This is a genomic window from Microlunatus flavus (genome assembly GCF_900110855.1).
Classification (GTDB): Bacteria; Actinomycetota; Actinomycetes; order Propionibacteriales; family Propionibacteriaceae; genus Microlunatus; species Microlunatus flavus.
Window position 1 is genome coordinate 1 of sequence record NZ_FOFA01000014.1, and the last position, 43160, is coordinate 43160.

Consider the following 43160-nt stretch of genomic DNA (forward strand, 5'->3'; position numbering starts at 1 on the left):
AACCGCGACGGCCCCGGCCCCGTCGGCCCAGCCGGAGGCTCAGCGGAGCAGCCCGGTGGTGGACTGGCTCAAGAGCCAGTACGCCCTCTACATCCTCGTCGCGCTGCTGCTGGTCGCGACGATCACCCGCGGCTCGATCTTCTGGGGCGGCACCAACCTGACCAACCTGCTCCTGCAGATGTCGATCATCGGCGTCGTGGTGCTCGGTGAGCTGATCGTCGTGCTGACCGGCGGCATCGACATCAGCGTGGGCTCGGCGCTCGGCCTGGCCGCGGTGATCGCCGCCGGTCTGTTCGGCGGGCCCTCGGTCTTCCTCGGGCTGGTCGTCGCGGTGATCATCGGCGGCATCGTCGGCGCGGTGAACGGCTGGCTCGTCGCCTTCCGCGGCCTCGAGCCGTTCATCGTCACCCTCGGCATGCTCGCCCTCGCCCGGGGCCTCGTGTACGCGTACGGCAACGGCATCCCGATCAACCCGGAGGCCGCCTCCTCGTACGCGACCTTCGGCCAGACGACGATCCTCGGCATCCCGGTGCTGGCGATCATCTGGATCCTGATGGTGCTGCTGATCGCCTTCCTGCTCTACCGCACCGTCTGGGGCCGCCGGGTCTACGCGATCGGCAGCAACATCGAGGCGGCCCGCAGCTCGGGCATCCCGGTCAAGACCACGCTGTGGTCGGTCTACATCCTCGCGGGCCTGCTGGTCGGGCTCGGCGGCTGGATGTTCCTCGGCCGCTTCGCCAGCGGCACCTCGACCGCCGGCAACCTGCTCGAGCTCGAGGCCATCGCGGCCGTCGTCATCGGCGGGGCCCGGCTGTCGGGCGGGTTCGGCAAGGTGTTCGGCGCCGTCGTCGGCACGATCATCTTCGCCGTGATCGCCAACCTGCTCTCGCTGCTGAACGTCTCCACGTTCCTCCAGGACGCCTTCCGCGGCGCCCTGATCCTCGTGGCCGTCACGCTGGCGACCGTCCAGTTCAGCCGGCGCCGCCGGACCAGCACGCAGCCGGCGGACAAGTGAGCCGGCGCGTCGGGAAGGGGAGCGGCCGATGAGGGCACGGACGGACAAGGCCCCGCGCACGCGGCTCGTGCGGGTCGCGGCCGCCACGGCGGGGACGGCGCTGCTGCTGGCGGTCAGCGCCTGCGGGCAGATCTACCCGTCGTCGCAGCCGGCGCAGGGACCGGCCGGGGGCGTGCAGACCGACGTCAAGCAGGTGACGGTCGGCTTCGCGCAGCAGCAGCTGCAGGCGCCGTACTTCGCGGCCATGCAGGTGCGGGCCGAGGAGATCGCCAAGGAGAAGGGCTTCAAGCTGCTCTTCCAGTCGGCGAACAAGGATCCGGCGATCCAGTACAACCAGATGCAGGCCATGATGGCGCAGGGCGCGAACGTGATGATCGTCAACGCCACCAGCGTCAAGGGCCAGTACCAGATGATGACCCAGATCGCCTCCAAGATCCCGGTGATCTACATCGACACCGGCGTCCCCGACACGGGCATGACCAGCGTGTCGTCCGACAACCTCACCATCGGGCGGGAGTCGGGCAAGATCACGGCCAAGCGCTTCCTGGACGCGGGCAAGTCGAGCATCAAGATGGTCATCCTGACCGGGCCGGCCACCGACGAGTTCGTCGGGCCGAACCGTCGCCAGGGCTTCCTCGACGGGCTCAAGGAGGGCGGCCTGCAGTTCACGATCGCCAGCGAGCAGTCGGGTGACTACCAGCAGGACAAGGGCCAGGTCGCGGCGGAGAACATGCTGGCGGCCAACCCGGACACCGACCTGGTGCTCGGCCTGAACGACTCGATGGCGCTCGGTGCGTACAACGTCATCCAGAAGCCGCAGTACAAGAACGTCTACGTCGCGGCGTCGGCCGACGGGCAGAAGGAGGCCCTCGCGCTGATCAAGCAGGGCGGCTGCGACGGGCGCTACATCTCCACCGGGCTCAACTCGCCGTCGCTGGCGGCGGAGCAGGCCCTGGGGTACGCCGTCGACGTCGCCACCGGGGTGAAGAAGCCGTCGGACTACCCGCCGGAGTCGTTCACCAAGGCCGTCGGGATCGGCTGCGACAACATCGACGAGTACTACGACCCGAACAGCGTCTTCTGACGCTGCCCGCCCCCCAAGAGACCGTGCCCTGAGCCCTCCCCTCGGGCTCAGGGCACGGCCACGGGTGCTGCCGCACGATCGACGTCGGCTCCGTCGTCCTGCCAGGTGCACGAGGCGAAGGGTCTTCCAGCGTCGGCTGAGACGACACCGTGAGGCCATTGACAGTTTCTCAGGACGGCTCTCACACTGGGGCGACTCGCGGACGGGGGGCGTCGCGCGACCGGATCCCAGGACGTTCACGTGCCCGCTCGTCGCCATCTTCGCTCGCTCGTCGCCGTCGCTGCTCTTGCCGCGATCGGGATTCTCTCCACGACCACGGTCGCCACGGCGCAGCCCGCCGGCTCCTCACCCGTCGGTCGGGCTCCAGTGCTGCCGACGGGTGCCGAGGTGGGCGGCTCTGCCGGACTCCCTCCTGCGCTGACGGTCGACGTCGTCCTCCGCTCGCACGACCCGGCCGGGATGCGGGACCTGGCGCGCGAGCTCGGCCGCCCCGGCTCGCCGAGCTTCCGGAACTTCCTCACCCCCGCGGAGGTGCACGCGCGCTTCGGGCCCCTGCCCGAGGACGTCGAGGCCGTGTCCGCCTGGCTGCGGAGCGAGCGGCTCACCCCTGGTCCGCCCACGGGAGGCGGCCTGGTCGTGTCCGCCACGGGCAGCCCCGAGCAGGTCGCCCGCGCGTTCAAGACGTCTTTCGGCACCTACCGTCTGGCGGACGGTCGCCCGGTGTTCGCCAACCGTTCGGCACCGCAGGTCCCGGCGCAGCTGCGCTCCGCGATCGACGGCGTGGTCGGGCTGAACAACCTCGTCGCCCCCGATCACCTCAACGGCCGCGCTCGCTCCACGGCTGCGCCCTCGCCCTGCTCCGCGGCCGTGAAGTCCGCGAAGAAAGCCAAGGCGTACACCTACGACAAGCTGGCGAAGGCGTACGGCCTGGACGCCCTGCTCGCCGCAGGACACCGCGGGGCCGGGCGCACGATCGGCCTCTTCGAGCTCGACAACTGGTCGACCAAGGACGTCGCCACCTTCCAGAAGTGCTACGGCACCCACGCGAAGGTCGAGCAGGTCGAGGTCGGCGCAGGTGCGCCGGACGAGAACGTCGGCGAGGCGACCCTGGACATCGAGACCGCCATAGCCCTGGCTCCCGAGGCCGACGTGCTCGTCTACAACACGCAGTACTCGGACCTCGACTCCTACCCTGCGGCCGCCGTCGACGAGTACGCCCGCATCGTCGACGACAACCGCGCCGACGTGCTCTCGATCAGCTACGGGGCCTGCGAGTCGTGGGTCGAGGAGACCGACCCCAGCTTCATCACCACCGAGAACGTGCTGTTCCAGGAGGCCGCGCTGCAGGGGATCAGCGTCCTCGCCTCCTCCGGCGACGAAGGGTCCGAGGGCTGCCACAGGTTGAGGGACGGTGACAAGTCCCTGAGCGTCGAAGACCCAGCGTCGCAGCCCTACGTCACCGGCGTCGGAGGCACCACCCTCTCCAAGGTCAAAGGACCCAAGGAGAAGGTGTGGAACGGTCGTCGGTCGGGAAGCACGGGCGGAGGGGTCTCCGAGCTCTGGCCGATGCCGGTCTGGCAGTCCGGGCGCGGGGTGATCGGCAAGGACAGCAGCGGCGCCCCGTGCGGTTCGGCCGGCTACTGCCGCCAGGTCCCGGACGTCGCGGCGAGCGCAGATCCGAACCACGGCTACGGCATCTACGTCGACGGCAGGTGGGAGGGCTTCGGCGGGACCAGCGCGGCGACCCCGTTGTGGGCGGCCCTGGTCGCCGACGTCCTGTCCAGCGTCGACGACCCGACCGCTCGCCTCGGCTTCCTCAACCCCGTCCTCTACAGCGCCGCGGCGACCTCGAAGAAGGCGCCCTTCCACGACGTCAGGTCGGGGAACAACGACTGGACCCGCTCCCACCACAAGAGCTACTCGGCCCGCAAGGGCTACGACATGGCGACAGGCCTGGGCACGCCGAACGCCGGCCGGTTGCTCAAGGCGCTCGCGCCGCTCACGGAGGGCATCCGGTTCACCGACGCCAACGGCACCGGCGCGCCCCCGTCGAGCCTGGGGTCGTTCTCCCTCCACCCCTATCCGGACGACAGCTGCGAGCCCGGGACGAGCCCGACCTCCGTGGAGGGACCGCGCACCATCACGCTGTCCAGCGCTCTGGACTGCTATCAGGTCGGTCCGGACTGGGCGACCTGGAGCCACGGCTACGACGGCGTGGTGTACGTCGTGCGCGACAACCCCGGGGCCTTCTCGACCGTCACCCTGCAGCTGCCCGCCGGCACGAAGGCCTTCTACTTCTACGCCGAGCCCGACGAGTTCGAGACCTTCAACCTGATGGCGACCGAGTCGTCGGGCGCGTCCTCGGGTCCGCTGCAGGTCTACGGCGACAGCGGTGCGCAGTTCTACGGCTTCTACGCCCAGGGGTCGTCGTCGATCTCGTCGATCACCGTCAGCTGTGACACCGACTTCGCGCTGGGCGAGTTCGGGACGAACTGAGCGCCGTCAAGGCGCCGGCACCGGGCGTGCTGCTCCGGGGCGGACCGATCAGCCCGGCAGGCAGGCCCGCGTGAACGTCGCGAGCACGGGGGCGAAGGCCGCCGGGTCCCACACGTGGTTCGCGCCGGCGACCTCGCGGACCTCGGTCTGCGGGAGCACGCTGCGCACGCGGTTCGCCGCCTGCACCATCACGTGCTGCGTGGACGACCCGTAGACGGCCAGCACCGGGACGTCCACCGCGTCACGCAGCGCGCCCGACTCCAGCTGCCCGGTCGTCCAGCGCAGCGACTGGCCGTCGGCGCGCAGGCTCACGACGCCCGCGTAGATGGCGGGCCAGGCCGGCGAGGCCTTGGCGCCGGCCAGCCACTCCGGCGGCATGTCGCGCATGTACCACTCCTGCGCGGCCTCGAGCTCGCCCGCGTCGATCCGCTGCTCGAGCCCGCCGACCCACGCGTCGACGTGCGCGGCGGGTGCGGCGAGCGGCGCCTCCCACAGCACCAGACCGGCGACGGGCAGGCCGGCCGCGAGGGCGTACAGGCTGATCGAGCAGCCCGACGAGTGCCCGCACAGCACGGCGCTGCCGCCTTCCGCCGCGATCACGGCGCGCAGGGCCTCCACCTCGCGGTCGAGGTCGAGGCTGCCCTCCGCAGGGCTCCCGCCGCGGCCGAGCCGGTCGGGGACGACGACGCTCACGCCCTGCTCCGCAGCCAGCTCGGCGGTCGCCACGACCGGGGCCTCGCCGCGCAGCGACCCGGCCCCCGCCACGAGGACGACCGACGGTCCCTCCCCGAGGCGGTCGTACGCCACCTCGTCGCCCCGGCTCGTGGTGACGTGCTGGGTCACGTGCTCGCTCATGCTCGCTCCTCCTGCGTCGCGGTCCACGTCTGTCCGACCCGCGCGCCGCCCCGGGCTCATCGGTCGTCGCGCACCATCCTCTGAGGTGCCGGGCCGCCTTCGCAGGAGGGGTGCCCGGAGGAGGAAGTAGGCACCGCAAGTTGTTTTGCCCCCGCCCCGGGGGCCGGGAGTACGTTGACCCGAACCGCCGGGTGCGACCCACTCCGGCGACGAGAGGAGCGCTGTGGACGACGGTCGGAACGGGGTGCCCGAGGGCGGCCTCGAGGACGCGGTGCAGCTGCTGACGCCGACCGGCGAGCGGGTCGACCACCCCGACTACGCCTTCGCCGGCGACGACGCCCTGGTCCGCGACTTCTACGCCGACATGGTCCGTGTGCGCCGCGTGGACGCCGAGGCCATCGCGCTGCAGCGCCAGGGCGAGCTCGGCCTGTGGCCGTCGCTGCTGGGCCAGGAGGCCGCGCAGATCGGCGCGGTGCACGCGATGCGCGGCCAGGACTACGCGTTCCCGACCTACCGCGAGCACGGCGTCACCATCGGGCGCGGGGTCGACCCGCTGCGGCTGCTGGCGATGTTCCGCGGGATCGACCCCGGCACCTGGGACATCGCCGGGCTGGGCGTTCACCTCTACTCGATCATCATCGGCACGCAGGGCCTGCAGGCGACCGGCTACGGGATGGGCCTGGAGCGCGACGGTCTCGTCGGCAGCGGCGACCCGGAGCGCGACGCCGCCGTGGTGTGCTTCTTCGGCGACGGGGCCACGAGCCAGGGCGACATCAACGAGGGCCTGGTCTTCGCGTCCTCGTTCAACGCCCCGGTCGTCTTCTTCTGCCAGAACAACCAGTGGGCCATCTCGGAGCCCATCGAGCGCCAGTCGCGGGCGCCGCTCTACCGCCGGGCCTCCGGCTTCGGCATGCCGGGCGTCCGCGTCGACGGCAACGACGCGCTGGCTGTGCACGCGGTCACGACCGCCGCGCTGGACCGGGCCCGCTCCGGCAACGGCCCGACGTTCATCGAGGCGTACACGTACCGCATGGGCGCGCACACCACCTCGGACGACCCGACGAAGTACCGCCTCGACCACGAGCTCGCGCAGTGGCGCGAGCGTGACCCGATCAGCCGGGTCCGGGCGTACCTCGAGGCCACCGGCGCCGCGGACGAGGCCTTCTTCGCCGCGGTGGACGAGGAGTCCGACGCGCTCGCCACGCGCCTGCGCCGCGACTGCCTGTCGCTGCCCGAGCCGACGCTGGCGGAGACGTTCGACTGGGTCTACGCCACGAAGTCGCCCGAGCTGGTGGAGCAGCTGGCCCGGCACGAGGAGTACGTCGCGAGCTTCGAGGAGGCCCGATGAGCACCACGAGCGTGCGACCCACGAGCAGGTCCGCGTCCCGCGGCCGCGACGAGGGCGCCCCCGGTCCCGTCCGCAGCATGACCATGGCCAAGGCGCTCAACGCCGGGCTGCGCAAGGCCATGGAGGACGACCCGACGGTCCTGCTGGCCGGTGAGGACATCGGCAAGCTCGGCGGCGTGTTCCGCGTGACCGAGGGCCTGCAGAAGGACTTCGGCGAGTCGCGCGTCATCGACACGCCGCTGGCGGAGTCGGGCATCGTCGGCACCGCGGTCGGCCTGGCCCTGCGCGGCTACCGCCCTGTGTGCGAGATCCAGTTCGACGGGTTCGTCTTCCCGGCCTTCGACCAGATCGTCACCCAGGTCGCGCGGATGCGCTGGCGCACCAAGGGCGCCGTCCCGATGCCGGTGGTCATCCGCATCCCGTTCGGGGGAGGCATCGGCGCGGTCGAGCACCACAGCGAGTCGCCCGAGGCGTACTTCGCGCACACCGTCGGCCTCAAGGTCGTCACGTGCTCCAACCCGGTCGACGCCTACTGGATGATCCAGCAGGCGATCGCGTCCGACGACCCGGTGATCTTCTTCGAGCCCAAGCGGCGCTACTACGAGAAGGCCGAGGTCGACACGACCACCGAGCCGCTCGGCCTGCACTCCTCCCGCGTCGCACGGCCGGGGCGCGACGCGACCCTGATCGCGTACGGGCCGATGGTCAAGACCTGCCTCGAGGCGGCCTCCGCGGCCGCCGACGAGGGCCGCGAGCTCGAGGTGGTCGACCTGCGCACCCTGTCGCCGCTCGACCTCGGCCCGGTCTACGAGTCGGTGCGCCGGACCGGGCACGCCGTCGTCGTGCACGAGGCGCCCGTCAGCGTCGGCCTCGGCGCCGAGGTGGCGGCCCGGATCACCGAGAACTGCTTCTACTCCCTCGAGGCCCCGGTGCTGCGGGTGGCGGGCGCGGACGTCCCCTACCCGCCCAGCAAGGCCGAGGAGGACTACCTGCCCGACCTCGACAGCGTCCTCGACGCCGTCGACCGGTCGCTGGCGTACTGAGGAGCCGGAGCACCTGATGGCGACGAACGAGTTCCGCCTGCCCGACCCCGGTGAGGGGCTGGTCGAGGCCGAGATCATCACCTGGCGGGTCGCGGTCGGCGACGAGATCAAGATCAACGACATCGTCGTGGAGATCGAGACGTCCAAGTCGCTGGTCGAGCTGCCGAGCCCGTACGCCGGCACCGTGACGGCCCTGCTGGCCGACGAGGGCCAGATGGTCGACGTCGGCGCCCCGATCATCGCCATCTCCGACGGCGTCGGCGACGACGTGCCCGCCGAGCCCGCGGACTCCGCGGAGCCGCCCGAGCACCAGCCCACGGGCAAGCACGACTTCGTGCCGCCGATGCCCGGGGAGAAGATGCCGAGCCTCGCCGACGGCGAGGGCCCGTCCCGCGTCGCGAACCTCGTCGGCTACGGCCCGCGGACCACCGAGGCGCGTCGCCGTCCCCGCCGCTCCGGGGCCCCCGCGACGCACGCTGCGGCCTCCTCGTCGAACGGCGACGACCCCGCGGCCCACGTGCCCGCCCAGGCGCCGGTGTCGTCCTACGCGCTGCCGGCCGAGCCCGAGGCGCCCGCCGCCCCGACGCCCGAGCCTGAGCCCGACCGCCATGTGACCGTCCTGGCCAAACCGCCGGTCCGCAAGCTCGCCCGCGACCGCGGCGTCGACCTCACCACCCTCACCGGCAGCGGTCCCGGCGGCGTCGTCACCCGCGAGGACGTCGACCGGGCCAGCCGGCCCGCTCCCGCGGCGACGCCCGATGCGACGGCGGCCCCGGCGGCGCGGACCGCGCCCGCCGGCGGCCCCACCCGCAAGGCGGACCCGGACCGCGAGACGCGCGTACCGATCAAGGGCGTGCGCAAGGCGACGGCCGAGGCGATGGTGCGCTCTGCCTTCACCGCCCCGCACGTCACCGAGTGGGTCACCTGCGACGTCACCGCGACGATGGAGCTCGTCGAGCGGCTACGCGACCGGCGCGAGTTCCGCGGGGTCAAGATCTCCCCCCTGCTGGTCGTCGCCAAGGCCGTGTGCGTCGCGCTCAGCCGCGTCCCGCAGCTCAACGCGTACTGGGACGAGGCCACCCAGGAGATCGCGACGCTGCACTACGTCAACCTCGGGATCGCCGCCGCCACCCCGCGCGGGCTCGTCGTGCCCAACCTCAAGGGCGCGGACGAGATGACCCTGCTGGAGATGGCGCAGGCGATCAACGCGATCGTCAGCACCGCGCGCGAGGGGCGTACGTCGCCGTCGGACATGGCGGGCGGCACGTTCTCGATCACCAACGTGGGGACGTTCGGCGTCGACGCCGGCACGCCGATCCTCAACCCGGGCGAGGCCGGCATCCTCTGCGTCGGCCAGATCGCCCGGCGGCCCTGGGTCGTCGGCAGCGGCCGCGACGAGCGCATCGAGCCGCGCTGGGTGACGACGCTGGCCGTGTCGTTCGACCACCGCCTGGTCGACGGCGAGCAGGGCTCGGTGTTCCTGTCGACCGTCGCCCAGATCCTCACCGACCCCGGCCTGGGCCTGCTCTTCTAGCCCGGCGCCGTGGCTGTTCCGACTCGCCGCCCCTCCTCGCTCGTGCCTCGGCACTTCCTCCTCGCCGCTCCTCTAACGCGTCCCGCCTCGCCTCCTCGCCGCTCCTCCTACCGCGCACCGCCTCGCCTCCTCGCCGCTCCTCCTACCGCGCCCCGCCTCGCCTCCTCCTCCCCCCTCCGTCGAGGGGTAGGTTGCGGCCCGATCTGGGCCTGGAACGGCGCGGCAACCTACCTCTCGGCGGGATGGAGGACGGGCGTCACCAGCGGCTGGCGTCGGTGAGGCAGAACGGGTGCCCGGCCGGGTCGAGGAGCACCCGCCAGGTGTCGCCGGGCTGCGGTTCGACGAGGGTGGCGCCGAGCTCGAGGGCCTTCGCCTCGCTCGCGGCGACGTCGTCGCAGCCCAGGTCGAGGTGGAACTGCTTCGTGCCGCGCGGGTTGGGCCAGGCCGGCCGCTCGTAGTCCTCGACGCGGCCGAAGCCCAGGGCCGGACCGCCGTCGGGCGGCAGGAGCATCGCGTACTCGTCCTCCGCGGCGGCGACCTGCCAGCCCAGCAGCCCCGACCAGAAGGTCGCCTCGGCGCGGGGGTCGTCGCAGTCGATGCTGGTCATCTTCACCTGAGTCGTCATGGGACCAGCGTCCCTAGGATCAGCCCGTGCCGGATAGGACAAAGCCGACGCGGACGCTGGCGGCCACGAGCAGGACGGCAAGCACGGCCGGCATCCTGCGGCCGGAGGAGTTCGCGCGGCACGTCGACCTGCACCGGCTGGCACCCGCCCCGGACCTCGCGCCCTGGGTCGAGAACCACTGGGTGCTGCGCTGGTCGCTGCCCGCGGAGGTGCGGTTCCCGAGCCAGGTGCTGCCGCACCCGACCATGAACCTGACCGTCGAGCGCGGCGTTCGGCGTCCCGAGGCCCCGCCCGCGTCGGTGCTGGTCACCGGACCGGTGACGCGACGGTTCGACGTGGAGACCCGGGGGAGCGGCTGGGTGTGGGGCGTGCGCTTCCGTCCGGGCGGCCTGCCCGCGCTGGCCGGGTTCGACGCCTCCGCGCTCGCCGAGCGCACCGTCGCAGCCGCTGACCTCCTGCCCGCTCCCGTGGTCGCCGCCCTCGACGCGGTGGACGACACGGGTGCGACTCTCGAGGCCGACCGGGGTCGGGTCGAGGCGGCGCTGCGCCCGCTGGCGGTGGCCGCCGGCCACGACCCCGACCACGAGCTCGTCCTCGCCCTGGTCGCCGACATGCTCGCCGACCGTGGCCTCCTGCGGGTGGCGCAGGTGACCGAGCGGCACGGCGTCTCCGGCCGGCGGCTCCAGCGGCTGTTCGCCCGCTACGTCGGCGTCGGTCCCAAGTGGGTGCTGGCCCGCTACCGCATGCACGACGTGGTGAGCGCCCTCGACGCGGGCTGGGAAGGTTCGCTGGCCGACCTCGCCGCGACGTACGGCTGGTACGACCAGGCGCACTTCACCCGCGACTTCCGCAACCTCGTCGGCGTCACCCCGGCGCAGTACCGCGAGCGGCGCTGACCCTCGGGGTGTCGTCCGTCAGCGGCGAGGTGTCGTCCCGGTCCTCCGCGCCCTTCCGTCCCCGGCGGTCGTCCGGCCTCCTGGTGAGGTGTCGAGGCTCCAGGACGAGGTGCGGGCGGCGGTGCGCCGCGACGGAGTGGTGTCGCGCAGGGACGACCCCGCGCTGGCGACGTCGATCGACGCGTTGGTCCGCAAGGGTGAGCTGCGGATCGTCCTGCCGGGTGTCTTCACCTCGTCGGCCACGTCGGACGGCGTCGACCTCCGAGTGCTCGCTCTCGCCAGGTGGGCACCGGAGGCGGTGCTTCTCAGGGACGCTGCCGCCCGGCTGACGTTCTGGCCGACGCGCACGGCCGACGTCGTCGAAGCCGCGCTCCGCGCCCGCGGCACCTACCCCGGCTACCGCTTCACGCGTCGGCAGCTGCCGCCCGAGGTGGTCGTGCGGCGCCGCGGCATCGCCATGACCACGCCGGCCATGACCGCCCTCGACCTGGCTGACGGCGAGACGGAGGCCATCGACCTCGCCCTACGGACCCGCAGCGCCACGCTCGACCAGATGAGGGAAGCCCTGCGCCTCACCCCGGGTCGGCGCGGCAACCGGCAGCGCCTGGTCCACCTTCTCGACTCGCGCGACGAACCGTGGTCCGCCGCCGAGCGGCTGACCCACAGGCTGCTCCGCGAGGCCGGGATCAGGGGCTGGCGGTCCAACCACCCCGTCGTGGTCGACGGCCGCCTCTTCTTCGTCGACGTCGCCTTCGTCGGTGCGCGCGTCGCCGTCGAGGTCGACGGACGGCTGCACGAGCTCGACATCGGCGTGTTCGAGAACGACCGTTGGCGGCAGAACGCCCTCGTCCTCGGCGGCTGGACCGTCCTCCGCTTCACCTGGGCGATGCTGACCCGGCATCCCGAGGTGGTGCTCAGCACGATCGAGGCTGCGTTGGCTGATCGCGCTGCTGAGAAGGGGTCGCTCGATCGGCTCTGACCTCAGCGCCCACGCTCAGCGCCGCGGACCGCCCGTATCGAGAGACCCCTTTTCAGCAACATCCTCTAGAAGGCGGCCTCGGGGAGGTCCATCACGGAGAGGTCGGTCTGCTCGGCGGCGACGCGCTCGGCGGTGAGGCGGGGGAGGACCGTGCGCGCGAACCATCGCGCCGCGGCCACCTTGCCCTCGTAGAAGGCCTGCTCCTCGGCGCTCTGCTCCTCCCCCAGGCGGGCGAGCGCCACCTCCGCGCCGCGCAGCAGCAGCCAGCCGCAGACGACGTCGCCGAGCGCCATGAGCAGGCGTGTCGTGTTGAGCCCGACGAGGTAGACCTCGCGCTCCTGCCCCGGGACCTGCGAGCCCATCGCGCTGCCGATCATCGTCTCGACGATGCCGGCCGCGTCGGTGAGCGCGGTCTGCAGGAGCTCGCGCTCCTCCTTCAGCCGGCCGTTCCCGGCCTCGGAGTCGATCCACCCCTGGACCTGGCCCGACAGGTCGCCGAGCGCCCGCCCCCGGTCGCGGACGATCTTGCGGAAGAACAGGTCCTGGCCCTGGATCGCCGTCGTGCCCTCGTAGAGGGTGTCGATCTTGGCGTCGCGCACGTACTGCTCGAGCGGGTGGTCCTCGACGTAGCCCGACCCGCCGAACGTCTGCAGCGACTCGGTGCCCAGCAGCACCCAGGAACGTTCGGAGCCGTAGCCCTTCACCACCGGCAGCAGCAGGTCGTTGAGCCGCACCGCGGCCTCGTCGACCCGGCCCTCGGCGGCGGCGAGCGCCACCCGGTCCTGCACGCTCGCCGTGAACAGCACGAGCGCCCGCATGCCCTCGACCGCGGCCTTCTGCGTCACCAGCGAACGGCGCACGTCGGGGTGGTGCACGATCGTCACCCGCGGGGCGGTCTTGTCGGCCGCCCGCGTCAGGTCGGGGCCCTGCACCCGCTCACGCGCGTACGCGAGCGCGTTCAGGTAGCCGGTCGACAGGGTGGCGATCGCCTTGGTGCCGACCATCATCCGGGCGTACTCGATGATGTGGAACATCTGCTTGATGCCGTCGTGGACGTCGCCGAGCAGCCAGCCCACGGCCGGCGTCGCGTGCGCCCCGAACGTCACCTCGCCGGTCGCCGACGCCTTGATGCCCATCTTGTGCTCGAGCGAGGTGGTGAAGGCGCCGTTGCGCTCGCCCAGCTCGCCGGTCTCCAGGTCCACGTGGAACTTGGGCACGAGGAACAGCGACAGGCCCTTGGTCCCCGCACCACCGGCACCCTCCACGCCGACCGGCCTGGCCAGGACCAGGTGCACGATGTTCTCGGTCAGGTCGTGCTCGGCGGAGGTGATGAAGCGCTTGACGCCCTCGAGGTGCCAGGTGCCGTCGGCCTGCGGGTACGCCTTCGTCCGCCCGGCGCCGACGTCGGAGCCCGCCTCGGGCTCGGTCAGCACCATCGTCGCGGCCCACTCGCGCTCGACCATGAGCTGGGCGAGCCGACGGTCGCGCTCGGTGCCCTCGCGCCACAGGACCTGGGCCATCTTGGGTCCGGCGGCGTAGAGGAAGGCGGCGGGGTTGGCGCCGAGCAGGAGCTCGTTCGCGGCCCACTGCAGCGACGGCGGGCTCGGCTGGCCGCCGAGGTCCTCGGGCAGCTCGAGCTGCCACGCGCCCGAGTCGAGCAGCGCGCGGTAGGAGCGCTTGAACGCCTCCGGGACCGTCACGCTGAACGTCTCCGGGTCGAAGACCGGCGGCTGCCGGTCGCTCGAGGCGAAGGAGTCGGACAGCTTGGTCCTCGCGAGGTGGTCGAGCTCGGCGAGGATCGCCTCCACCGACTCGCGGTCGAGGTCCTCCCACGGCCCGGTGCCCAGCACCTCCTCGCGACCCAGCACCTCGAAGAGGGTGAAGACGGTGTCGCGCAGGTTCGACCGGTAGTGGCTCACGGCGAGGCTCCTCGGGTGCCGGCACAAGTTACTGGTGAGTAACTTAGCCGATGCTACCCGCGCCTGCATGGCCCCGTCACTCCTGCCCCGCGCGTCACGAAGGACCTGCCTGCAAAGTTCCCGATGCCGGGTCTAACGTGACCTCTGGTTCTGAGTGCATATCGCCGCAAAGGAGCGCCATGACCAGGCTGGACGTCAACTTCTTCGACTACGGCATCCTCTTCATCTACTTCGCGCTGGTGGTGGCCATCGGCCTCCTGGCGCGCAGAGCCGTGGCGACCAGCGAGGACTTCCTGCTCTCAGGACGCTCGCTGCCCGCCTGGGTCACCGGCCTGGCCTTCATCTCCGCCAACCTCGGCGCCATCGAGATCCTCGGCATGGCGGCGAACGGTGCGCAGTACGGGCTCTCGACGGTGCACTTCTACTGGATCGGCGCCGTACCGGCCATGGTCTTCCTCGGCCTGGTGATGATGCCGTTCTACTACGGCTCCCGGGTCCGCAGCGTCCCCGAGTACACACGCCGGCGGTTCAACAACGCGTCGCACCTGCTCAACGGCATCTCCTTCTCGGTGTCCTCGGTCCTCTCGGCCGGCGTGAACCTGTACGCCCTCGCGCTCGTCATCCAGGCCCTCGTCGGCTGGCCCAAGTGGCTGGCCATCGTCGTCGCCGCCGGCTTCGTGCTCGCCTACATCACCCTCGGCGGCCTGTCGGGCGCCATCTACAACGAGGTGCTGCAGTTCTTCGTGATCATCGCGGGCCTCATCCCGCTGCTGATCATCGGCCTCAAGGGCGTCGGCGGCTGGAGCGGGCTGAAGGAGAAGGTCGCCGCCAACGCCGCGACGCCGACCATGCAGCAGCATGCGTTCGACACCTGGGCCGGCACCGGCATCGGGCACTGGACGAACCCGCTCGGTGACTGGCTCGGCATCGCCATGGGCCTCGGCTTCGCGCTGAGCTTCGGCTACTGGACCACGAACTTCACCGAGGTCCAGCGCGCCCTGTCGGCCAAGAACCTCTCGGCCGCCGAGCGGACTCCGCTCATCGGCGCCTTCCCGAAGATCTTCATCCCCGCGCTGACGATCCTTCCCGGCCTGATCGCCATCGCGGTGGTGCCGAAGTTCGGCCAGGCCGGTTCGGGCACCACGTACAACGACGCGATCCCGCTGCTGATGAAGACCTACCTGCCGAACGGCACGCTGGGCATCGCGCTCGCCGGTCTGCTCGCCGCCTTCATGGCCGGCATGGCGGCCAACGTCAGCTCGTTCAACACCGTCTTCACCTACGACATCTGGCAGACCTACATCAAGAAGCACATGCCGGACACCCACTACCTCAACGTGGGCCGGCTGGTGACGGTCGCTGGCATCCTGATCGGCATCGGGACGGCGTTCATCGCCTCGCAGTTCAGCAACATCATGAACTACATCCAGACGCTGTTCTCCTTCTTCAACGCCCCGCTGTTCATCGTCTTCATCGTCGGCCTGGTCTGGAAGCGCACCTCCCCGTGGGGCGGCTTCTGGGGCCAGCTGGCCGGCATCATCGGCGCCGTGGTGTGGCAGTACGGCGTCGGCCCCAACCTCGCCTACTTCCACGCCGGCCAGACGATGGACGGCGAGCTCAACGCGCAGATGGTCAACTTCTACGGCGCCATGACCGCGGTGGTCGTGGGCGCGGTCGTCACGGTCGCGGTCAGCCTGGCCACGAAGCCCAAGCCGACGGGCGAGCTCGCCGGGCTCGTGTACGGGGTGCCCGACCCGGAGGCCGGCGACCCGCACGAGGGCTACGTCCGCAAGTGGTACGAGTCGCCCAAGGTCCTCGGCTACACCGCCCTGGGCATCGTCGTCGTCCTGTCGATCATCTTCATCTGAGAGGGGAGCGGTCATGAGCCACAACGAGGACTTCGCGGCGACCGACACCAAGAAGTCGGCGGCCAGCAAGCTGTTCGACCTCCGCCTGCTCATCGGAGGCCTCTTCACCCTCTACGGCGTGATGCTGACGATCTCCGGGTTCTTCACCAGCGAGGCCGAGATCCAGAAGGCCGCCGGCATCAACATGAACCTCTGGCTCGGCCTCGGGATGCTGATCCTCGGCCTGCTGTTCCTGCTCTGGGTGCGGCTGGCCCCGCTCCAGCACGACGAGGACGCCCAGGCCGAGCCCAACCCGACCGACCGCCGTCAGGCCCCCGGGCACTGAGCCCGGCCGGCACCGCCGGCTCCACCGACGAGGCGCACCTCGCTCGACGTCGCGCACCCCGCAGGGTGCGCGAGGCCGGGCAGGGTGCGCCTCGCGGCGTCTGCGGTGCTGGGACCCGACGGCCTCAGCCGAGGACCTGGACGCCCAGCTGCTCGGCGAGCGCGGGGGCCAGGCCGTCGAGCTGCGCGGAGGTGATCCACGTGCCGCGCAGCCCGTCGAGGCCCTCGACGGACCCGATCCGGGCGTCACGCAGGTCCACGTCGGCGAGCCGGGCGCCCCGCAGCGAGAGCGCCCCGACCGTGCAGCCGTCGAGCCGCAGCGAGCGGACCTGCGCGTCGCCGAGGTCGAGCTCGCCCACCTGGCAGCCGACGAGGTCGACGTCGCGCCAGACCGCCGCCCGTGCGTTCAGGTAGTCGATCTTGGAGTCGACGACGCGGACGGCCTGCCAGGACGACTCGTACGCCTCGACCGCCCCGAGCCGCGAGGCCCGGATCTCGCTGCCGCGCCAGACCGAGCGGGGGAGCTTGAGCCCGGCGGCGTCGCACGACTCCAGCAGCGACTCCACGACGTGGCCACGGCTCAGGTCGGCGCCGTCGAGGGAGCACCGGCGCAGCAGGCTGCCGACCACCGAACCACCGGTCAGGTCGGCCTCGTGCAGGTCCTCGTCGGTCAGCAGCCGCGCGTCGATCCCGTCCTCGAGGAGGAAGGCGAGCCGGTCGTCGCCGCTCTCGGGCCACGGCCGCACGCCCGTGGGAGTCACGGGCGGCGCGACGGGGGGACGAGGGGCGGCAGGCATCCCCTTACCGTAGGGACCTCGTCCGAGCGCTGCCTCCGACCACCCGTCGAGGCCGCCCTCCCGCTGTCGGCGGGCCGCTCTAGGGTCGGGGCATGAGCGAGTCCGGGAACCCCTCGTCCACCCCCTCCGCACCGGCCGGCACCGGTCCGCTGCACGACCTGCTGGTCGACTCGTTCGAGCGGGTCCAGGGCCTGTTCGAGGGGATGACGCACCGGCTGAGCCCCGAGCTCGCGACCTGGCGGGTGGACGGCGGCTCCAACTCCATCGCCTGGCTGCTGTGGCACCTCACCCGCGTGCAGGACGACCACGTCGCCGGGCTCGCCGGCGAGCAGCAGGCCTGGCCGCGGTGGCGCGACCGCTTCGCGCTGCCCTTCGGCCCGTGGGCGACCGGCTACGGCCAGAGCCCCGACGAGACGGGCGAGGTGCGGGCGAGCGGCGAGCTGCTCGCGGGCTACCACGCCGACGTCCACGCGCTCACGCTGCGCTACCTCGACAGGATCTCCTCCGACGGGGGCGAGGCCGAGCTGGCCCGCGTCGTGGACGAGGACTGGAACCCGCCCGTGACCGCGGGCGTGCGCCTGGTGAGCGTCGTCGGCGACACCCTCCAGCACCTCGGGCAGGCGGCGTACGTCAAGGGTCTCGCCGAGCGGGCGGGCGTCGCGTGACCGAGGCCGTGCAGCCCGACCGGGCGGACCCGGCCGGCGTCTTCTACGGCGACCTCGCGCCGTGGTGGCCGCTGATCTCCGCGCCCGACGAGTACGCGGAGGAGGCCGCCTTCGCCGCCGAGCTGCTCGCCGGCGCCGAGCCGCCCACCCGGACGGTGCTCGAGCTCGGCAGCGGCGGGGGCAACAACGCCCACCACCTCCAGCAGCGCTTCGCGATGACGCTGGTCGACCTGTCGGAGCAGATGCTCGCGGTGTCGCGGGAGCTCAACCCCGACTGCGAGCACGTCCAGGGCGACATGCGCACGCTGCGCCTCGGGCGCGAGTTCGACGCGGTCTTCGTGCACGACGCGATCGAGTACATGACGACGGAGGCCGACCTGCGCGCGGCGGTCGAGACCGCGTACCTGCACTGCCGGCCCGGCGGCGTCGCGGTGCTGGTGCCCGACGACATCGCCGAGAACTTCGAGCCGGGCACCGAGCACGGCGGCAGCGACGCGCCCGACGGTCGCGGGGTGCGCTACCTGTCCTGGTCGACCGACCCGGACCCGACCGACACGACGACGACCACGGAGTACGCGTTCCTGCTCCGCTCGCCCGACGGCGGCGTGCAGGTCGCGCACGACACCCACGTGCTCGGGCTCCACCCCCGCGAGACCTGGCTGCGGGTGCTCGCCGAGACCGGCTTCGAGGCCCGGTCGGTCGCCGAGGTCACGTCGGACGACCGCCTGCCGCGCGAGTTCTTCGTCGGTCGTCGACCGTCTGGGGACGGGGGCGACAGATCCTGAGACAGGCTCTCAGGAGACCTTGACGCCGGACCCCGCGCGAGAGAAGGTGTCTGGGTTGTCGGTCGGGGGACCACAGCAGAGATCTCGGAGCCACCGCTTGTGGGGAGCGGTCCCGGGATCCCAGGGGGGTTCGGCAACGACGCCTGCGCCGCGGGGCGATGCTCCGAGGGCGTGGCGGTGGAGGGTGGCGGCGAGAGCCGCCACCCTTCTGTCGTCCCCGGACCCGGCTCGGCGACCGTAGGGTGTCGCCGTGACGACCCGGAACACCCCCTTCGCGCCCGGCACGCCCTGCTGGGTCGACCTGTTCACCTCCGACCCCGAGCGCAGCCAGGCCTTCTACGCCGCGCTGCTGGGGTGGGAGTTCGCCGACCAGGGCGAGGCGTACGGCGGCTACACGCTGGCGACCAAGGACGGCCAGAACGTGGCCGGCCTGATGCGGAACAGCGGCGACTCGGGCACCCCGGACACCTGGAGCACCTACCTGGCCACGGCCGACGTCGAGGCGTCGGTGGCCCGGGCGACCGAGGCCGGGGCCACCGTCCTGGCGCCGCCGCTGGCGGTCGGCCGGCTGGGCTCGATGGCCGTGCTCGTCGACCCGGCCGGCGCGGTCGTCGGCCTGTGGCAGGCCGGCGAGCACCCCGGGTTCGGCCGCTTCGAGGAGCCCGGCTCGGTCGTCTGGGCGGAGACGCACAGCAAGAGCTTCGGGGCGAGCCGCGACTTCTACGCACGCGTGGCCGGGTGGACGTACGACGTGACGGCCGACTCCGACGAGTTCCGCTACCTGACGGCCCAGGTCGACGGCCGCCCCGTCGCCGGCCTCATGGACTCGGCCCGCTTCCTGCCCGACGCGGTGCCGAGCCACTGGGCGGTCTACCTGGGCGTGGAGGACGCCGACGCCGCCCAGGCGGTCGCCGAGGCCCACGGCGCGACCGTCCTGATGGGGGCGGAGGACACGCCGTTCGGGCGGATCGCCGACCTCGTCGACCCGACCGGCGCTCCCTTCAAGCTGCACTCGGCGACCCTGAGGAACCCGCCCGCCGTCACCGACGGTGCCACTGCCTGAGGCCCACCCCGACCCCCCGCCGGGTGCACTACTTTGGGGGTGCCGCAGGTCCTCCGCCGCCCCTCCGGCCAGCGCAGCGCCGCACCGTCGGAGTTGCCGAGAGCACGACCGCACCCCAACCCCGGCCCACCGGCCTGCACGCCCCAGGAGATCGATGAGCGAGACGCGCCCCGAGACCGAGCCCGAGGTCGGGGAGGTCGGCGCCCCGACGGACACGGCCGCCGAGGTCGACGCCGAGGCGCGCGAGCCGGAGATCAGCTTCGACGAGCAGCGCTACCCGGCGCGGCCGCACCGCCTGCGTCCCCGCGGCCGGCTGCGCGGGCTCTTCCCGCGCCGTCCCAAGGAGCGCACCGGGCGGCCCAAGGGCGACAACCCCGACTACGTGTCCTGGCTGCGCGACCAGTCGATGCTGGTCGACGCGTACGAGTTCGCCAAGCAGTTCTCCGGGCAGGGGAGCATGTGGCAGAACCCGTACGCCAACCCCGACCCCCGGGCGGCGATCGAGAAGGCGTCGGTGTGGTTCACGGCGTACCCGATCTCGATGATCACCAAGCCGGGGACCTCCTTCCTCGGCACGCTCGGCGACGACGACCTGTGGGCGGCCTTCGAGGCCATCGGCATCGACGGCGTGCACACCGGCCCGGTCAAGAAGGCCGGCGGCATCCTGGGCTGGGAGTCGACGCCCAGCGTGGACGGCCACTTCGACCGCATCAGCACCCAGATCGACGACGCCTTCGGCACCGAGGACGAGTTCCGGGCGATGACCGAGGTGGCCGCGAGCCACCTGGGCATGATCATCGACGACATCGTGCCGGGCCACACCGGCAAGGGCGCCGACTTCCGCCTCGCGGAGATGAAGGTCGGCGACTTCCCCGGGATCTACCACATGGTGGAGATCGAGGAGAAGGACTGGCACCTGCTGCCCAAGGTGCCCAAGGGCCGCGACTCGATCAACCTCGACGCCGAGGCCGAGTCGATGCTGGCCAAGCAGGGCTACATCATCGGCAAGCTGCAGCGCGTCATCTTCTACGAGCCCGGCGTCAAGGACACCAACTGGAGCGTGACGCCCCCGGTCCTCGGCCCGGACGGCGCCGAGCACCGCTGGGTCTACCTGCACTACTTCAAGGAGGGCCAGCCCTCCATCAACTGGCTCGACCCCAGCTTCGCCGGGATGCGGCTGGTCATCGGCGACGCGCTGCACTCCCTCGGCGACCTCGGCAGCGGAGCGCTGCGCCTCGACGCGAACGGCTTCCTCGGCGTCGAGAAGAGCACCGAGGACTCCCCGGCCTGGTCGGAGGGCCACCCGCTGTCGGAGGCGGCCAACCAGCTGATCGCCAGCATGGTGCGCAAGGTGGGCGGCTTCACCTTCCAGGAGCTCAACCTCACGATCGACGACATCAAGAACACCGCCGAGCGCGGTGCCGACCTGTCGTACGACTTCGTCAACCGTCCCGCGTACCACCACGCGATGGCCACCGGCGACACCGCGTTCGTGCGGCTGACGCTCAACCTGGCCCGCGACATGGGCGTCGAGCCCGCGTCGCTGGTGCACGCGCTGCAGAACCACGACGAGATGACGTACGAGTTCGTCCACTTCGCGACGCTGCACTCCGACGACGTCTTCACCTACCACCGGGTGCCGATCAGGGGCCGCGACCTCGCGGTGCGGATCCGGCAGGACCTGCTCGACCACCTGACCGGCGAGGCCGGGCCCTACAACGCGACGTTCACGCAGAACGGCATCGCCTCCACGACGGCGACGATCATCGCCGCCTCGCTCGGGTTCACCTCGATCGAGGACCTCGACGCCGACCAGGTGGAGCAGATCCGCCGGGCGCACCTGCTCCTGGCCGCGTTCAACGCGCTCCAGCCGGGCGTGTTCGCGCTGTCGGGCTGGGACCTCGTGGGTGCGCTGACCCTCGACCGGCGCCAGGTCGCCCGACTCCTCGGCGACGGCGACACCCGCTGGATCCACCGCTCGGCGTACGACCTCATGGACTACCGCCCGGACGCGACCGAGTCGCTCATGCAGATGCCGAAGGGCGTGGCCCTGTACGGTCCGCTGCCCGCCCAGCTGGAGGACGAGGACTCGTTCGCCCGTCGGCTCGCGCACATCCTCGAGGTGCGCAAGCAGTACGGCATCGCCACCGGCGTCCAGCTCGACGTGCCGCCGGTGTCGAACAAGGCGATGCTGGTCATGGTCCACCAGCTCAGCGACGCCGAGCAGATCACGGTGCTGAACTTCTCGGCCGAGGAGGTGTCCGGCGGCGTGCGCTCCGAGCAGCTGGTGCCGGGCAGCGTGCTCGTCGACATGTTCACCGACGAGGAGGTCGGCGTCGTCGACGACCTGTACAGCTTCGGCGTGCGGCTCGGCCCGCACGAGTTCAAGTCGCTGCTGGTGCTGTGCCCGGGCGAGCACCTCGTCTCCCACGGACGCGGTGACCGCCCGAGCGTCCGCGACTAGGACCCAGCCCCGCTAGCCGGCGCGCTCCGACACCGCGCGGAGCGCCTCCGGCCAGCGCCGGTCCAGCAGCCGGCCGCCCTGCACCGTCCCGACGCGCAGGGCGGCCAGGCCGAGCACGAGGCCGACCGGCAGCGCCAGCCACCCCGCCCACGGTCGCCAGAACGCGCCGAGGAGGACGAGCGCGAGGCTGGGCAGCCCGAGGAGCCCGGTGGCGACGAGCACGACCATCGCCGACGCCAGTGCGGGCAGCCCCCCGGAGCTGCCGCGCTGGAACGGGCTCTCCCCCGGCACCGGGCCGGGCCACTGCCACAGCGCGCCGGCCCACGCGCCGGCGCCCATGCCGCCCAGGGCGAGCGCGGCGCTCAGCCCGAGGGCGCCGGGCAGCGACGCCCACCCGCCGGTGACCGCGGCGACGACCAGGTGCATCGCGAGCAGGACCGGCGCGAAGACGGTCAGCGCGGCCAGCACCCGGCCTCGTCGGTCGGCGAGGCCCGAGAGGCCGGTGCTGACGTGCAGCCACAGGGCGCTGCCGTCGAAGCTGAGGTCCTGGCCGACGCTCGTGCCGACGACCACCGCCAGGACGCAGGGCGTGAGGACGACCAGCCGGGGGCTCACGTCGGGGTTGAGCCCGAGCGTCACCAGGAGCACGAGCGGGGCGACGAGGAAGCTGGCCAGGGTCGCGACGTGGCGGGCGTCGCGGCGCCAGTAGCGCAGCGAGCGCACCGCCACCGCGCCGGCCTCGTCCGCCGGGAACAGCCGCTCGAGCCGGCCGCTGCGGCCCACGGTGCCGCTCCCGCCGGCGGACGTGGAGGGCTCGACGAGGCGCCGGTCGAGGACCGCGGTCCAGGTGGCGCCGAGCGCGACGACGAGCCCGGCGGCGAGGACCAGGTGGACGCCCGCCTGCGCCCAGGCGCCGCGGGCCACGTCGCCCGGCAGCGCCCAGGCCCACCCGAAGGGGCTCCACGAGGCGGCCGTCGACGCGCGCTGCAGCAGCGTCGTGAGCACGCCCAGGTCGCTGCCCAGGCCGCGGCTGAGCACGTTCGTCGCGATCGCCAGGCCGGCGCCGACCACGGCGAGCAGGACCGCCGCGAGGTCGCGGAACCGTCGCGACGACAGGAAGGCGGCGAAGGCCGAGGTCGCCGTCCGCGACAGCAGGACGCACGTCAGCGTGCCGAGCACGGCGGCGACGAGCGCGGCCAGGGCCAGGCCCGGCGTCCGTGCCCAGGTGACGACGAGGCCGAGGGCGACGAGCACGGTCGCGACGCCGGGCAGGCCGACCAGGGCGGCGACGACCAGCCCGGGTACGAGGGCGCGGGCGCGCACCGGGAGCAGGGCGAAGCGCGCCGGGTCGACGGTCTCGTCGACGCCGAAGACGAGCAGCGAGAGCACCAGCCAGCCGAGGGTCAGGGCGGCGTACGCGACGACGGTGACCTGGGCGGTCACCTCCGTCGACGTCCAGCGCAGTGCGACCAGGCCGGCGACGGCCGCGACGACGATCCCGAGGGCGTACACGGCGCCGAGCACCAGGCCGACCGTCCGCCAGACGCTGCGGCGCAGCCCGTTGCGCAGCAGCGTCAGCTTCAGCCCGACGAGGAGCGCAACCACGCCAGACCCTCCTCGTCGCCGGCCCGGAAGCCGACCAGCTCGAGGAACCGCTGCTGCAGGGTCGAGCCCGCCCGCACCTCGTCCACCGGCCCGGAGACGAGGACGCGGCCCTGCGCGACGACCGCCACCTGGTCGCACAGGCTCTCGACGAGCTCCATGACGTGGCTCGACAGCACCACGGTGCCGCCGTCGCGGGTGTAGCGCCGCAGGATCGAGCGGATGCCCTCGCCGGAGACCGGGTCGACGGCCTCGAAGGGTTCGTCGAGGACGAGCAGGCGCGGCGCGTGCACGAGCGCGCAGGCCAGGCCGATCTTCTTGGTCATGCCGGCGGAGTAGTCGGCGACCAGGGTGTCCGCGTCGGCGGCGAGGCCGAGCGCCTCGAGCAGGTCGCCGGAGCGGCTGGCGATGTCGGCCGGCGGGACGCGGCGCAGGCGCCCGACGTAGCTGAGCAGCTCCCGCCCGCTGAGCCGGTCGAAGAGCCGGACCCCGTCGGGCAGCACGCCCATCGTCGCCTTGGCCGCGGCCGGGTCGGTCCACACGTCGTGGCCGAGGACCTCCGCGGTGCCCGCGTCGGGGCGCAGCAGGCCGGTGGCCATCGAGAGGGTCGTCGTCTTGCCGGCACCGTTGGGCCCGACGAGGCCGAACAGGCTGCCGGCCGGGACCTGGAGGTCGAGCCCGTCGACCGCGCGCTTGACCCCGAAGCTCTTGACCAGGCCGGTCAGCCGCATGGCCGTCGGCACGGTTCAGCCCTCGTGCAGGCGGGTGCGCACCCGGCCCACGAAGGCCACCAGGCCGTCGAGGTCGGGCTCGTCCTTGGTCGGCTGGATCACGAGGTGGTCGACGCCGAGCCCGGCCAGGCGCCGGACGGCGTCGACGAAGACGTCCTCGTCGCCCGCGGTCCCGATCTGGCGGCCGGCCTCGCCGCCGTAGCGCGGCAGCTCGGCGTCCACGCGCTCGCGCGCGCCCGGTCCCGTCGCGGCGATCTCGCTGTAGACGAAGGGGTGCCCCGGCCCCCGGACCGCGGTCACCTGCTCGCTCACGTCGGCGACCTGGGCGTCGCTCCAGGCGCAGGGCGCCAGGTAGCCGTCGCCGAGCCCGGCGGCCAGCCGCACCGACTTCGGGCCCGTCCCGCCGATGAAGAGCGGGGGCACGACCTCCGGCGGCCAGTCGAGCCGGACCCCGTCGAGGTGGACGTACGCCCCGTCCGTGGTGACCGTCTCGCCCGCGAGCAGCGCCCGCAGCGCGGTCGCGTACTCCTCGAGGAGGCCGAGCGGGGACCTCGCGCGCGCCCCGACCTGGCCCATCCACTCCTGCACCCCGTGGCCGATGCCCGGCATCAGCCGCCCGGGGAAGGCGCCGGCGAGCGTCGCGACCTCCATCGCGGTCAGCGCGACGTTGCGCAGCGGGGTCGGCATGAGGCCGATGCCGACCCGGATCCGGACGGTGCTCGCGAGGGCCACGGCGGCGGAGGCGACGCCGCTCTCCTTGAAGCAGTCTTCCCAGACCCAGAGCTCGTCGAGGCCGGCCGCCTCGATCGACTGCGCCAGGCGCACCAGGCTGCCGGGCGCCATGTCCGGGGTGAAGCAGAGGCCGAGGGCGGGCACGGGAGTCACCCGAGCAGTCTCCGCCACGACTCCGACAGCTCCGCCACCCACCCCGGCGTCCCGCCCGCACCTCTCGCCCTCCAGACCCGCGAGCGGTAGGTTGCCGCGACGACACGCCGAGCCGGAGTCGCGGCAACCTACCGCTCGGCGGGTCTTCAGAGGGTGGAGGAGGCGCGGATGGACCGGCACGAGGCCCTCGCGCGGCGGCTCGCCGCGCAGCAGCTCGACCGCCCGGTGGCGCAGCGTCCGCTGGGCGACGCCGCGGTGCTCGACCTGGGCGTGCAGGACACCGGGCGCGACGGGGCGAGCTGGGCGCTGGCCAACCGCGGGGTGCCGGTGCCCGGGCCCGAGGCGCTCGTGACCTCCGAGGAGCTGGCGCTGGTGTGGAGCCTGCGCGGCGCTCCCCACTACTACCGGCGCGCGGACCTGCCGGGCGTGCTCGACGCGACCAGCCCGTACGACGACGCCGACGCCCGCAGGCGCACCCTCGACGCGAGCCGGCCGCTGACGGCGGCGGGCATCGGGATGCGCGAGGCGATGGGCGTCGTCGCGACCACCATGCGCGAGGTCGTCGCCGCGCCGACCGCGAAGGGCGACCTCTCCGGCGCGCTGACCGAGCGGCTCGACGAGCCGTACCTGCGCTGGTGCAACCCCTGCCAGGCGACGCACGTGTACGAGCAGACGTTCCGGCTCTCGGGGCTGGCCGCCGGCCTCGAGCTGGAGCCGGGCACCTCGCCCCCGGTCCTGCGGCGCATCCCGGGCTGGCGTCGCGGCGCCGCGCTCGGCGACCCCGAGCGCGCGCCGGAGCGCCTGCGGGTGGTCGACGCGTACGTCCGGCTGTGCGGGCCGACGACGCCGGCGGCCACGGCGGCGTTCCTGGACGTGCCGCCCGCGGTCGTCAAGGGGCACTGGCCGACGGGTGCCACAGAGGTCGACGTCGACGGCAGCCGGGCCTGGGCGCTGCCCGGCCTGCCCGAGCCCGCGGCCACGGACGGGCTGGTCCGGCTGCTGGGGCCGTTCGACCTGTGGCTGCAGGCCCGCGACCGCGAGGTCGTGGTGCCCGACCGCAGCCGGCACAAGGCGCTGTGGCCGACGCTCGGACGCCCCGGCGCCGTACTCGTCGGCACCGACGTCGCCGGCACCTGGCGCCCGAAGGCGTCCGGGAAGAAGCTGTCCCTCACGGTGGAGGTGTGGGACCGGCTGGCGGCGGCCGACCGCGACCGGGTGGGCGAGCAGGCCGAGCGCCTGGCCACGCACCGTGGCGTGACACTCACGGAGGTCGTCTGGGTCTGACCGAGGTGATCGGGTGGGATCGTGCACCGTGACGGTGCAGGATCACTCCCGTTGTCGTCGCTGTTGCCGTCAGGGCCGCTCCCAGACCACCTGCTCCGCGTCCTTGTCGGGGCGCAGGCCGCGCCAGACGGGGTGCCGCATGCGGCCCGGGCCGGTCAGCTCGGCGTAGGTGACCTCGCCGACGAGGTCGGGGCGGACCCAGTGCGCGTCGCGCGCGTCCTCGCGGGGAACGCCGACCAGCGACGGCGTCGGCTGCGCCCGCTCGTCGAGGCGGGCCTGCAGGTCGGCGAGGGAACGTCCGTCGAAGCCGGATCCCACCCGGCCGACGTACTGCAGCCCCTCGGGCGAGGGGATGCCCATCAGCAGGGAGCCGAACGTCGCGCTCCGGCCACCCTGACCGGGCCGCCAGCCCGCCACGACGACCTCCTGGGTGAGGAAGTTCTTGATCTTGAGCCACGTACGGCCCCGCCGCCCGGGCGCGTAGACCGAGTCGGTCCGCTTGGCCACCACGCCCTCGAGGCGGAGCTGGCGGCTGACGTCGCGGGCGGCCTGCAGGTCGCCGTGGAAGACCGGCGGCACGTGGACCCGCTCGCCGAGGTCGTCGAGGCCGAGCCCCTCCAGGACCTCGCGGCGCTCGGCGTACGGCCGCCCGAGCAGCGACTCCCCGTCGAGCTCGAGGACGTCGAAGACCATGAGCTGCCCCGGCCAGGTCTGCGCGGCGCGCTCGATGTCGGCGCCACGCGTGAGGTTGATGCGGTTCTGCAGCAGCCCGAAGTCCGGCCGCCCGGACGCGTCGGTCACCACGATCTCGCCGTCGAGCACGGCGCTGCGCACGTCGAGCCGGGCGAGGGGTTCGACCACGTCCGGGTACGCGGCGGACTCGTCGCGGCCCTTGCGGCTCAGCAGCAGTACCCGCCCGGCGGCGAGGTAGGCGACCGCCCGCACGCCGTCCCACTTCATCTCGAACGCCCAGCCCTCCTCGGGCCCGAAGTGCTTGCCGTCGTCCAGCGTCGCCAGCATGGGCGCGACCTCGGCGGGGAAGTCCTCGGTGGCTCCCTGGGCGTCGGGCTGGTCCTCGGTCGAGGGACGCCGACCTCGTCGAGGCCCTTCGACAGGCTCAGGGAGCGTTCCCCGGTCGGGCCTTTCGGCGGGCTCAGGGAGCGTTCCCCGGTCGGGCCCTTCGGCGGGCTCAGGGAGCGTCGCGCGCTCCGGCTCGGCAGCGGGCTGGCCCACGTTCCCTGAGCCTGTCGAAGGGCTCCCTGCCTCGTCGTACTCCGGCTCGGCCTCCATCAGGTGCATGAGCCAGTTGCGGTCCGCCTTGCCGCCGCCGCGGCCGGTGTGGATCAGCGCGAACGTGCGGCGCCCGCCGCCGAGCCCGCCGTCGGGGCGGCCCTGCAGGGTCGCGATGACCTCCTTGCCCTCGCGCCACTTGTGCAGGCGGAACGTGCCGGCGTCCCAGATGCTCACCTGCCCGCCGCCGTACTCGCCGTGGGGGATGCCGCCCTCGAACGTCGCGTACTCCATCGGGTGGTCCTCGGTCATGACGGCCAGCCGGTTGCTCTTCGGGTCGGTCGGCGGCGACTTGGGCACCGCCCAGCTCACGAGCACGCCGTCGTGCTCCAGGCGGAAGTCCCAGTGCAGCGCGCGGGCGTGGTGCTCCTGGATGACGAAGATCGGCTCCTGCCCCGCGGCTCGGCGCGGCGCCGGCGGCGCGTCCGGTACGGGTTCCGGCGTGCGCTGGGCGTCGCGCATGCTCCGGTACGTGCTGAGCCGGTCGCGCGCCGCCGGCTCGAGCCGCCCGGGGTCGGGGGCGAGGGGTGCGAGCAGGTCGCCCCGCTCCGCGACCCGGGCGAGCACGTCGGCGTACGTCAGCTGCGCGAGGTCGGGCTCCTCGAGCTCCTCCCAGGTCCGCGGGGCGGCGACGTGCGGTTCGGGCCGGCCGCGCAGCGAGTAGGGCGAGACCGTGGTCTTGCTGCCGTTGTTCTGGCTCCAGTCGACGAACACCTTCCCGTCGCGCTCGCTGCGCTTCATGCTGCTGATCACGCGGTCCGGGGCGTCCGCCTCGAGGGCCCGGGCGAGCTCGCGCGCGAGCGCCGTCGCCTGCTCGGGCGTCTGGTCGCCGTCGAGGGGCGCGTAGAGGTGGATGCCCTTGCTGCCGCTCGTCACCGGGAGCGGGTCGTGCCCGATGTCGCGCAGCACGGCCCGTGCGGCGCGGGCCACCTCGGCCACGTCCGCCAGGCTCACCCCGGGGCCCGGGTCGAGGTCGAGCACGAGCCGGTCCGGGTTCTGCGGGGTGCCGTCGTCGGCGAAGCGCCACTGCGGCACGTGGATCTCCAGGCCGGCGAGCTGGGCGATCCAGGTCAGCGTCGCCAGGTCGTCGACGACGGGGTAGTCGTTGGCGTGGTCGCGGTGCTGGATGGGGAAGCGGCGCACCCAGTCCGGCGTGCCGGCGCCGAGGTCCTTGGCGAAGAACACCCCGCGCGAGGACTGCGGTTCCGGCTCGGTCCCGACGCCGTCGGGCCAGCGCTTGCGGGTGGCCGGGCGCTGCCAGAGGTGCGGCAGCATCGTCGGCCCGACCTCGGCGTAGTAGGCGATGACGTCGCCCTTGGTGGTGCCGGTGGCGGGGTAGAGCACCTTGTCCAGGTTCGTCAGCTTGAGCGTGCGGCCGTCGACGGTGACGCTCTGGCCCTGGGACGTGCTCCGTGCGGCGCGGGCCATGAGGGAGGGTAACGCGCCGCGTCCGTCGACGGCCGCGACCAGCCCGCCCGGGGCGGGTGATCTTCTTAGCGAGGCTCTCGACCGATGCCTAGCCACGCTGTCGATCTTGCTCAGTCAACCTATTGATCTTGGTCGTGCGCGACCGTTCGGCCTGGTCAGAGCGCTCTTCCCAAGCGTGGCGGGCCCTGCCAGGATGCGGGCACCCCACTCCTCCCCGCAGACCGGAGCCGCTCGTGAAGAAGCCCTTGATCGCCGGAGTCGCCGCCCTGGGGGTGACCGCCCTGCTCGCCCCCGCCACGCCGGCGTTTGCCGTCGATCCCGTCGACTCGTCCAGGCTCCGTACGGCGGTGACCGTCGGCGGCATCCTCGAGCACGAACGGGCCCTGCAGGCCATCGCCACCAAGAACGACGGCAACCGCGCCGCGACGACCAAGGGCTACGAGGCGTCGGTCACGTACGTGACCAAGAAGCTCAAGAAGGCGGGGTTCAAGGTCAAGACGCAGAAGTTCACGTTCCCGCTCTTCCGTGAGCTGGCCCCGGCCACGCTCGCGCAGGTGACCCCGGACGCCGAGGACTACCCGACCGCCACCTTCGACTACTCCGGGAGCGGCGACGTCACGGGCACCGTGGTCGTGCCCAAGGGCACGGTGCTGCCGCCGACCGCCGACCCGTCCAGCGTCGCCGGGTGCGAGCCCGGCGACTTCCCCACGGCCTCGGCGACCGAGCCCCAGGTCGCTCTGATCCAGCGCGGCGGGTGCGACTTCGTGATCAAGGCCGGGAACGCCGCAGACGCCGGCTACGACGCCGCGATCATCTTCAACGAGGGCCAGGAGGGCCGCACGGACCTGTACAACGGCACGCTCGCGACCCCCAGCACCATCCCCGTGGTCGAGGCGGAGTTCGCCACCGGCGACGCGCTGGTCGCCCAGGCCGCGAAGGGCCCGGTGACCGTGCGGGTCACCACCTCCACCGAGGTCGACCTGAAGGCCAAGACCAAGAACGTCATCGCCGAGACGCCGAAGGGCAGGAGCGGGACCACGGTCGTGGTCGGCGCGCACCTCGACTCCGTCTTCGAGGGCCCCGGCATCAACGACAACGGCAGCGGCACCGCGACGCTCCTCGAGATCGCCGAGCAGATGAAGAAGCTCGGCTACACCAAGAAGGGCAAGCTCGAGCGCCAGGTGCGCTTCGCCTTCTGGGGTGCGGAGGAGGAGGGTCTGCTCGGCTCGCAGGCGTACGTCGACTCCCTGTCGCCGGAGAAGCTGTCGACGATCTACGCCAACCTGAACTTCGACATGGTCGGCTCCCCGAACTACGTGCGCTTCGTCTACGACGGAGACGGGTCCGCGTTCGAGACCCCCGGTCCGGCGGGGTCGGGGGCGATCGAGAAGATCTTCACCGACTACTTCGACGCGCAGGGGCTGGCGAGCGCGCCGACCGAGTTCGACGGGCGCTCCGACTACGGCGCGTTCATCGACGCGGGCATCCCGGCCGGCGGGCTCTTCAGCGGCGCCGAGGGGATCAAGACGAAGGAGGAGGCCGAGGTGTTCGGCGGGACGGCGGGGGCGCCGTACGACCCCTGCTACCACCAGGCCTGCGACACGGTCTCGAACCTGGACGAGAAGGCGCTGTTCGAGCTCGGCGACGCGGCCGCGCACGCGACGTTCGTGCTGGCGACGTCGAAGACGGGCCTCTACGTCGACGGGAGCCGGATGGCGAAGCGTTCGGCCGAGCGGCCCGCGCTGCCCTACCGGGGCTCGAAGGCCGTCGCCTGACACACTGAGGGCCTTCGCGAGGAGGCACACGCATGAGAGCGATCTGGACCGGGGCGATCACGTTCGGCCTGGTGAACGTCCCGGTCCGGCTCTACAGCGCCACCCAGGACCACGACGTGAGCCTGCACCAGGTGCACGACGCGGACGGCGGGCGCATCCGCTACGAGCGGAAGTGCGAGGTGTGCGGCGAGGTCGTGGACTACGCCGACATCGACAAGGCGTACGAGGAGGGCGGCACGACCGTCGTCCTCACCAGCGACGACCTCAAGGCGCTGCCCGTCGAGCGGAGCCGCGAGATCGAGGTCGTCGAGTTCGTGCCGAGCGAGCAGATCGACCCGGTGCGGTTCGACCGCAGCTACTTCCTCGAGCCCGACGCGAACGCGGCCAAGGCGTACGCGCTCCTGCTCGACACCCTGCGCGAGACCGACCGGACCGCGGTCGTGCAGTTCTCGCTGCGGCAGAAGACCCGGCTCGGGGCGCTGCGCGCGTACGGCGACGTGATGATGCTGCAGTCGCTGCTCTGGGACGACGAGGTGCGCGAGGCCGACTTCGACGCGGTGAAGAAGCCGCCGAAGGTGTCGGACAACGAGAAGAAGATGGCCGCCTCGCTGGTCGAGAACATGTCGGACGACTTCGACCCGGCGTCGTTCACCGACGACTACCAGGAGCAGCTGCGCACGCTGGTCGCGGCCAAGCTCGAGCAGGGCGACGCGCTCGACACGGCGAAGACGTTCGGCGAGGAGGGCGACGGCGAAGGTTCCGCGGACGTCATCGACCTCGTCGAGGCCCTGCGCCGCAGTGTCGAGGCCAACCGGGCGAAGCGGGCGGGCTCGGCGGAGAAGAAGGAGCCTACGAAGAAGGCCGCGCCCACGAAGGCGCCGGCCAAGAAGGCCGCGGCGAAGAAGAAGGCCCCGGCCAAGAAGACGGCGGCGAAGAAGTCGGCCTGACGAGGAACGCTCCCCGAGCTCGTCGAAGGGCCTCCGAACGCTCCCTGAGCTTGTCGAAGGGCCTCCGAACGCTCCGTGAGCTCGTCGAAGGGCCCGGACCGGGTCAGTGTCTTCCGACCGCAGCGCAACGCCGACCTCTTCGGGGCCCTTCGACAAGCTCAGGGAACGTTTCTGCGCACGGAACGTCCTCGCGGTGGCGCGTCAGCGGAAGATCAGGGGCAGGACGAAGAGCATCGTCATCGACCAGGTGACGTGGGTCAGGATCGGGGCGAGGACGCCGCCGCCGGCGCGGCGCTGGAGGCCGGTGACGAGCCCGAGGATCGCGGCGGCGAAGACGAGGACCGGGTTGCCGCCGGCGACGGTGGCCACGGCGTAGAGGACCGTCGAGATCAGCACCGGGTGCCGGACGCCGATCGCGGCGAAGAGCGCGCCGCGGAAGAAGAGCTCCTCCGCGACCCCGTTGACGAACGTCACGAGCGCGACCAGCCACAGGCTGCCCGCCTTCGCGTAGCCGAGGACGTCGTTGGTGAAGCCGGCCAGCACGGGGATCTCGCGGATCACCAGGCCGCCGACGACGAACGTCGCCGCCAGCAGCAGGCCGAGGACGATCGGGGTCACGACGGGCCGGCGGATCCGGCTGCCGAAGACGATGTGGCCGAGGTGCAGGGGCCCGGAGAGCAGGCTCCCCACCACCCAGGTCGCGGCGAGGCCGAAGGTCAGCGGGTAGAACGAAGCGTCGCCGGGCTCGGTGGAGAAGGACAGGCCGAGCAGGGTCGCGCCGAGCACGAGGGTGGCGGCGACCACGATCCGCCGCCGCAGGAACTGCCCGTCGGACTGCCGGTGGTCCCGCTCGACCTTGTCGATCAGGACGGGCCGGACCACCCCGACCGCACGTTCGCTCAGCCGCGGCCGGCGGCGTACGCCGGTGGCGCCGTGCGCCCCGTGGCTCTCGGGCGCCGGACGGGTCTCGTCGTCGGGCACGCGGCTCAGCCGGCGGCGGCGTCGGTCGCAGAGTGGGCCAGCGCGCGTTCCCGCTCGGCCATCGCCTCGCGCACGGCGTCGTCGTAGCCGAGCAGCCGCCGCGGCACGACCGCCTTGATCGCGTCGTCGGTGACGACCACCTCGTTGCTCATCGAGTCGATGAGGTTGCGCGCGGTCTCGAGGTCGACGTCGGTGACGAAGGACAGCCAGTACGAGGACAGGCGCGGGGTGAGCAGCGGGACGGCGAGCATCGGCAGCGGGCGGTGCTTGATCACGATCGACGCGCGCTGCATCATCTGCGCGTACGTCAGCACGTCCGGCCCGCCGATCTCGAAGACGCGGCCCTCCGCCTCCGCGGGCTCGAGCACCCCGACCAGGTACGCGACCGCGTCCTGCAGGGCGATCGGCTGGGTCCGGGTGGTCGTCCAGTGCGGCACGACCATGGCCGGCAGGTGGTCGACGAGCTGGCGCGTGATCTCCCAGGAGATGCCGCCGTGGCCGACCACGATCGCCGCACGGAGCACCGTCACCGGCACCCCGTCCTGCCCGAGCAGGTGCTCGACCTCGCGGCGCGAGCGCAGGTGCGCCGACAGGTCCTGGTTGTCGCGACCCAGGCCGCCGAGGTAGACGATCCGGCGTACGCCGGCCGCCGCGGCCGCCTGGCTGAAGTCCTTCGCCGCCCTCGCGTCGGCGTCCTCGAAGTCCTCGCGGTCGAGGGAGTGAACCAGGTAGTAGGCGGCGTCGGCGCCCTCGAGCGCGCCGCGCAGGCTGGCCGCGTCGGACACGTCGCCGTGGACCGGGTCGCCCGCGCCCTCGTAGTCGTCAGGGTGCCGGGTCATCGCCCGCACGGTGTGCCCGGCGTCGACCAACGCCGAGCACAGGTGGGAGCCGACGAAGCCCGAGGCCCCGGTGACGGTCACGGTCAGCGGCACGTCCTGCTCCTTCCCTCGCCTGATCGCCTGCGAGCGTACGGCGTCCGTCAGGAAGCGTTCAGTGCCGGCTGGTCCACCCGATGCGGCGGACGGGCACGGATCCGCAGCGAGCCGGGGTCGACCTCGCCCGTCAGGACCGTCCCCTCGCCCTCCACGTCACCGTCGAGCTCGTACGCGTCCTCGGCCTGGAGGCGGATCTCGACCTTGCGGCCGGCCCACACCTCGACGTGGTCGTCCTTCTGCGGGCGCCGGGTCACGAGCCGGATGAAGGCCTTGATCCAGTGCGTCGGCCTGGACGGGAACGCGACGTAGACGTAGAGCTGGCCGTCGTCGGGCTGGGCGCCGGGGATCAGCTCGAGGTCGCCGGTCAGCTCTCCGCAGTTGCCGATCACGGTGATGATCGCCTTGCGCCGGTGGCGCTTGCCGTCGACCGTCACCTGCACCGGGACCGGGAGCCGGCCGAGCGCCTTGGCCGCCGACAGGAAGTACGCGCCCGGGCCGATGAACTTCTTCAGCCGCTCGTCGACGCCCTCCATGATCATGGCGTCGAGGCCGGTGCCGGCCATCACTGCGAACCGGTCGGGCTCGCCACCGTCGACCCGCAGCACGACGGTGTCGATGCGCCGTTCCTCGTCGCCCAGAGCGAGGCTGAGCGCCCCGGCGACGTCGAGCGGGATCTCGAGGTTGCGGGCGAGCAGGTTGCCCGTGCCCGCCGGGATGATCGCCATGGCGATGTCGGTCCCGGCCAGGCCGGCCGCGACGAGGCGGATGGTTCCGTCACCGCCGGCGGCGATGACGAGGTCGACGCCGGCGTCGACGGCCTGCTGCGTCATCGAGCGGCCCGGGTCGTCGGCGCTGGTCTCGAGCCAGAGGGGTTCGGGACAGCCGGCCGCGGCGAGCCCCTCGCGCACCAGCGCCGCGTCGGCGTCACCGAGCTTCGTGGGGTTGGCCACGACCGCGCACCGCAACGTCATGGCCGGAAGGATAGGGGCAGTCGTACCCCCTACGGTGGGCTTCCATGGAGGCGGTGGAGCCCGACCGGGCGGCGGTGGCGGCCTTCTGGTCGAGCTTCTGCGCGCAGACCGGCCGCACGGGCGAGCCGGCGGACGTCTTCGCCTTCGGCGACTCGGCGTCGATGGCCGACGAGCTGGCCGACCTGGTGCTGGCCGGCACCAAGCGGGCGACGGCGGGCGCGCTGACCGACCACACCGACGAGGGCTTCGTGCCCGCGGTGGGCGACCACGCGGTGGTCGTGCGGGGTGACGGTTCGCCGGCTGCGGTGCTGCGGACGACGGAGGTCCGGGTCGGTCCCCTGAGCAGCGTCGACGACGCCTTCGCGTGGGACGAGGGGGAGGGCGACCGCACTCGCGACGGGTGGGTCGCGGGGCACCGGGCCTTCTTCCGGCGCTGGTTCGCCGCGACGGGCAAGCCGGCCGACGAGGACCCGGAGCTGGTGTTCGAGCGGTTCGTCCTGGTGTGGCCCGACGTGCACGCCGAGCGCACGACCGCGCGCCTGCGGCTGCGGCGCTGGCGGAAGGCAGACCGGCCCGCGTTCGCCGCGATGAACGCCGACCCGGCGGTGATGGAGCACCTCCCCGAGGTCCTCGACCGGAGCCGGAGCGACGCGCTGCTCGACCACCTCGACGCCGTGTGGGACGAGCGGGGGGCCGGCCTGTGGGCGGTCGAGCGCCGCACGGACGGCGTGTTCCTGGGCTGGGCGGGGCTCAACCCGATGCCGGAGGGCACGCCGCCGGCGGGGGAATGGGAGGTGGGCTGGCGGTTCGTGCGCGAGGCCTGGGGCCACGGCTACGCGACCGAGGCGGCCCGCGAGGCCGTCGAGGTGGCGCGAGCCCGTCAGGAGCCGCGGCTCTGGTCGATGACCGTTCCCGCGAACGTCCGCTCCATCGCCGTCATGCGCCGCCTGGGCCTGACCTTCGACCGGACGTTCGAGCACCCGCGCTTCCCGGTCGGCCACCGGCTGCGAGAGCACGTGCTCTACCGGCTCGACCTCGCTCCCGCGGAATTCTGACCGCTCGATCGACCCGCGCGGACGCGCTGAGCGTGGCGACCCGGGCCGCTCGCCGTCGAGCGGTCATATTTCCGCGGGCCTCGCGTCAGCCCTCGGCGTCGCGCAGCGCCTGCTCGGCCTCGTCGGCGGCCGCCCGCCGGGCGCGCACCTCGTCGCGGGCGGTGCGGGCGGCCGTACGCGCCTCGCGCTCGGCGTCCTCCGCCCGCTGGAGCTCGCCGCGCAGCCGGTCGACCTCCTCCGCGGCGCGGTCGGCCTCCTCGGTCGCCGCGTCGGCGGCCTGCTGCGCGTCGTCGAGGGCCTGACGGGCCTCTTCGCGTGCGGCCTCGAGGGCGGCGCGCCGTTGCGCGGCCTCGCGACGGGACCGTTCCTCGGCGTCGTCCGTCGCGTCGTCCGCTTGCTCCGCCTTCGCCGCCCCGGGCATCGAGGCGGCCAGGAGGGCCGCCAGGTCCCCGCCCCCGTCGGCCGGTGCGTCGGTCGCCTCCGACGGGCCCCCGAATCCTCCGTACACCGCCGCCCCCGCAAGGGTTCCCGCGCGCACCTGCTCGGCCACTTCGGCGTCGCCGAGGGCGGCCTGGAGGGTCTGCGCGAGCTCGTTGACCGTCGCCTCGGTGGGTGGGTGCCCCGCCTGCTCGCCGAGCGCGCCGGCCCGGCGTACGAGGGCGTCGATCGCCTTGCGCCGCCGGGCGGAGAGGTCGCGCAGCGCCTTGCCGTCCTTGGCCTGCTGCGCCGTGCGCAGCTGCTCGCCGAGGTCGAGCAGGGCGGCGACGGCGTCGGGGTCGTCGCGCGCGACGGCGTTGACCAGCCAGGCCGTCCGCGTGGGCTTGCGGAGGGCGCCGATCTCGTTCGCGAGCGCCCGGTCCTTGGCCGCCCGGGCCTGCTTGACCAGGCGCGTCCGGGCCGCGACGAACTCCTCGGGGGCGAGCGCGTAGAGCTCGCGGGCCGCGTCCTCCACCTCGCTCACGGCCGGTGCGTCAGCGGGGCGAGGGCAGCCGGGGGACGGCGGGCGGGTCGGCCGGCTCGCGCAGGTCCAGCAGCGTGTTGTCGATCAGCCGCGTCGAGCCGACCGTCGCCGCGACCGTGAGCAGGACGTCGCCGCCGGCGTCGTGCGCGACCTCGGCGAACGTCTCCGGGCTGACCGCGGTCAGGTAGTCGAGGTCGAACTCCGGGTCCAGCCCGGCCCGGTCGAGGACGGCGTGGGCGGCGGCCAGCGCCTCGGGCAGCGTGCGGTGGGCCGCTGCGCGCTCCAGCGCCGTGGGCAGGTCGAGCGCCAGGGCGCGCTCGGTGGGGCTGAGGAACACGTTGCGGCTCGACAGCGCCAGCCCGTCGGGCTCGCGCACCGTCGGCGCCCCGACCACGCGGACGTCGAGGTTGAGGTCAAGCACCATCCGCTGGATGCAGGCCAGCTGCTGGGCGTCCTTGCGGCCGAAGACCGCGACCTGAGGGCGTACGAGGTTGAACAGCTTGAGCACGACGGTCAGGACGCCGTCGAAGTGGCCGGGGCGGGCCGCCCCCTCCAGGACCGTGCCCATCGTCCCGGCGCTCACGCTCACCTGCCGGCCCGGCGGGTAGAGGTCGCCGACCGCGGGCACGAAGACCAGGTCGACGCCGAGGGCGGCGCACCGTTCCAGGTCGGCCTCGAGGGGGCGCGGGTAGCGGGCGTAGTCCTCGCCCGGACCGAACTGCAGCGGGTTGACGAAGATGCTGACCGCGACGGTGTCGCTCAGCGCGCGGGCCTGCTCCACGAGCGAGGCGTGCCCGGCGTGCAGGGCGCCCATCGTCGCCACGAAGCCGACCCGTCGACCGGGCGGGACCTCCGCGCGGAGCCCGGTCAGCTCGGCGATGCTGCGGGCGACCCTCATGCCCGCGTCGGCGTCGGGGGTGCGGTGGGCACGGCGGGGGCCTGGGCGTCCGACGAGTCGGCGAACGTGTGCTCCGGACCCGGGAAGACGCCGCTGGCCACCTCCTCGACGTAGGTCGCGGCGGCCTGCTCGAGGACCTGGCCGAGCTGGGCGTACTGCTTGACGAACCGTGCGGTCCGGCCCTGGCGCAGCCCCATCGCGTCCTGCCAGACGAGGACCTGGGCGTCGCAGCCCGGGCCCGCGCCGATGCCGACGGTGGGGATGGCCAGCTCGGCGGTGATCTCGGCCGCGACGTCGCCCGGGACCATCTCCATGACGACCGCGAACGCACCGGCCTCGGCGACCGCGCGGGCGTCGGCGCGGAGCTGCTCGGCCGCGGCGCCACGGCCCTGGACGCGGTAGCCGCCGAGCTGGTGCTCGCTCTGCGGCGTGAAGCCGATGTGGGCCATGACGGGGATGCCGGCGCCGGTCACCGCACGGATCTGCTCGGCCACCCGGACCCCGCCCTCGAACTTCACGGCGTGCGCGCCGCCCTCCTTCATGAAGCGGACGGCGGTGCGGAGCGCCTGGGCGGGACCCTCCTCGTACGTGCCGAAGGGCAGGTCGGACACGACGAAGGCCCGACGCGTCGAGCGGGATACCGCGCGGACGAGGGGCAGCAGCTCCTCGACGGTCAGCGGCAGGGTCGTCTCGTGCCCGAAGACGTTGTTGGCGGCGGAGTCGCCCACGAGCAGCGCCCACACCCCGGCGTCGTCGAAGATCGAGGCCGTGTACTGGTCGTAGCTGGTGAGCATCGCCCAGCGCCGACCGTCCCGCTTGGCCCGCGCGAAGTCGGTCAGCCGGATGCGGCGCGCCGGGTTCGGCGCGCTTGCTGGGACGGGCTCGCTCACCCCGCGAGCCTACCGTCGGGGCCGACGGCGAGGGTTCGCGCTCAGCCGGGCTGGGTGCCGACGACGACGGTCGCGCCGAGCTCGTCGTCGGCCCGGGAGCCCGCGTCCAGCCCGGCGTCGGCGAGCACGGCGACCGCCGTGGGCTCCTGCTCCTCGCTGGTCTCCACGAGCAGCGAACCGCCCGGCGCGAGCCACGCCGGCGCCTGCGCCGCGACGCGCCGGAGCACGACCAGGCCGTCGTCGCCCCCGTCCAGGGCCATCCGCGGCTCGTGCTCGCGCGCCTCCCGCGGCATCAGCGCGACCGCACCGGTCGGCACGTACGGGACGTTGGCCGTGAGCAGGTCCACCCGCCCCTGCAGGTCCACGGGCAGGTCGGCGAACAGGTCGCTGCGCAGGACGCGGGCCCCGGGGAGGTTGCGGGCCGCGCAGCGCACGGCGGCGTCGTCCAGGTCGGCGGCGGTGACCTCGACGGTCCGTCCGCGCCGGCCGAGCCCGTGCGTCACGGCCACCGCGACGGCCCCGCTGCCGCAGCAGAGGTCGAGCAGCACCAGCGGACCCTCCGGCCGCGCGGCACCCAGCTCGACGGCGGTCGCGACCATGAGCTCGGTGCGCCGGCGAGGCACGAAGACCCCGGGCTCGACGACCACCCGGACGCCGGCGAGCTCGGCCCAGCCAAGCACCACCTCGAGGGGCAGCCCGCCCACCCGCGCTCCGGCGAGCCGCTCGGCCTCGGCGGCGGGGTCGGCCGCGGTGCCCGCCTGCTCGAGGATCAGCGCCGCCTCCTCCTCGGCGAAGACGCAGCCGGCGGCCCGCAGCCGTCGGACCAGCGCCTCCTCCGTCGCCGGCTGGCTCACCGGTGGGCCGTGCATTTCACGACAGCGTGAAATGCACGTGCCCTGCCGCACCTGCAGGAGGAGAAGAGCACCCGCAACCTGGGACAAGTGCCGCCGTCGAGCCCTGCCCACCGGCGGCCGGTCACAGGTGCGAGAGCACGATCGCCGAACGGGTGCGGCTGACGCCGGGGTGCGCGCGGATCGTGCCCAGCACGCGCTCGAAGTGGGCCGGGTCCTCCGCCCGGACCATGAGCATCCCGTCGGACTCGCCGGTGACCGTCCACGCCTGGACGACCTCCGGGATCGTCTTGACCATCTCCGCCATCCGGTCGGGCGGCACCCGTCCCTCGCAGTAGAGCTCGACGAACGCCTCGATCGTCCAGCCGAGCGCGGCGGGGGCGATCTCGGCCGTGAACCGCTGGATCGCGCCGTCCGCGCGCAGCCGGTCGACCCGCCGCTTGGCCGCGGCCGTGCTCAGTCCCACCCGGAGCCCGAGGGCCGAGTAGCTCTCGCGGCCGTTCTCTCCGAGAACCGCAAGGATCTTGCGGTCAAGGTCATCGATACGCAACAGAACCTCCCCGATTTCGAACGCAATCGTACGGCTGTTGCGACTCCACGGAAATATCCTGGACGTATGACCACGACCGTGCCCTCGACGCCACGGCGCTCGCAGCGTCGGGCCAGGGCGCGCCACTTCCTCATGTGCCCACCCACCTTCTTCGACGTCCGCTACGCCATCAACCCCTGGATGCACCCGGAGGTCCCGGTCGACCGCGAGCGCGCGCTGGCGCAGTGGTCGGCCCTCGTCGCCGCGTACGAGCGCGCCGGGCACCGCGTCGACCGGCTGGATCCCGTGCCGGGGCTGCCCGACATGGTCTTCGCGGCCAACGGGGCGACGGTCGTCGACGGGCGCACGCTGCTGGCGCGGTTCGCGACCCGGCAGCGGGCGGCCGAGGCGGCGGCGCACCGGGCCTGGCACGAACGGTTCGGGGTGCTCTACGGCGGGCTCGAGGGACCCCGCCTGGCCGAGCCGGTCGCGGTGAACGAGGCCGAGGGCGACTTCGCCGTGCTCTCCTCGGTCGTGCTGGCCGGGCACGGCTTCCGCACCTCGCCGGACGCGCACGCAGAGCTGGCCGCGCTCACCGGCCGCGAGGTCGTCGGCCTCGAGCTGGTGGACCCGCGCTTCTACCACCTCGACGTCGCGCTCGCGGTCCTCGACGCCGACACCGACGCCGTCGCCTACTTCCCGGCGGCCTTCAGCCCGGCGTCGCAGGCCGTGCTCGCGGAACGCTTCCCCGACGCCGTGGTCGCGACCGCCGAGGACGCCCTGGCCTTCGGCCTGAACGCCGTCGGCGACGGACGCAACGTCTTCCTGCCGCCCGGCGCCCCGCACCTGCGCGCCGAGCTCGAGGTCCGCGGCTTCGTCTGCGTCGAGATCGACACCTCCGAGCTCCTCCTGGGTGGCGGCAGCGTCAAGTGCTGCACCCAGGAGATCCGTCCCACGCCCGCGCGGGCCACCGCCGCGCACGAAGGAGATCCGCGATGACCGCCGTCCTCGACGCCCCCACGCGCTCGGCCGCCGCCGACGCCCTGCTCGCCGCCGAGGAGGAGCACCTCGCGCACAACTACCACCCGCTCGAGGTCGTGGTCTCCCACGGGGAGGGCGCGGTGCTCACCGACGTCGACGGCGAGACGTACCTCGACTTCCTCGCGGCCTACTCGGCCACGAACTTCGGCCACGGCCACCCGCGGCTGCTCGAGGCCGCCCGTACGCAGCTCGCCAAGGTGACGCTCACCTCGCGCGCCTTCCACCACGACCAGCTGGCGCCGTTCGGCACCGAGCTCGCCACGCTGGTCGGCAAGGACATGGTCCTGCCCATGAACACCGGCGCCGAGGCCGTCGAGTCGGGCATCAAGGTCGCGCGCAAGTGGGGCTACCGCGTCAAGGGCGTGCCCGCCGGCCGGGCCGAGATCATCGTGGCCGCCGGCAACTTCCACGGCCGCACGACCACGATCGTCAGCTTCTCCGACGACCCGGAGGCGCGCGACGACTACGGGCCGTTCACGCCCGGCTTCGTCACGGTCCCGTACGGCGACCTCGACGCCCTGCGCGCCGCGATCACCCCCAACACCGTCGCCGTGCTCCTCGAGCCGATCCAGGGCGAGGCCGGCGTGCGGATCCCGCCGCCCGGCTACCTGGCCGGCGTGCGCGAGGTGACCCGCGAGCAGCGCGTGCTGTTCATCGCCGACGAGATCCAGGCGGGCCTCGGGCGTACGGGTCGGACCCTCGCTTGCGAGCACGAGGGCGTCGTGCCCGACGTCTACCTGCTCGGCAAGGCCCTCGGCGGCGGGATCGTCCCGGTGTCGGCGGTGGTGGCGGACGCCGACGTCCTCGGCGTGCTGGAGCCGGGGACCCACGGCAGCACGTTCGGCGGCAACCCGCTCGCCTGCGCCGTCGGCCGCGAGGTCGTGGCGATGCTGGCCACGGGCGAGCTCCAGGAGCGCGCGACCAGGCTCGGCGAGCGCATGCGGCAGCGGCTCGAGGCGATGGTGGGCCACGGCGTCGTCGGCGTGCGGGTGCGCGGCCTGTGGGCCGGCGTCGACATCGACCCGGCCCTGGGCGGCGGCCGCGACGTCTGCGAGGCGCTCGCCCGCCGGCACGTGCTGGCCAAGGACACCCACGGCTCGACCATCCGGCTCGCGCCGCCCCTGGTGATCAGCGAGGACCAGCTCGACGCCGGCCTCGACGCCCTCGCCGACGCCCTCACCGAGCTCGCCGCCCGTACGCACGCCTGACGGTTCCGCAGGGCGCCCCGCCGCGCCCGCCCGCCCCGCGACCCGCGCCCCCGCACCCCCCACGAGAGGTAGGTTGCGGCGCTTCTTCAGCGTTGGAATGCGCGGCAACCTACCGCTCGGCCTGAAGGAGAGCGAGCGGTCGCAAGGGGGGAGCGGGGAGCCAGGGAGCGGGAGCCAGGGGCGAGCGGAGCCATGGCAAGCGGAGCCATGGCAAGCGGAGCCATGGCAAGCGCGGGGGCGTACGCCTCAGAAGCGGCGGCTGATGAACCCGGCCACGCGGCTGGTGATCTTCTTGTGCGAGGCGCGGCGGTTCTGCAGGCGCACCCAGGTGAGGCCGGCGAGGGCGAAGACGGCCACGCCCGGGACCGAGGCGTCCTTGATCGTCGGCGGGGTGCGCTTCGCCAGCAGCTCGGAGGCGCCGATGATCGAGGCGGCGGCGATCAGGCCGTCGATGAGGTTGTCGACGACCTCGTCGGGGTCGTGCACCCGGATGTCGAGCGAGGCGCCGTCCTTGCGCATCCGGACGGCGAGGTCGGCCAGCTCGTCGGGCAGCGGGCCGAGCAGCCGCTGCCAGCTGCGCAGCGTGCGGCGCCCCTCCTTGAGCAGCGCGGCCGGCTTGAAGCGGTCCGCCATCATCTGCGTCAGGTAGGGCCGCAGCATGTCGTCGAGCGGGACGGTGCTGCCGAGCTCGAGGCCGAGGCCCTGGAGCCGCATGAGCACGCGCAGCGGCATCAGCAGGTCGGAGGGGAACGTGAGGTGGTTCTCCCGGAACAGGTCGAGCAGGTGCTCCAGCGCCGGCCCGAGGTCCTGCTCGCTGACGCCGGCGCGGAGCCAGCGCTGCATCCACGCCTCCACGGCGCTCTGCACCGCGTCCTCGTCGATCTCGACCGACGCGCGCGTCACGGTGAGCAGTGCGCGGGTGAAGTCGTCGGCGTCCCGCTCGGAGATGGCCAGCAGCAGCGCCTGGAAGTCGAGGCGGCGGCGCTGCGTGAGGTAGCCGACGTCGCCGAAGTCCAGGATCGCGAGGTGCCCGGCGTCGGGCAGCAGGAAGTTGCCCGGGTGCGGGTCGGCGTGGAACATCCCGTCGCGGAAGATCATCGCCAGGAACAGGTCGCTGGTCCGCTGGACGAAGCGCTCG

The 43160-nt window shown here is 73.0% G+C and carries 37 protein-coding genes; 20 read left to right on the top strand and 17 right to left on the bottom strand.

Annotation, left to right across the window (positions count from 1 at the left end; translation table 11 throughout):
- From BMY04_RS21335 to BMY04_RS21345, 3 genes are all read left to right on the top strand, one after another.
- Nucleotides 1-1015, top strand: a 1015-nt coding sequence (locus tag BMY04_RS21335; protein WP_139210079.1) for an ABC transporter permease, incomplete at its 5' end; no start/stop codon positions are given.
- Between the two features lie 28 nt (nt 1016-1043).
- On the top strand, nt 1044-2099 hold the full coding sequence (locus BMY04_RS21340; protein ID WP_091186772.1) for a sugar ABC transporter substrate-binding protein: 1056 nt from the start codon (nt 1044-1046) through the stop codon (nt 2097-2099).
- Nucleotides 2100-2486: 387 nt separating this feature from the next.
- The gene (locus BMY04_RS21345; protein ID WP_170854269.1) at nt 2487-4595 is read left to right on the top strand and encodes a S53 family peptidase; all 2109 of its coding nucleotides are present in this window, start codon (nt 2487-2489) and stop codon (nt 4593-4595) included.
- A 48-nt stretch (nt 4596-4643) separates the two neighbouring features.
- On the opposite strand, the gene BMY04_RS21350 is transcribed toward BMY04_RS21345, so the two are convergent.
- Nucleotides 4644-5450 carry an alpha/beta fold hydrolase gene (locus BMY04_RS21350; RefSeq protein WP_170854270.1) on the bottom strand — a complete coding sequence of 269 codons (807 nt, stop codon included), beginning with the start codon at nt 5448-5450 and terminating at the stop codon, nt 4644-4646.
- A 223-nt stretch (nt 5451-5673) separates the two neighbouring features.
- Between BMY04_RS21350 and pdhA the strand changes: the two genes are divergently transcribed.
- The 3 genes from pdhA to BMY04_RS21365 all read left to right on the top strand — a co-directional run bounded on the left by pdhA (nt 5674) and on the right by BMY04_RS21365 (nt 9375).
- Entirely contained in the window at nt 5674-6798 is a 1125-nt protein-coding gene (pdhA, locus tag BMY04_RS21355; protein WP_091186781.1) for a pyruvate dehydrogenase (acetyl-transferring) E1 component subunit alpha, read from the top strand.
- Nucleotides 6799-6875: 77 nt separating this feature from the next.
- Entirely contained in the window at nt 6876-7841 is a 966-nt protein-coding gene (locus tag BMY04_RS21360) for an alpha-ketoacid dehydrogenase subunit beta (RefSeq protein WP_091186862.1), read from the top strand.
- A gap of 16 nt (nt 7842-7857) precedes the next feature.
- Entirely contained in the window at nt 7858-9375 is a 1518-nt protein-coding gene (locus BMY04_RS21365; RefSeq protein ID WP_091186784.1) for a dihydrolipoamide acetyltransferase family protein, read from the top strand.
- 256 nt (nt 9376-9631) lie between these two features.
- On the opposite strand, the gene BMY04_RS21370 is transcribed toward BMY04_RS21365, so the two are convergent.
- The gene (locus BMY04_RS21370) at nt 9632-10000 is read right to left on the bottom strand and encodes a VOC family protein (protein ID WP_091186785.1); all 369 of its coding nucleotides are present in this window, start codon (nt 9998-10000) and stop codon (nt 9632-9634) included.
- A 26-nt stretch (nt 10001-10026) separates the two neighbouring features.
- Between BMY04_RS21370 and BMY04_RS21375 the strand changes: the two genes are divergently transcribed.
- Together BMY04_RS21375 and BMY04_RS21380 are read left to right on the top strand one after the other, a co-directional pair.
- Complete coding sequence (locus BMY04_RS21375) at nt 10027-10896, top strand: DUF6597 domain-containing transcriptional factor (RefSeq protein WP_198410338.1); 870 nt, start codon at nt 10027-10029, stop codon at nt 10894-10896.
- Between the two features lie 88 nt (nt 10897-10984).
- Nucleotides 10985-11875 carry an endonuclease domain-containing protein gene (locus BMY04_RS21380; RefSeq protein WP_091186788.1) on the top strand — a complete coding sequence of 297 codons (891 nt, stop codon included), beginning with the start codon at nt 10985-10987 and terminating at the stop codon, nt 11873-11875.
- Between the two features lie 65 nt (nt 11876-11940).
- Here the strand turns inward: BMY04_RS21380 and BMY04_RS21385 are convergent, their stop codons facing one another.
- Complete coding sequence (locus BMY04_RS21385; protein ID WP_091186790.1) at nt 11941-13794, bottom strand: acyl-CoA dehydrogenase; 1854 nt, start codon at nt 13792-13794, stop codon at nt 11941-11943.
- Between the two features lie 179 nt (nt 13795-13973).
- Between BMY04_RS21385 and BMY04_RS21390 the strand changes: the two genes are divergently transcribed.
- Together BMY04_RS21390 and BMY04_RS21395 are read left to right on the top strand one after the other, a co-directional pair.
- Nucleotides 13974-15662 (top strand): sodium:solute symporter family protein, encoded by a 1689-nt coding sequence (locus tag BMY04_RS21390; protein ID WP_091186796.1) that lies wholly within the window; start codon nt 13974-13976, stop codon nt 15660-15662.
- A gap of 13 nt (nt 15663-15675) precedes the next feature.
- A complete protein-coding gene (locus tag BMY04_RS21395; RefSeq protein ID WP_198410339.1) occupies nt 15676-15987 on the top strand; it encodes a hypothetical protein in 312 nt (103 codons plus the stop codon).
- A 124-nt stretch (nt 15988-16111) separates the two neighbouring features.
- Here the strand turns inward: BMY04_RS21395 and BMY04_RS21400 are convergent, their stop codons facing one another.
- Nucleotides 16112-16783 carry a pentapeptide repeat-containing protein gene (locus BMY04_RS21400; protein ID WP_091186799.1) on the bottom strand — a complete coding sequence of 224 codons (672 nt, stop codon included), beginning with the start codon at nt 16781-16783 and terminating at the stop codon, nt 16112-16114.
- A 92-nt stretch (nt 16784-16875) separates the two neighbouring features.
- Between BMY04_RS21400 and BMY04_RS21405 the strand changes: the two genes are divergently transcribed.
- The 4 genes from BMY04_RS21405 to treS all read left to right on the top strand — a co-directional run bounded on the left by BMY04_RS21405 (nt 16876) and on the right by treS (nt 21760).
- On the top strand, nt 16876-17448 hold the full coding sequence (locus BMY04_RS21405) for a mycothiol transferase (protein WP_091186803.1): 573 nt from the start codon (nt 16876-16878) through the stop codon (nt 17446-17448).
- The gene (locus BMY04_RS21410) at nt 17445-18233 is read left to right on the top strand and encodes a class I SAM-dependent methyltransferase (RefSeq protein ID WP_170854271.1); all 789 of its coding nucleotides are present in this window, start codon (nt 17445-17447) and stop codon (nt 18231-18233) included. Before BMY04_RS21405 ends, BMY04_RS21410 begins: the two co-directional genes overlap by 4 nt.
- A 250-nt stretch (nt 18234-18483) precedes the next feature.
- Nucleotides 18484-19296: a VOC family protein gene (locus tag BMY04_RS21415; RefSeq protein WP_091186809.1), complete on the top strand. Its 813-nt coding sequence runs from the start codon at nt 18484-18486 to the stop codon at nt 19294-19296.
- 154 nt (nt 19297-19450) lie between these two features.
- On the top strand, nt 19451-21760 hold the full coding sequence (gene treS, locus BMY04_RS21420; RefSeq protein WP_091186813.1) for a maltose alpha-D-glucosyltransferase: 2310 nt from the start codon (nt 19451-19453) through the stop codon (nt 21758-21760).
- A gap of 12 nt (nt 21761-21772) precedes the next feature.
- Here the strand turns inward: treS and BMY04_RS21425 are convergent, their stop codons facing one another.
- From BMY04_RS21425 to BMY04_RS21435, 3 genes are read right to left on the bottom strand one after another with little or no spacing between them, the layout of a single operon-like run.
- Entirely contained in the window at nt 21773-23365 is a 1593-nt protein-coding gene (locus BMY04_RS21425) for a hypothetical protein (RefSeq protein ID WP_091186816.1), read from the bottom strand.
- Nucleotides 23341-24093 carry an ABC transporter ATP-binding protein gene (locus BMY04_RS21430; RefSeq protein WP_091186869.1) on the bottom strand — a complete coding sequence of 251 codons (753 nt, stop codon included), beginning with the start codon at nt 24091-24093 and terminating at the stop codon, nt 23341-23343. Before BMY04_RS21430 ends, BMY04_RS21425 begins: the two co-directional genes overlap by 25 nt.
- 15 nt (nt 24094-24108) lie before the next feature.
- Nucleotides 24109-24978, bottom strand: a complete 870-nt coding sequence (locus tag BMY04_RS21435; protein WP_198410340.1) for an LLM class flavin-dependent oxidoreductase — start codon at nt 24976-24978, stop codon at nt 24109-24111.
- A gap of 168 nt (nt 24979-25146) precedes the next feature.
- Between BMY04_RS21435 and BMY04_RS21440 the strand changes: the two genes are divergently transcribed.
- On the top strand, nt 25147-26262 hold the full coding sequence (locus BMY04_RS21440; RefSeq protein ID WP_091186823.1) for a DNA glycosylase AlkZ-like family protein: 1116 nt from the start codon (nt 25147-25149) through the stop codon (nt 26260-26262).
- Between the two features lie 69 nt (nt 26263-26331).
- Here BMY04_RS21440 and BMY04_RS21445 read toward each other — a convergent pair whose 3' ends face one another.
- Nucleotides 26332-28980, bottom strand: a complete 2649-nt coding sequence (locus BMY04_RS21445) for an ATP-dependent DNA ligase (RefSeq protein ID WP_091186827.1) — start codon at nt 28978-28980, stop codon at nt 26332-26334.
- Nucleotides 28981-29213: 233 nt separating this feature from the next.
- Here BMY04_RS21445 and BMY04_RS21450 point away from each other — a divergent pair, with 233 nt between their 5' ends.
- Both BMY04_RS21450 and ku read left to right on the top strand, forming a co-directional pair.
- Complete coding sequence (locus BMY04_RS21450; RefSeq protein ID WP_198410341.1) at nt 29214-30755, top strand: M28 family metallopeptidase; 1542 nt, start codon at nt 29214-29216, stop codon at nt 30753-30755.
- Nucleotides 30756-30787: 32 nt separating this feature from the next.
- Nucleotides 30788-31702 (top strand): non-homologous end joining protein Ku, encoded by a 915-nt coding sequence (ku, locus tag BMY04_RS21455; RefSeq protein WP_091186829.1) that lies wholly within the window; start codon nt 30788-30790, stop codon nt 31700-31702.
- 201 nt (nt 31703-31903) lie between these two features.
- Here ku and BMY04_RS21460 read toward each other — a convergent pair whose 3' ends face one another.
- Genes BMY04_RS21460 through BMY04_RS21470 form a run of 3 tightly spaced genes read right to left on the bottom strand, consistent with a single transcriptional unit; the run spans nt 31904 to nt 34589 of the window.
- The gene (locus BMY04_RS21460; protein ID WP_232506558.1) at nt 31904-32683 is read right to left on the bottom strand and encodes a CPBP family intramembrane glutamic endopeptidase; all 780 of its coding nucleotides are present in this window, start codon (nt 32681-32683) and stop codon (nt 31904-31906) included.
- A gap of 5 nt (nt 32684-32688) precedes the next feature.
- The gene (locus tag BMY04_RS21465; RefSeq protein ID WP_232506559.1) at nt 32689-33615 is read right to left on the bottom strand and encodes an NAD(P)H-binding protein; all 927 of its coding nucleotides are present in this window, start codon (nt 33613-33615) and stop codon (nt 32689-32691) included.
- 47 nt (nt 33616-33662) lie between these two features.
- A complete protein-coding gene (locus BMY04_RS21470; RefSeq protein WP_091186832.1) occupies nt 33663-34589 on the bottom strand; it encodes a diacylglycerol/lipid kinase family protein in 927 nt (308 codons plus the stop codon).
- A gap of 44 nt (nt 34590-34633) precedes the next feature.
- Here BMY04_RS21470 and BMY04_RS23195 point away from each other — a divergent pair, with 44 nt between their 5' ends.
- Entirely contained in the window at nt 34634-35644 is a 1011-nt protein-coding gene (locus BMY04_RS23195) for a GNAT family N-acetyltransferase (protein ID WP_091186835.1), read from the top strand.
- Nucleotides 35645-35729: 85 nt separating this feature from the next.
- Here the strand turns inward: BMY04_RS23195 and BMY04_RS21480 are convergent, their stop codons facing one another.
- The 5 genes from BMY04_RS21480 to BMY04_RS21500 all read right to left on the bottom strand — a co-directional run bounded on the left by BMY04_RS21480 (nt 35730) and on the right by BMY04_RS21500 (nt 39794).
- The gene (locus BMY04_RS21480; RefSeq protein WP_091186839.1) at nt 35730-36605 is read right to left on the bottom strand and encodes a coiled-coil domain-containing protein; all 876 of its coding nucleotides are present in this window, start codon (nt 36603-36605) and stop codon (nt 35730-35732) included.
- Between the two features lie 10 nt (nt 36606-36615).
- Nucleotides 36616-37503: a pantoate--beta-alanine ligase gene (panC, locus tag BMY04_RS21485; protein ID WP_091186842.1), complete on the bottom strand. Its 888-nt coding sequence runs from the start codon at nt 37501-37503 to the stop codon at nt 36616-36618.
- Nucleotides 37500-38393, bottom strand: coding sequence for a 3-methyl-2-oxobutanoate hydroxymethyltransferase (gene panB / locus BMY04_RS21490; protein ID WP_091186845.1), 894 nt, complete (start codon nt 38391-38393; stop codon nt 37500-37502). Before panB ends, panC begins: the two co-directional genes overlap by 4 nt.
- Nucleotides 38394-38434: 41 nt before the next feature.
- Entirely contained in the window at nt 38435-39247 is an 813-nt protein-coding gene (locus BMY04_RS21495; RefSeq protein WP_232506560.1) for a putative protein N(5)-glutamine methyltransferase, read from the bottom strand.
- Between the two features lie 121 nt (nt 39248-39368).
- Entirely contained in the window at nt 39369-39794 is a 426-nt protein-coding gene (locus BMY04_RS21500; protein WP_198410342.1) for an Lrp/AsnC family transcriptional regulator, read from the bottom strand.
- A 66-nt stretch (nt 39795-39860) separates the two neighbouring features.
- On the opposite strand from BMY04_RS21500, the gene ddaH reads away from it, so the two are divergent.
- Nucleotides 39861-40772: a dimethylargininase gene (gene ddaH, locus BMY04_RS21505; RefSeq protein ID WP_198410343.1), complete on the top strand. Its 912-nt coding sequence runs from the start codon at nt 39861-39863 to the stop codon at nt 40770-40772.
- A complete protein-coding gene (gene rocD, locus BMY04_RS21510; RefSeq protein WP_091186856.1) occupies nt 40769-42022 on the top strand; it encodes an ornithine--oxo-acid transaminase in 1254 nt (417 codons plus the stop codon). The genes ddaH and rocD overlap by 4 nt, the downstream gene beginning before the upstream one ends.
- A gap of 246 nt (nt 42023-42268) precedes the next feature.
- Here rocD and BMY04_RS22990 read toward each other — a convergent pair.
- On the bottom strand, nt 42269-43160 hold an 892-nt coding region (locus BMY04_RS22990), incomplete at its 5' end, for an AarF/UbiB family protein (protein ID WP_170854272.1).

What these genes read in the sequence shown, in the direction of transcription:
- treS (WP_091186813.1), top strand. Translation starts at nt 19,451, where the DNA reads ATGAGCGAGACGCGCCCCGAGACCGAGCCCGAGGTCGGGGAGGTCGGC.
- BMY04_RS21405 (WP_091186803.1), top strand. Translation starts at nt 16,876, where the DNA reads ATGAGCGAGTCCGGGAACCCCTCGTCCACCCCCTCCGCACCGGCCGGC.
- BMY04_RS21360 (WP_091186862.1), top strand. Translation starts at nt 6,876, where the DNA reads ATGACCATGGCCAAGGCGCTCAACGCCGGGCTGCGCAAGGCCATGGAG.
- rocD (WP_091186856.1), top strand. Translation starts at nt 40,769, where the DNA reads ATGACCGCCGTCCTCGACGCCCCCACGCGCTCGGCCGCCGCCGACGCC.
- BMY04_RS21390 (WP_091186796.1), top strand. Translation starts at nt 13,974, where the DNA reads ATGACCAGGCTGGACGTCAACTTCTTCGACTACGGCATCCTCTTCATC.
- BMY04_RS21365 (WP_091186784.1), top strand. Translation starts at nt 7,858, where the DNA reads ATGGCGACGAACGAGTTCCGCCTGCCCGACCCCGGTGAGGGGCTGGTC.
- BMY04_RS21340 (WP_091186772.1), top strand. Translation starts at nt 1,044, where the DNA reads ATGAGGGCACGGACGGACAAGGCCCCGCGCACGCGGCTCGTGCGGGTC.
- ku (WP_091186829.1), top strand. Translation starts at nt 30,788, where the DNA reads ATGAGAGCGATCTGGACCGGGGCGATCACGTTCGGCCTGGTGAACGTC.
- BMY04_RS21350 (WP_170854270.1), bottom strand. Translation starts at nt 5,450, where the DNA reads ATGAGCGAGCACGTGACCCAGCACGTCACCACGAGCCGGGGCGACGAG.
- BMY04_RS23195 (WP_091186835.1), top strand. Translation starts at nt 34,634, where the DNA reads ATGGAGGCGGTGGAGCCCGACCGGGCGGCGGTGGCGGCCTTCTGGTCG.
- BMY04_RS21430 (WP_091186869.1), bottom strand. Translation starts at nt 24,093, where the DNA reads ATGCGGCTGACCGGCCTGGTCAAGAGCTTCGGGGTCAAGCGCGCGGTC.
- BMY04_RS21370 (WP_091186785.1), bottom strand. Translation starts at nt 10,000, where the DNA reads ATGACGACTCAGGTGAAGATGACCAGCATCGACTGCGACGACCCCCGC.
- BMY04_RS21440 (WP_091186823.1), top strand. Translation starts at nt 25,147, where the DNA reads ATGGACCGGCACGAGGCCCTCGCGCGGCGGCTCGCCGCGCAGCAGCTC.
- BMY04_RS21395 (WP_198410339.1), top strand. Translation starts at nt 15,676, where the DNA reads ATGAGCCACAACGAGGACTTCGCGGCGACCGACACCAAGAAGTCGGCG.
- BMY04_RS21445 (WP_091186827.1), bottom strand. Translation starts at nt 28,980, where the DNA reads ATGGCCCGCGCCGCACGGAGCACGTCCCAGGGCCAGAGCGTCACCGTC.
- BMY04_RS21470 (WP_091186832.1), bottom strand. Translation starts at nt 34,589, where the DNA reads ATGACGTTGCGGTGCGCGGTCGTGGCCAACCCCACGAAGCTCGGTGAC.
- ddaH (WP_198410343.1), top strand. Translation starts at nt 39,861, where the DNA reads ATGACCACGACCGTGCCCTCGACGCCACGGCGCTCGCAGCGTCGGGCC.
- panC (WP_091186842.1), bottom strand. Translation starts at nt 37,503, where the DNA reads ATGAGGGTCGCCCGCAGCATCGCCGAGCTGACCGGGCTCCGCGCGGAG.
- BMY04_RS21400 (WP_091186799.1), bottom strand. Translation starts at nt 16,783, where the DNA reads ATGCCTGCCGCCCCTCGTCCCCCCGTCGCGCCGCCCGTGACTCCCACG.